51 protein-coding genes and 1 other RNA gene (1 of these 52 only partly in view) are annotated in these 57102 nt (G+C 64.1%); 18 read left to right on the top strand and 34 right to left on the bottom strand.

Translation table 11 applies throughout. From position 1 onward, the window contains the following. Nucleotides 1-298, top strand: the 3' portion of a protein-coding gene (locus J7548_RS15170) for a glycosyltransferase (protein WP_290975737.1). It extends 689 nt beyond the left edge of the window; the window shows 298 of its 987 coding nt (coding positions 690-987); the start codon falls outside the window, past its left edge; it ends in the stop codon at nt 296-298. A gap of 100 nt (nt 299-398) precedes the next feature. Here the strand turns inward: J7548_RS15170 and dnaE are convergent, their stop codons facing one another. Continuing rightward, on the bottom strand, nt 399-3857 hold the full coding sequence (gene dnaE, locus J7548_RS15165; RefSeq protein WP_290975734.1) for a DNA polymerase III subunit alpha: 3459 nt from the start codon (nt 3855-3857) through the stop codon (nt 399-401). Nucleotides 3858-4046: 189 nt separating this feature from the next. Here dnaE and J7548_RS15160 point away from each other — a divergent pair, with 189 nt between their 5' ends. Then, the gene (locus J7548_RS15160) at nt 4047-4928 is read left to right on the top strand and encodes a sulfurtransferase (RefSeq protein WP_290975731.1); all 882 of its coding nucleotides are present in this window, start codon (nt 4047-4049) and stop codon (nt 4926-4928) included. Nucleotides 4929-4996: 68 nt separating this feature from the next. Here the strand turns inward: J7548_RS15160 and J7548_RS15155 are convergent, their stop codons facing one another. Further along, nucleotides 4997-5572, bottom strand: a complete 576-nt coding sequence (locus tag J7548_RS15155) for an NAD(P)H-dependent oxidoreductase (RefSeq protein ID WP_290975729.1) — start codon at nt 5570-5572, stop codon at nt 4997-4999. Between the two features lie 80 nt (nt 5573-5652). Beyond that, entirely contained in the window at nt 5653-6354 is a 702-nt protein-coding gene (locus J7548_RS15150) for a pirin family protein (RefSeq protein WP_290975726.1), read from the bottom strand. A gap of 163 nt (nt 6355-6517) precedes the next feature. On the opposite strand from J7548_RS15150, the gene J7548_RS15145 reads away from it, so the two are divergent. Continuing rightward, nucleotides 6518-7456 (top strand): LysR family transcriptional regulator, encoded by a 939-nt coding sequence (locus J7548_RS15145; protein ID WP_290975723.1) that lies wholly within the window; start codon nt 6518-6520, stop codon nt 7454-7456. Then, a complete protein-coding gene (gene gluQRS / locus J7548_RS15140; RefSeq protein ID WP_290975719.1) occupies nt 7453-8337 on the top strand; it encodes a tRNA glutamyl-Q(34) synthetase GluQRS in 885 nt (294 codons plus the stop codon). The genes J7548_RS15145 and gluQRS overlap by 4 nt, the downstream gene beginning before the upstream one ends. 84 nt (nt 8338-8421) lie before the next feature. On the opposite strand, the gene J7548_RS15135 is transcribed toward gluQRS, so the two are convergent. Further along, nucleotides 8422-9873 carry a DEAD/DEAH box helicase gene (locus J7548_RS15135; protein ID WP_290975717.1) on the bottom strand — a complete coding sequence of 484 codons (1452 nt, stop codon included), beginning with the start codon at nt 9871-9873 and terminating at the stop codon, nt 8422-8424. A 411-nt stretch (nt 9874-10284) separates the two neighbouring features. Then, nucleotides 10285-10968, bottom strand: coding sequence for a fumarylacetoacetate hydrolase family protein (locus J7548_RS15130; protein WP_290976659.1), 684 nt, complete (start codon nt 10966-10968; stop codon nt 10285-10287). Between the two features lie 286 nt (nt 10969-11254). Between J7548_RS15130 and J7548_RS15125 the strand changes: the two genes are divergently transcribed. Then, entirely contained in the window at nt 11255-13072 is a 1818-nt protein-coding gene (locus J7548_RS15125; protein WP_290975714.1) for a tetratricopeptide repeat protein, read from the top strand. A gap of 178 nt (nt 13073-13250) precedes the next feature. Further along, nucleotides 13251-14285 carry a glucokinase gene (locus J7548_RS15120; protein WP_290975711.1) on the top strand — a complete coding sequence of 345 codons (1035 nt, stop codon included), beginning with the start codon at nt 13251-13253 and terminating at the stop codon, nt 14283-14285. 47 nt (nt 14286-14332) lie between these two features. Here the strand turns inward: J7548_RS15120 and ffs are convergent. Continuing rightward, nucleotides 14333-14431, bottom strand: an RNA gene (gene ffs / locus J7548_RS15115) — signal recognition particle sRNA small type. A gap of 130 nt (nt 14432-14561) precedes the next feature. Continuing rightward, nucleotides 14562-16046: a 4-hydroxy-3-polyprenylbenzoate decarboxylase gene (gene ubiD, locus J7548_RS15110; protein ID WP_290975709.1), complete on the bottom strand. Its 1485-nt coding sequence runs from the start codon at nt 16044-16046 to the stop codon at nt 14562-14564. A 468-nt stretch (nt 16047-16514) separates the two neighbouring features. On the opposite strand from ubiD, the gene J7548_RS15105 reads away from it, so the two are divergent. Next, on the top strand, nt 16515-17489 hold the full coding sequence (locus J7548_RS15105) for a lytic transglycosylase domain-containing protein (protein WP_290975706.1): 975 nt from the start codon (nt 16515-16517) through the stop codon (nt 17487-17489). A gap of 93 nt (nt 17490-17582) precedes the next feature. Here the strand turns inward: J7548_RS15105 and J7548_RS15100 are convergent, their stop codons facing one another. The 13 genes from J7548_RS15100 to scpB all read right to left on the bottom strand — a co-directional run bounded on the left by J7548_RS15100 (nt 17583) and on the right by scpB (nt 34516). After that, nucleotides 17583-18761, bottom strand: a complete 1179-nt coding sequence (locus tag J7548_RS15100; protein ID WP_290975704.1) for a pyridoxal phosphate-dependent aminotransferase — start codon at nt 18759-18761, stop codon at nt 17583-17585. A 115-nt stretch (nt 18762-18876) separates the two neighbouring features. After that, nucleotides 18877-19344 (bottom strand): transcription antitermination factor NusB, encoded by a 468-nt coding sequence (nusB, locus tag J7548_RS15095; protein WP_290975702.1) that lies wholly within the window; start codon nt 19342-19344, stop codon nt 18877-18879. 105 nt (nt 19345-19449) lie between these two features. Beyond that, nucleotides 19450-19938 (bottom strand): 6,7-dimethyl-8-ribityllumazine synthase, encoded by a 489-nt coding sequence (gene ribH / locus J7548_RS15090; RefSeq protein ID WP_290975699.1) that lies wholly within the window; start codon nt 19936-19938, stop codon nt 19450-19452. A gap of 59 nt (nt 19939-19997) precedes the next feature. Further along, a complete protein-coding gene (gene ribBA / locus J7548_RS15085; RefSeq protein ID WP_290975696.1) occupies nt 19998-21122 on the bottom strand; it encodes a bifunctional 3,4-dihydroxy-2-butanone-4-phosphate synthase/GTP cyclohydrolase II in 1125 nt (374 codons plus the stop codon). A gap of 84 nt (nt 21123-21206) precedes the next feature. Continuing rightward, the gene (gene dusA, locus J7548_RS15080) at nt 21207-22220 is read right to left on the bottom strand and encodes a tRNA dihydrouridine(20/20a) synthase DusA (RefSeq protein WP_290975693.1); all 1014 of its coding nucleotides are present in this window, start codon (nt 22218-22220) and stop codon (nt 21207-21209) included. 608 nt (nt 22221-22828) lie between these two features. After that, complete coding sequence (gene typA / locus J7548_RS15075) at nt 22829-24670, bottom strand: translational GTPase TypA (protein WP_290975690.1); 1842 nt, start codon at nt 24668-24670, stop codon at nt 22829-22831. A gap of 154 nt (nt 24671-24824) precedes the next feature. Beyond that, on the bottom strand, nt 24825-25829 hold the full coding sequence (gene truB, locus J7548_RS15070; protein ID WP_290975687.1) for a tRNA pseudouridine(55) synthase TruB: 1005 nt from the start codon (nt 25827-25829) through the stop codon (nt 24825-24827). A 75-nt stretch (nt 25830-25904) separates the two neighbouring features. After that, nucleotides 25905-26297 carry a 30S ribosome-binding factor RbfA gene (gene rbfA, locus J7548_RS15065; protein ID WP_290975684.1) on the bottom strand — a complete coding sequence of 131 codons (393 nt, stop codon included), beginning with the start codon at nt 26295-26297 and terminating at the stop codon, nt 25905-25907. A gap of 111 nt (nt 26298-26408) precedes the next feature. Beyond that, the gene (infB, locus tag J7548_RS15060) at nt 26409-29255 is read right to left on the bottom strand and encodes a translation initiation factor IF-2 (RefSeq protein WP_290975682.1); all 2847 of its coding nucleotides are present in this window, start codon (nt 29253-29255) and stop codon (nt 26409-26411) included. A 52-nt stretch (nt 29256-29307) separates the two neighbouring features. Next, nucleotides 29308-30867 carry a transcription termination factor NusA gene (gene nusA / locus J7548_RS15055; protein ID WP_290975680.1) on the bottom strand — a complete coding sequence of 520 codons (1560 nt, stop codon included), beginning with the start codon at nt 30865-30867 and terminating at the stop codon, nt 29308-29310. Then, the gene (rimP, locus tag J7548_RS15050; RefSeq protein WP_290975678.1) at nt 30864-31358 is read right to left on the bottom strand and encodes a ribosome maturation factor RimP; all 495 of its coding nucleotides are present in this window, start codon (nt 31356-31358) and stop codon (nt 30864-30866) included. The genes nusA and rimP overlap by 4 nt, the downstream gene beginning before the upstream one ends. A 364-nt stretch (nt 31359-31722) precedes the next feature. Further along, on the bottom strand, nt 31723-33621 hold the full coding sequence (rluB, locus tag J7548_RS15045) for a 23S rRNA pseudouridine(2605) synthase RluB (RefSeq protein WP_290975676.1): 1899 nt from the start codon (nt 33619-33621) through the stop codon (nt 31723-31725). Further along, entirely contained in the window at nt 33608-34516 is a 909-nt protein-coding gene (gene scpB, locus J7548_RS15040; protein ID WP_290975673.1) for an SMC-Scp complex subunit ScpB, read from the bottom strand. The genes rluB and scpB overlap by 14 nt, the downstream gene beginning before the upstream one ends. A gap of 671 nt (nt 34517-35187) precedes the next feature. Here scpB and J7548_RS15035 point away from each other — a divergent pair. Next, nucleotides 35188-36783 (top strand): FMN-binding glutamate synthase family protein, encoded by a 1596-nt coding sequence (locus tag J7548_RS15035; RefSeq protein ID WP_290975670.1) that lies wholly within the window; start codon nt 35188-35190, stop codon nt 36781-36783. Between the two features lie 121 nt (nt 36784-36904). On the opposite strand, the gene J7548_RS15030 is transcribed toward J7548_RS15035, so the two are convergent. The 5 genes from J7548_RS15030 to ugpQ all read right to left on the bottom strand — a co-directional run bounded on the left by J7548_RS15030 (nt 36905) and on the right by ugpQ (nt 41944). Beyond that, on the bottom strand, nt 36905-37141 hold the full coding sequence (locus J7548_RS15030; protein WP_050469046.1) for a sulfurtransferase TusA family protein: 237 nt from the start codon (nt 37139-37141) through the stop codon (nt 36905-36907). A 123-nt stretch (nt 37142-37264) separates the two neighbouring features. Then, on the bottom strand, nt 37265-37819 hold the full coding sequence (locus tag J7548_RS15025; RefSeq protein WP_290975663.1) for an NUDIX domain-containing protein: 555 nt from the start codon (nt 37817-37819) through the stop codon (nt 37265-37267). An 18-nt stretch (nt 37820-37837) separates the two neighbouring features. After that, the gene (alaS, locus tag J7548_RS15020) at nt 37838-40462 is read right to left on the bottom strand and encodes an alanine--tRNA ligase (protein ID WP_290975660.1); all 2625 of its coding nucleotides are present in this window, start codon (nt 40460-40462) and stop codon (nt 37838-37840) included. A gap of 288 nt (nt 40463-40750) precedes the next feature. Next, entirely contained in the window at nt 40751-40969 is a 219-nt protein-coding gene (locus J7548_RS15015) for a hypothetical protein (RefSeq protein ID WP_290975657.1), read from the bottom strand. Between the two features lie 231 nt (nt 40970-41200). Continuing rightward, nucleotides 41201-41944: a glycerophosphodiester phosphodiesterase gene (gene ugpQ, locus J7548_RS15010; RefSeq protein WP_290975655.1), complete on the bottom strand. Its 744-nt coding sequence runs from the start codon at nt 41942-41944 to the stop codon at nt 41201-41203. A 174-nt stretch (nt 41945-42118) separates the two neighbouring features. Between ugpQ and J7548_RS15005 the strand changes: the two genes are divergently transcribed. The 3 genes from J7548_RS15005 (at nt 42119) to J7548_RS14995 (ending at nt 44461) form a co-directional block, all read left to right on the top strand. Next, on the top strand, nt 42119-42400 hold the full coding sequence (locus J7548_RS15005; RefSeq protein ID WP_290975652.1) for a 2TM domain-containing protein: 282 nt from the start codon (nt 42119-42121) through the stop codon (nt 42398-42400). A gap of 61 nt (nt 42401-42461) precedes the next feature. Continuing rightward, the gene (locus tag J7548_RS15000; protein ID WP_290975649.1) at nt 42462-43631 is read left to right on the top strand and encodes a histidine kinase; all 1170 of its coding nucleotides are present in this window, start codon (nt 42462-42464) and stop codon (nt 43629-43631) included. 23 nt (nt 43632-43654) lie between these two features. After that, complete coding sequence (locus J7548_RS14995; RefSeq protein WP_290975647.1) at nt 43655-44461, top strand: LytTR family DNA-binding domain-containing protein; 807 nt, start codon at nt 43655-43657, stop codon at nt 44459-44461. Between the two features lie 6 nt (nt 44462-44467). Here the strand turns inward: J7548_RS14995 and J7548_RS14990 are convergent, their stop codons facing one another. Continuing rightward, nucleotides 44468-44932, bottom strand: coding sequence for a DUF2269 family protein (locus J7548_RS14990; protein ID WP_290975644.1), 465 nt, complete (start codon nt 44930-44932; stop codon nt 44468-44470). Nucleotides 44933-45123: 191 nt separating this feature from the next. Beyond that, a complete protein-coding gene (locus J7548_RS14985) occupies nt 45124-45264 on the bottom strand; it encodes a hypothetical protein (protein WP_290975641.1) in 141 nt (46 codons plus the stop codon). A 234-nt stretch (nt 45265-45498) separates the two neighbouring features. Between J7548_RS14985 and J7548_RS14980 the strand changes: the two genes are divergently transcribed. Both J7548_RS14980 and J7548_RS14975 read left to right on the top strand, forming a co-directional pair. After that, nucleotides 45499-47250 (top strand): glutamine--tRNA ligase/YqeY domain fusion protein, encoded by a 1752-nt coding sequence (locus tag J7548_RS14980; protein WP_290975638.1) that lies wholly within the window; start codon nt 45499-45501, stop codon nt 47248-47250. 109 nt (nt 47251-47359) lie between these two features. Further along, nucleotides 47360-47722, top strand: a complete 363-nt coding sequence (locus J7548_RS14975) for a hypothetical protein (protein WP_290975636.1) — start codon at nt 47360-47362, stop codon at nt 47720-47722. A gap of 28 nt (nt 47723-47750) precedes the next feature. On the opposite strand, the gene J7548_RS14970 is transcribed toward J7548_RS14975, so the two are convergent. From J7548_RS14970 to J7548_RS14960, 3 genes are all read right to left on the bottom strand, one after another. Then, nucleotides 47751-48764: a transporter gene (locus J7548_RS14970; RefSeq protein ID WP_290975634.1), complete on the bottom strand. Its 1014-nt coding sequence runs from the start codon at nt 48762-48764 to the stop codon at nt 47751-47753. A gap of 98 nt (nt 48765-48862) precedes the next feature. Beyond that, complete coding sequence (locus J7548_RS14965; protein WP_290975632.1) at nt 48863-49096, bottom strand: hypothetical protein; 234 nt, start codon at nt 49094-49096, stop codon at nt 48863-48865. A 370-nt stretch (nt 49097-49466) separates the two neighbouring features. Further along, entirely contained in the window at nt 49467-50759 is a 1293-nt protein-coding gene (locus J7548_RS14960; protein ID WP_290975630.1) for a solute carrier family 23 protein, read from the bottom strand. A gap of 311 nt (nt 50760-51070) precedes the next feature. On the opposite strand from J7548_RS14960, the gene J7548_RS14955 reads away from it, so the two are divergent. From J7548_RS14955 to sbcB, 4 genes are all read left to right on the top strand, one after another. Continuing rightward, nucleotides 51071-51373, top strand: a complete 303-nt coding sequence (locus J7548_RS14955) for an antibiotic biosynthesis monooxygenase (RefSeq protein ID WP_290975627.1) — start codon at nt 51071-51073, stop codon at nt 51371-51373. Nucleotides 51374-51550: 177 nt separating this feature from the next. Beyond that, on the top strand, nt 51551-52147 hold the full coding sequence (locus tag J7548_RS14950) for a DUF3828 domain-containing protein (protein ID WP_290975625.1): 597 nt from the start codon (nt 51551-51553) through the stop codon (nt 52145-52147). A 338-nt stretch (nt 52148-52485) separates the two neighbouring features. Continuing rightward, on the top strand, nt 52486-53010 hold the full coding sequence (locus J7548_RS14945) for a hypothetical protein (protein WP_290975622.1): 525 nt from the start codon (nt 52486-52488) through the stop codon (nt 53008-53010). Between the two features lie 112 nt (nt 53011-53122). Beyond that, on the top strand, nt 53123-54559 hold the full coding sequence (gene sbcB / locus J7548_RS14940; protein ID WP_290975619.1) for an exodeoxyribonuclease I: 1437 nt from the start codon (nt 53123-53125) through the stop codon (nt 54557-54559). A gap of 15 nt (nt 54560-54574) precedes the next feature. Here sbcB and J7548_RS14935 read toward each other — a convergent pair whose 3' ends face one another. Beyond that, nucleotides 54575-54871 (bottom strand): DUF3861 domain-containing protein, encoded by a 297-nt coding sequence (locus J7548_RS14935; RefSeq protein ID WP_290975617.1) that lies wholly within the window; start codon nt 54869-54871, stop codon nt 54575-54577. A 27-nt stretch (nt 54872-54898) separates the two neighbouring features. Next, the gene (locus tag J7548_RS14930) at nt 54899-55486 is read right to left on the bottom strand and encodes a PadR family transcriptional regulator (protein ID WP_290975615.1); all 588 of its coding nucleotides are present in this window, start codon (nt 55484-55486) and stop codon (nt 54899-54901) included. A gap of 292 nt (nt 55487-55778) precedes the next feature. On the opposite strand from J7548_RS14930, the gene J7548_RS14925 reads away from it, so the two are divergent. Next, nucleotides 55779-56360, top strand: a complete 582-nt coding sequence (locus tag J7548_RS14925; RefSeq protein ID WP_290975613.1) for a peroxidase-related enzyme — start codon at nt 55779-55781, stop codon at nt 56358-56360. A 3-nt stretch (nt 56361-56363) separates the two neighbouring features. Here the strand turns inward: J7548_RS14925 and J7548_RS14920 are convergent, their stop codons facing one another. Next, nucleotides 56364-56861 (bottom strand): nucleoside 2-deoxyribosyltransferase, encoded by a 498-nt coding sequence (locus J7548_RS14920; protein ID WP_290975611.1) that lies wholly within the window; start codon nt 56859-56861, stop codon nt 56364-56366. Then, on the bottom strand, nt 56858-57102 hold a 245-nt coding region (locus J7548_RS14915; RefSeq protein WP_290975608.1), incomplete at its 5' end, for a hypothetical protein. The genes J7548_RS14920 and J7548_RS14915, both read right to left, overlap by 4 nt.

Genomic DNA, 57102 nt, shown 5'->3' with positions numbered 1-57102 from the left:
GTATGACCTCATCCATGACCTGAACGTCAACAAGTTTGCGCTCAAGCCGGTCGGCAAAGCGGTTTTCGTTCATTTTGCCGGCGCGGTGAAACCCTGGGCCGCCTGGAGCCGCCACCAGGCCTGCGACCTGTTCCGCAACTATCTCGATATCTCGCCGTGGGCCGATATGCCGCTGGACACGGAACCGCGCAACACCAAGGAACTGCGCATGCACTCACGCTTCATGTACCGCCAGGGGCGTCCGCTGGAAAGCCTGCGCTGGTATCTGCGCTACCTGGGAAAACGCTCCAAAAAATAATCCTGGCCTCCAAAAGCGAAGCGGGAACCTCCTCACCGGAGATTCCCGCACGCAGAACCAACACATTCGGGCCCGACGCTCGCGGGACCGATGATGCCGCTCAATACTCCACCACCACCGCTTCCTTCCCAAACGAAGCCACCAGCGAACTCTGCAAGCTGTCGCTCGGATTGACCCGCCAGGCATCCCCCAGCACCACCTCGCAGCCGGCATCCGGCTGCAGGTAGCGCATCACGAACGGCAAGCCCTGCTCCTGGCGATGGGCCGACAGCGTGTCGCGCAGCAAGGCGGTATCGACCGCCTTGTTGATCTGCACCACCATGCGCACCCCGTACTGGATGCGCGCGGCGCCCAGGTCCATCACCTTCTCGGCCGACACCCGCAGCCCGCCATTGAAGCGGTCTTCGGAAACGCGGCCTTGCACCACCAGCAGCTCGTCTTCCTTGATCAGGTGCTTGAACGGCTCGAACACTTCGTTGTAGATGGATGCCTCGATCACGCCGGTGCCGTCGTCCAGCGTGCAGATCACCAGCTTGCCGCGCTGGGTCATCTGCACCCGCACGCCGGTGATGATGCCGGCCATGCTGCGCGGTTCGCGCGAGGGCTCCAGGCTGGAGATCTTGGTGCGTACGAAACGGCGCACTTCCTTTTCGTAGGCAGAGAACAGGTGGCCCGACAGGTAGAAGCCCAGCGCGCCCTTCTCTTCGGTCAGGCGCTGCTTGTCGCTCCAGGGCGGCACGTCGACGTATTCCAGCGGCGCTTCGAGGTCGCTGTCGTCGCCGCCGAACAGGCTGACCTGGTTGGCCGATTTCTCGGCCTGTTCCGCGCTTTCCCAGGCCAGGTTGACCGAGGCTTGCAGCACGGCGCGGTCGACCTTGAAGCAGTCGAAGGCGCCAGCGCGGATCAGCGAGTCGATGGTGCGGCGGTTGATCTGCTTTTTGTCGACGCGCTTGGCGAAGTCGAACAGGTCCTTGAACGGGCCGTCCTTGCGCGCTTCCAGGATCGATTCGATGGCATTCTGGCCGGCGCCCTTGACCGCGCCCAGGCCGTAGCGGATCTGCGTCGCCTTCTTGCCCGGCTCGCCTACCGGCACGAAGCGATAGTCGGACTGGTTGATGTCGGGTGGCAGGATCGACAGCTTGCAGACGTCGATCGAATCCTCGATCAGGATCTTGACCTTGTCGGTGTCTTCCATCGCCAGCGACAAGTTGGCTGCCATGAACGCGGCCGGGTGGTGCGCCTTGAGGTAGGCGGTGTAGTACGACAGCAGCGCGTAGGCGGCGGCGTGCGACTTGTTGAAGCCGTAGCCGGCGAACTTTTCCATCAAGTCGAAGATCTCGTCGGCCTTTTCGGTCGACAGGCCGTTCTTGGCGGCGCCGGCACGGAACAATTCGCGGTGCTCGGCCATTTCCTCGGCCTTCTTCTTGCCCATCGCGCGGCGCAGCAAGTCGGCGCCGCCCAGCGAGTAGCCGCCGATCACCTGCGCCATCTGCATCACCTGCTCCTGGTAGACCATGATGCCGTAGGTCTCGGAGAGGATGCCCTCGGTACGCGGGTCCGGGTAATCGAAGGCTTCGCCGTGCTTGCGCTTGCAGAAGTCGGGGATCAGGTCCATCGGGCCCGGGCGGTACAGCGCCACCAGCGCGATGATGTCCTCGAAGCGGTCGGGCCGCGCGTCCTTCAACATGCCTTGCATGCCGCGGCTTTCAAGCTGGAACACGGCGACCGTCTTGGCCTTGGTCAGCAGCTCGTAGGAAGCGCGGTCGTTGAGCGGCAGCTTGGCCAGGTCGAAGTCGGCCATGGCCGGGTCGAGCATGCGGATGTAGCGCTCGGCGCGGTCGAGGATGGTCAGCGTGGTCAGGCCCAGGAAGTCGAACTTCACCAGGCCGACGGCCTCCACATCGTCCTTGTCGTACTGCGACACCACGCCGGCGTCGCCACCCTGGGTGTAGAGCGGGCAGAAGTCGGTCAGCTTGCCGGGGGCGATCAGCACGCCGCCGGCGTGCATGCCGATGTTGCGGGCGATGCCTTCGACCTGCTGGGCCAGGCCCATCAGCTGCTTCACTTCCTCTTCGTTTTCCAGGCGCTCCTTGAGCAGCGGCTCTTCCTCGATGGCGTCTGCCAGCGTCACCAGCTTGCCGGGCTTGAACGGGATCAGCTTGGAGATGCCGTCGCAGAAGTTGTAGCCGAGGTCGAGCACGCGGCCGACGTCGCGCACCGCGCCCTTGGCCGCCATGGTGCCGAAGGTGGCGATCTGCGAGACCGCCTCCTTGCCGTAGCGGTCCTTCACGTACTGGATCACGCGGTCGCGGCCTTCCTGGCAGAAGTCGATGTCGAAGTCGGGCATCGAGACCCGCTCCGGGTTCAGGAAGCGTTCGAACAGCAGGTTGTAGCGCAGCGGGTCGAGGTCGGTGATCAGGAGGCAGTACGCCACCAGCGAGCCGGCGCCGGAGCCCCGGCCCGGGCCGACCGGCACGCCGTTGTTCTTGGCCCACTGGATGAAGTCGGCCACGATCAGGAAGTAGCCCGGGAACTTCATCTTGATGATGGTGTTGTTCTCGAACTCCAGGCGCGCCTCGTAGCGCGGGCGCTGCTTCTCGCGTTCGGCCTCGTCCGGGTACAGGTGCTTCAGGCGCTCTTCCAGGCCGGCCTTGGTCTGCGCCACCAGGAAGTCGTCGATGGTCATGCCGTCCGGCGTGGGGAAGTCCGGCAGTTGCGGCTTGCCCAGTTGCAGCACCAGGTTGCAGCGCTTGGCGATCTCGATGGTATTGGCGATGGCGCCGGGCAGGTCGGCAAACAGCTCGGCCATCTCGGCCTGCGACTTGAAGTACTGCTGGTCGTTGAAGCGGCGCACGCGGCGCGCATTGGCCAGTATCTCGCCTTCGGCGATGCAGGTGCGCGCCTCGTGGGCGATGAATTCCTCGGTGGACTGGAACTGGATCGGATGCGTGGCCACCGTCGGCAAACCCAGCCTGGCGCCCAGCGCCACGGTCTGGCGTACCTGGATATCCATGTTGGCCTGGCCCGCGCGCTGGATCTCGAGGTAATAGGCGCCCGGGAAAATCGTGGCCCAGCGCTTGGCGCATTCCTCGGCCAGCGCCAGGTTGCTGTTGTCGATCGCGATGCCGACATCGCCGCCCTGGGCGCCGGACAAGGCGATCAGGCCGTTGCCGCCGTCCTGGTGGCGCAACGCGTCCAGCCATTCGATGCGTATCTCGGCGCGGCCCTTGTAGAGGTTTTCCAGCCAGGCCTTGGACAGCAGCTCGCACAGCTGCAGGTAGCCGTGGCGGTTCTTCACCAGCAGCAGCAGGCGCGACGGTTTTTCGCGGTCGGCGTCGTTGGTGATCCAGACGTCGCAGCCGGCGATGGGCTTGATGCCCTTGCCGCGCGCGGCCTTGTAGAACTTGACCATGCCGAACAGGTTGGCCAGGTCGGTGACTGCCATCGCCGCCTGGCCATCCTTGGCGGCGGCCTTGACGACGTCATCGATGCGCACCAGGCCGTCGACGATGGAGTACTCCGAATGCAGTCGGAGGTGAACGAATTGCGGTGTAGTCATAGGGGCGCATTTTACCGGAGGTTGGGGTTTTCCCCGACCTGAATTAGCCGGTATCGGGCCGGCAATCCATGCTTGACATGGGCATCGCGCAAGCCTGCTTGATCTGCATCACGGAAGCCCCAAATTGCTGCGGGAACCTGCTCCTCGCGTATATAATGCTGACAATTCAAAGACTTAGAGCACAGAACCATGCAGTCCCCGGATACACCCTACGTCAACATCGCCGCCTACAAATTCATCACCTTCGACGACACCGCCGAAAAGCGCGCCGAATTCCTGGACATTTGCCAAAAGAACAACCTGCGCGGCACCGTACTGCTCACGCCTGAAGGCATCAACATGTTCCTGGCCGGCCTGCGCCACGAGATCGACGCCTACCTGGCCTGGCTGCGCGCCGATGCCCGTTTCGCCGACATCGTGGTCAAGGAAAGCTTTTCCGCGAAGCAACCGTTCACGCGCATGCTGGTCAAGCTCAAGGCCGAGATCATCACGATGAAGCATCCGCTGATCAAGCCTGAAGAAGGCCGCGCGCCGTCGGTGGAGCCGCAAGACCTGAAGCGCTGGCTGGACCAGGGCCATGACGACAATGGCAAACCGGTGGTAATGGTCGATACCCGCAACGGTTTCGAAGTCGATGTCGGCACCTTCGAGAATACGGTCGACTACCGCATCGCCAAGTTCACCGAATTCCCGCAGGTCATCAAAGACCACAAGGCCGACTTCGACGGCAAGACCGTGGTCACGTTCTGCACCGGCGGCATCCGCTGCGAGAAGGCCGCGATCCATATGCAAAACATCGGCTACGACAGCGTCTACCAGCTCGAAGGCGGCATCCTGCGCTACTTCGAGGAAGTCGGCGGGGCCCACTACAAGGGCGACTGCTTCGTGTTCGACTACCGTACCGCGCTCAGCCCCGACCTGAAGGAAAGCCAGACCGCGCAATGCTTCGCCTGCCGCGCCGTGGTCACGCCGCGCGAGCAGCTGTCGCCGGACTACGTGCCGGGCAAGTCCTGCCCGTACTGCGCGCCGAAGCAGCGCGCCGCAGCCGAGGCTACGGCCGCCCAAGCCTGAGCGCCCTTCTCCCCGCGCCAATGAAAAAGCCCACCTCACGGTGGGCTTTTTGCTGGACCGGCGTCCGATTACTTCTTGAACTTGGCGGTGGTTTCGACCACGCGCGCGCCGAACAGCTTGGCGGTTGCCAGGTCGCCCGGCAGCGGGCCTTCTTCCGGCGAGGAATCCGACGGGCTTTGCGCCATCAGGCCCGAGAAGGAGCCGACGAAGTTGATGTCGTTGCGCTGCGCGGCCTTGCTGTTGGAAGGCATCAGGCCGGTGCCGACCCAGACCATGCTGTGCTGCATGCCCAGCGTGAACAGGTAGTGCAGGGTCGACAGCTTGTCGCCGTTCATGGTGGCCGAGTTGGTGAAGGCGGCGCCGACCTTGTCTTTCCACTTCTGGCTGAACCAGGGCTTGGACGAGGCGTCGGCGAATTTCTTGAACTGCCACGAGACGGAGCCCATGTAGGTCGGCGAACCGAAGATGATGGCGTCGGCCGCATCCAGCGTCGCCCAGTCGGCGTCGGTGATGTTGCCTTCGGCGTTGATGGCGATCAGGTCGACGCTGGCGCCGGCAAACGCTGCGGCGCCGGCATGGACTGCCTCCGCCAGTTTCTTGGTGTGGCCGTAGCCGGAATGGTAGACGATGGCGACTTTAGTCATGATGTTTCCTTCTCGAGTGGGAGTTTGCTTGCTTCAAAAAAACCGCCGGGTGATCGGCTCCGGCGGGTACTGCAAAAAACTTAACGCGGCAGGTCGAACAGTAGCACTTCGGCCTTGTCGCCGCCGCTGATTTCCAGCTTGTCGACTTCAGCCAGCTTGAGCGCGTCGCCGGCTTCCAGCGCCTGGCCGTTGACGCTCACCTTGCCGCGCGCCACGTGCACATAACCCAGGCGCCCTGCCGGCAGCGCATAGCTGGCGTGCTGCTCGCCGTCGAACAGGCCGGCGTACAGCGACGCATCCTGGTTCATGCTGACCGAACCGTCGCGGCCGTCCTTGGAAACGACCAGACGCAGGCGGCCATCCTTGTCGGCAGCCGAGAAATGCGCCTCCTGGTAGCCCGGCTCGGCGTTGGCGCGCTCCGGCATGATCCAGATCTGCAGGAAGTGCGTGGTGCCGTCCTTCGAGTGGTTGTACTCGGAGTGGCGCACGCCGGTGCCGGCGCTCATGCGCTGGACGTCGCCGGGACGGATCACGCTGCCGTTGCCCATGCTGTCCTTGTGGGCCAGTTCGCCTTCCAGCACGTAGGAGATGATCTCCATGTCGCGGTGGCCGTGGGTACCGAAGCCCTGGCCGGCGGCCACGCGGTCTTCGTTGATCACGCGCAGCGGGCCGAAGCCCATGTGCTGCGGGTCGTAATAGTCGGCGAAGGAAAAGCTGTGATACGAATCCAGCCAACCATGGTTGGCGTGTCCACGATCGTTTGCTTTGCGCAGTTGCATCATGACAACACCCCTTTCAATGAATTTTGTATGCCTCGGAATTGATTCATACAAATTGTTTGTCGATGTAGCCACTATAGACACTATCTTTTTCCGGCATAAGGCCTAAAATTCATACAGCTCATTCAAATAATTTAAACAAGATAGAACATCACGAGGCGTCCTTTTGAACCTGACCCTGGAATCCCTGCTGATCCTCGACATGATCGACCGCAAGGGCAGCTTCGCCGCCGCCGCGCTGGCGCTGGATCGCGTGCCTTCGGCGCTGACCTACAGCGTGCGCAAGCTGGAAGACGACCTCGACGTCCTGCTGTTCGACCGTCGCGGCCACCGCGCCCAACTGACCCCGGCCGGCCAGCAATTGCTGCAGGAAGGCCGCCACCTGCTGCTGGCCGCCAACGACCTGGAGCAGCGCGTCAAACGCACCGCCACCGGGCGCGAGACTGAATTGCACATCGTGCTCAACAGCCTGATTCCGTTTTCCAAGATGCTGCCCATCATCGAGGCCTTCGACCGAGAACAGTCCGGCACCCGCTTGCGCTTCACGCCGGGCGTGCTGACCGGCGCCTGGGAAAAGCTGATCGAGGGCCGCGCCGACCTGGTCATCGGCGTGACGCTGGACGGGCCGGAAATCGTGCGCACCAGCGGGCGCTTCCAGATGCATGAGCTGGGCATGGTGGATTGGGTCTTTGCCGTCGCCCCGCAGCATCCGCTGGCCGCGGCAGAAGAACCGCTGCCGGCCGAACTGGTGCGCAGCCATCGGGCGGTGGCGGTAGGCGACAACAGCCAGTCGCTGCCGACGCTGACCATGGGCCTGCTGTCCGGCCAGGAGACGCTGACGGTGGCCACCGTGGCCGACAAGCTGGAGGCGCAACTGGCCGGGCTTGGCTGCGGCCATCTGCCGCGTATCTGGGCCGCGCCTTACCTGGCCAGCGGCGCGCTGGTCGAGAAGCAGACGCTGGCGGCCAAACCCAACGACAATTTCATGGTCGCCTGGCCCAAGGCGGAACAGGGCAAATCGCTCAAGTGGTTCATCCAGCACCTGGCGCGGCCGGAGGTGCAACGCTCGCTGCTGGGAGAGGTCGTACCCGGGAGGAACGCATGAACCGCAACGCTTACACCGGCCGCTTCGCCCCCTCGCCGTCCGGCCCGCTGCATGCGGGGTCGCTGGTGGCGGCCCTGGCCAGCTTCCTGGATGCGCGCGTGCATGAGGGCCGCTGGCTGGTGCGCATCGAAGACATCGACGAAACCCGCACCGTGCCCGGCGCCGCCGACGGCATCGTGGCAACGCTGGCGGCGCTGGACATGCACTCGGACGGCCCGGTGCTGGTGCAAAGCCGGCGCAAGGCCCGTTACCAGGTGGCACGCGAGCAATTGGGAACACATGCCTATCCCTGCGGCTGCAGCCGCAAGGAAATCGCCGATTCGCGCACCGGCATCGCCAGCGACGGCGCCGCCATCTACCCCGGCACCTGCCGCCACGGCCTGGCCCCCGGCAAGACCGCGCGCACGCTGCGCCTGCGCGTACCCGATGCCGGCATGCCGGGAGAACTGGTGCGCTTCGACGACCGCTGGCTGGGGCCGCAGCAGCAACACCTGGCCAGCGAAGTCGGCGACTTCGTGCTGCAGCGCGCCGACGGCTTCTGGGCGTACCAGCTGGCGGTGGTGGTGGACGATGCCGACCAGGGCATCACCGACATCGTGCGCGGCGCCGACCTGCTGGACTCGACGGCGCGCCAGATCTACCTGCAAGGCCTGCTGGGCTATCCGACGCCGCGTTACCTGCATGTGCCGCTGCTGATGAATGAGGTGGGGGAGAAATTTTCCAAGCAGAACGGCGCGCAGGCGATCGACCTCGGCCGCCCGTTGCAGGAGTTGCAACGGGCGGCGGCATTCCTTGGCTTGGAGACGAGCGCGGCGCATGACCGCGAGAGCTTCTGGAGCCTGGCGTCGGCAGCCTGGGATGTCCGCTTCGGCGGCCGCTGAACCAGATCTGGCGCGTACCGGATCAATCCCAACGCCGTAAAAAAAGCCCGCATATGCGGGCTTTCGTCTTGGACCGGGGCAGGATCAGCGCTTGGGCATGCCGCCCAGCAGCGCGGCCACCTTGGGCTTGGGGCGGTTCGATTTGGGCATCACTTCCGGCTTGGTCGACACCGCTTCGGCGCCGGCCGGCTCATACGGCTTCAGGAACCACGGATCGACCTTTTCCCGGCGCGGCGTCGGAGCGCCGTCGCGGCTGCGTTCGCTGCGCTCCGAGCGGCCACCGCGTTCTCCACGTTCGCTGCGCTCGCTACGTTCACCGCGTTCCGAACGCTCATGGCGCTCGCGGCTGCGCGGGGCAAAGCCGACCAGCTCCGCGCGTTCGAATTTCTTCTTGATCAGCTTTTCGATATCCACCAGCAAGCGCTCGTCCTTGTCGCAGAACAGCGAGATGGCGTCGCCCGATGCGCCGGCGCGGCCGGTGCGGCCGATGCGGTGGACGTAGTCCTCGGCGTTGTACGGCAGGTCATAGTTGATCACGCAAGGCAATTCGGCGATGTCGAGGCCGCGCGCGGCGACGTCGGTCGCCACCAGCACTTCGATCTGCCCCTGCTTGAAGGCTTCCAGCGCCGCCATGCGCTCGGCCTGGCTCTTGTCGCCGTGGATGGCCGAGGCATTGACGCCGTCCTTCTCCAACTGGCGCGCCAGGCGCGAGGCGCCGATCTTGGTGTTGGAGAACACGATCACCTGCTTCAGGCCGCGCTCGCGGATGATGTAGGTGACGGCATCGGCCTTGGCGGATTCGTCGACCTTGTAGATGGTTTGCGTGACGGTCTCGGCGGTGGCGTTGCTGCGCGCGACTTCGATGGTGACCGGGTTGTTCTGGAAGCTGGCGGCCAGCTTCTTGATCTCGGGCGAGAAGGTGGCCGAGAACATCAGGTTCTGGCGCTGCTTGGGCAGCAGGTTGATGATGCGCTGCAGGTCGGGCAGGAAGCCCATGTCGAGCATGCGGTCGGCTTCGTCCATCACCAGGATCTGGGTCTGCGACAGGTTCACCGTCTTTTGCTGCACGTGGTCGAGCAGACGGCCGGGAGTGGCGATCACGATCTCGACGCCGGCGCGCAAAGCGGCGGTCTGCGGCGCCATGTCGACGCCGCCGAACACCACGGTGGAGCGCAGCGGCGTGAAGCGCGAATAGGCCTTGACGTTGTCGGCCACCTGGTCTGCCAGCTCGCGGGTCGGCGTCAGGATCAGCGCGCGCACCGGGTGGCGCGCCGGCGATACGCTGGTGCTGGCGTAGGCCAGCAGGCGCTGGATAATGGGCAGCGAGAAGCCGGCGGTCTTGCCGGTGCCGGTCTGCGCCGCGCCCATCACATCGCGCCCTTGCAGCACGACGGGAATCGCCTGCGCCTGGATCGGGGTGGGATGGACATAGCCTTGTTCGGCCAATGCCTTCAGGATGTCGGGCGAAAGGCCGAAATCATCAAAGCGGACGGCGGGTGCAGCCGGTGCTGCGGACGCGGACGTGGTGTCGGACATGGTTTATTGCGAACGGTGCGACAGCGCCGCGGCAGCCTGTACAACGGCTCCGATGCATGGGGTGCATGCGCACGGGTTCAATTGCTTTCAGTGTTGAAGAGTATTACGAGAAACCGGGCCGGATAACGCGGCGGCTCGCTTCGGGTGATGCTTATGCTGACCGGGACCTGGGCCTGCCCGCATCGAATCTGCGTGCATGAACGCGCAAAAAGGCGCGTGGCCGTGTTGCCCGGAAGACCGCTATTATACGCCGCATCGCAACAGGCTTCATGACAGTTTGGTGTCCGTTTCCGGGAAGGGCGGGAAAAACAGCCTGAAACGTTGCGTTTTTTGCATTTTCCCTTCCCTTGAAAACCAAAGCGCCGCGCCCGACAGGGCTGCGGCGCTTTGGCCACTCGGCGGACAGACAACTCAGCCGATCGTGATGCTAAGGTCGGGCAAGCCGTCGACATGGCCTTCCAGCCTGTCGCCCTTGACCACCGCACCCACGCCTTCGGGCGTGCCGGTGTAGATCAGGTCGCCAGGGCACAGCTCGACCAGGCCCGACAGGTAGGAAATGGTTTCCGCCACGCTCCAGATCAGGTCGGACAGGTCGCCCTGCTGGCGCACTTCGCCATTGACCTTGAGCCAGACCGCGCCCTTGTCGGGGTGGCCGGCTTGGGACACCGGAAGCAGCGGCGCGCACGGGGCCGACTGGTCGAAGCCCTTGGCCATATCCCAGGGACGGCCCATCTTCTTGGCGGCGGACTGGATGTCGCGGCGCGTCATATCGAGGCCGACGGCATAGCCGAACACCAGTTCCAGCGCCTTTTCCACCGGCACATCGCGCCCGCCCTTGCCCAATGCCACCACCATCTCGATTTCATGGTGGTAGTCGCTGGTGGCTGCCGGATAGGGCACCACCGAACCGGTCGGCACGATGGCGTCGGCCGGCTTGGTAAAGAAGAATGGCGGTTCGCGGTCCGGGTCATGGCCCATTTCGCGGGCGTGGGCGGCGTAGTTGCGGCCGACGCAATAGATGCGGCGCACCGGGAAAGGATCGCCGCCGACCACGGGGATCGTGGTCTGAACAGGCGCGGGAATGGCGAAACTCATCGAGAAAGACTCCGTAGTGGATGTAAGCCGGTCGACCGGCCATTTTTGATCTTGCGGCATGGCATTCCGGGGCTGCCTTGCCTGCGCCAGTGTAAAAGAAAAGGGGCAAGGCTGCTTGGACGACCTCCCCGGCGCCGCTGGCGGAGATATAGGCGGCAATTCCGGCTGTAATCCGCTGGATAAAAGGCGGCGAATTTGGGACACTTGCGGCAACACAACGCGCGGCGCCGGGTATTTCCGGCCAGCCCGCTTTTTTATTGCCGTAGACCAAGCCCACCCTACTCCTATGCGTCAACCAGCAAATGCCGCCACCATCCTGTTGCAACAGGCCCTGGCACTGCACCAGAAGGGCCAGATGGCGCCCGCCGAAGCACTCTACAAGAAAGCGCTGGCCAAGGCGCCCGGCCATTTCGAAGCCAACTACCTGTACGGCATGCTCAAGCTGCACCAGGAAGACTGGGATGCCGCCCAGGCGCAGTTGGAAAAAGCGATCAAGCTCAATCCGAAGCACGTGGACACCTATTTCGACCACGCCGGCGCGCTGGAACAGCTCGGCCGCGACGCGGATGCGCTGCAAAGCTACGACAGCGCCATCGCGCTCAAGCCGGATTTCGCCGAGGCCTTCATCAAGCGCGCCCAGGTGCTGCGCCGGCTTGGCCGCCGCCGCGATGCGCTGGCCGATTGCGACAAGGCCGTGGCGCTGGCGCCCGACAACGCCGATGCCTGGTTCCAACGCGGCAATTGCATGCACGATGAGTTCCGCTTCCGCGAAGCGCAGGAGAGCTACAAGCGCGCGGTCGCGCTGCGGCCGGACTTCATCGAGGCGCTGTTCAACCTGGGCAATGCCCACAAGGATTTCTATCGGTTCGACGATGCGCTCGATGCCTACGATCGCGCCATCGCCGCCGCGCCCGACTTTCAGCAGGCCCATGCCAACAGGGGATACGCACTGTTCCGGCTACACCGCCCGCAAGAAGCGCTGCAAGCCTATGACCGCGCCCTTGAGCTGGACGATACCTCCCCCGACCTGTGGTTCAACCGCGCCTCGACGCTGGAAGAACTGCGCCGCTTCGACGAGGCCAAGGAAAGCTATCGCCGGGCCCAGATGCTCAACCCGGACACCAACTCCGCGCAATGGAACGAAGCCCTGATGCAATTGCGCCAGGGCGATTTCCGCAACGGCTGGCAGCAGTACGAAGCCCGCTGGGAAACCCGCCAGATGCGGGATCTCCGGCGCAATTTCCGCCAGCCCCTGTGGCTGGGCAAGGAATCGCTGCAAGGAAAAACCATCCTGCTGCACGCCGAACAGGGCTTCGGCGATACCTTGCAGTTCGCGCGCTATGTCCCGGTAGTCGCCGCCAAAGGCGCAAAGGTGATCCTGGAAGTGCAGCCGGAGCTGGCGCAACTGATGCGCAACCTGCCTGGCGTCAGCGAGGTGGTTACCGGCATGACAGCGTTGTCCCGGAATTTCGATTTCCATTGCCCGCTGATGAGCCTGCCGCTCGCCTGCGCCACCTTCTCCGAAGAGGAGATACCGCGCGCGCCCTACCTGAGCGTCGATGCCGCCCAATGGTCGGCATGGTACCAACGCCTGCCGCAAAACCGCGCCCTGCGCGTGGGCCTGGCCTGGTCCGGCAGTACGGCGTCGACCGACCCCAGCGCGGTCGCCATCGACGCCATGCGCTCGCTTCCGTTCCAAGAGCTGGCGCCCATCGTCGAGCTGGCGCGCAGCCAGGGCGGTGTCGAATTCGTCTCGCTGCAGGTCGGCTACGCCGCTGTTGCGCAGTTGCAGGCGCACCCGCTGCGCGACCACGTGCACGATTTTTCCGCCCACCTGACCGACTTTTCCGAAACCGCCGCGCTGGTCGCCAACCTCGACCTGGTCATCAGCGTCGACACCTCGGTTTGCCACCTGGCCGGCGCGCTGGGCAAGCCGGTCTGGCTGCTGAACCGCTTCAACGGCTGCTGGCGCTGGCAGGTCGACCGCACCGATACGCCCTGGTACCAGAATTTCACCATCTTCCGCCAGGATACTCAGGGAGACTGGAGCGGCGTCGTGGCGCAGATGCGTGAAGCGCTATCGCAGCACCTGGCCGGGGAATAAGCCGCCACGCCATCGCACCGGATTGCTTCCTGCTGGCAATCCGGTTTTTTTACGCCCTGCGGCAACCGGAACCTGCGTCGGCATATGGCCTCATAACACGCAGGGCCCTCTTCCGGCCCATAGCGGCGTGACATGGATGGCGAAACGCCCGCCATCCCGCAACGATGAGGACAACGGAATGCAGACTGTCCAGCAGAACAGCCCCACCACCCACCACGGCGCCGGCGACTATGCCGACGGCCCGCGCCTGCTGGCCGACATCGGCGGCACCAATGCGCGCTTCGCGCTGGAACCGGGGCCGAACCGGATTGAAGCCATCAAGACCCTGCCCGCCGCCGACTACCGCGAATTCACCGATGCCGTGCAAGCCTACCTGCGGCAAACCGGGCATCCGCCGGTGCGGCATGCGGTCGTCGCCATCGCCAACCCGGTGCAAGGCGACCAGATCAAGATGACCAACCACGACTGGGCTTTTTCGATCGAGGCCGCGCGCCAATTGCTGGGGTTCGGCACGCTGCTGCTGGTCAATGATTTCACCGCGCTGTCGATGGCGGTGCCGCAATTGCAGGCGCCCGATCTGCGGCAAATCGGCGGCGGCGCGGCGGCTGCCGGCAGCCCCATCGGCGTGGTCGGCGCCGGCACCGGCCTGGGCGTGGGCGGGCTGGTGCGCGGCGAAAACCGCTGGCTGCCGCTGGCCAGCGAAGGCGGCCATGTGTCTTTTTCCCCGGCCAATCCACGCGAAGCAAGCATTCTGGCTTACGGCTGGCGCACCTATGAACACCTGTCGGCCGAGCGGCTGGTGTCCGGTCCCGGACTGGAACTGATCCACCGGGCGCTGCTCGACGCCGACGGCCTGCCGGCAAAGGAACTGAAGGCGGGACAGATCGTGGAGCTCGGCCTGTTGCAAGGCGACCGCCTGTGCAAGGAAACCGTCGACATCTTCTGCAGCATGCTCGGCACCGTGGCGGCCAACCTGGCGGTCACGCTGGGCGCGCTGGGCGGGATCTACATCGGCGGCGGCGTCGTGCTGCACCTGGGCGATTACTTCGAACGCTCGCCGTTTCGCGCGCGCTTCGAAAACAAGGGACGCATGTCGGCGCTGACCAGGAAAATCCCGACCTACGTCATCACGGCCGAGTATCCGGCCTTCATCGGCGTGTCCGCCATGCTTGGAGAAAAACTGGGCGACCGGCGCCATGCGTCAGCGGGCTGAAGCCGCATCGCGGATGAACTGCTGGGAGAAGGGGGAATATAAAAGGAAGAGGCGAGCCTTGTCTGCGGCACTTGCGGGAAATGGCTGTGGCTGCTTCGTTCCCGACCTGACCAGGTTGACCATGCCACAATGCGCAGGGGCCCGCCGGGGCGAATTGTACTCCATTTCGGGCATCCCCGGCCAGCGAATTCGGCATCCGCTCCGCCGGCAATGAAAAAGCCGCGCAATTGTATAAACAATTTGCGCGGCTTTTTTTCAAGCGATCGCGGGCCCGGGTCAGATCCCCAACTGCTGCCAGATGTCGTCCACGCGGCGCTTGACCTCATCGGTCATGGCGATCGGCGTTCCCCATTCGCGGCTGGTTTCCCCGGGCCACTTGTTGGTGGCGTCGATGCCCATCTTGCTGCCCAGGCCGCTGATGGGCGAAGCGAAGTCGAGATAGTCGATCGGCGTGTTGTCCACCATGACCGTGTCGCGCACCGGATCGACGCGCGTGGTGATGGCCCAGATCACTTCCTTCCAGTCGCGGATATCGACATCCTCGTCGACCACCACGATGAACTTGGTGTACATGAACTGGCGCAGGAAGCTCCACACGCCGAACATCACGCGCTTGGCATGCCCGGCGTACGACTTCTTCATCTGCACCACCGCCATGCGGTAGCTGCAGCCTTCCGGCGGCAGGTAGAAGTCGGTGATTTCAGAGAACTGCTTCTGCAGCAACGGCACGAACACTTCGTTCAGGGCCACGCCCAGCACCGCCGGCTCATCGGGCGGCTTGCCGGTATAGGTCGAGTGGTAAATGGGATCGCGCCGCATGGTGATGCGATCGATGGTGAAGACCGGGAACCAGTCCTGCTCGTTGTAATAGCCGGTGTGGTCGCCATACGGCCCTTCCAGCGCGTGCTCGTATCCGGACGGATGATTGGCATCCGGATAGATGTGCCCTTCCAGCACGATCTCGGCGGAAGCCGGCACCCGCAACTCACTGCCAATGGCCTTGACCAGCTCGGTGCGGCTGCCGCGCAGGAGGCCGGCGAACTGGTATTCGGACAGGCTGTCCGGCACCGGCGTGACCGCGCCTAATATAGTGGCGGGATCGGCGCCCAGCGCGACCGCCACCGGATAAGGCTGGCCGGGGTTGGCGATGCCATGCTCGCGGAAATCGAGCGCGCCGCCGCGATGCGCCAGCCAGCGCATGATCACCTTGTTCGGTCCCAGCACCTGCTGGCGGTATATCCCCAGGTTCTGGCGCTTCTTGTGCGGCCCCTTGGTGATCACCAGGCCCCAGGTGATCAGTGGCGCCGCGTCGCCCGGCCAGCAATGCTGGATCGGCAAACGCGAGAGATCGACATCCTTGCCCTCCCACACCACATCCTGGCAAGGCGCCGAGCCGCGCTCTTTGGGCGCCATGTCCCACAGCGACTTGACCAGCGTGCCGAGCCCCAGCACATCCTTGATGCCCTTGGGCGGCTCCGGCTCCTTCAGGCGCGCCAGCAGGTGGCCGATACGGCGCAATTCGCCGATATCCTCAGCACCCATGCCCAATGCGACGCGGCGCGGGGTACCGAAAAGATTCGCCAGGACCGGGATATTTTTTTCATCCACACGCTCAAAAAGAAGCGCCGGACCTTCCGCACGAAGCGTGCGATCGCAGATCTCGGTCATCTCCAGATGGGAGGAAACAGGATGGGATACGCGCTTTAATTCGCCTTTTTGTTGCAACTTGGAAATAAAATCGCGCAGATCCGTATATTTCATACTTTTTAACAAATTTCTTTTTGCATGACAGCCGGCTCAGGTATCCCCGGCAAACGCTTGATTCTATTGATTTTTGAAGAAAGGCCGCGCCAAAAATGAGATTCAAAAGTTATAAAAATAAAATTTCATAGTATTGACTCGATATAAAGTGACTTCTACAATGCGCCCACCTGATCGAAAGGGAATGGGCTAAGAAGCTCAACAAGGCTTGTAACAATCACAACAAGCTTGCAAGGTATCCAGGGCTCCCGGGGGCCCAGTAACACAAAGAAGTGTCATCCAAGGCGTCAGCCTTACTCCCCGAAACATTGTCGTCCGACGGCATGGCCAGCAGGCCTCGCGGATGACTACTTGCCGTAACGCCTTGCGACGGTAACGTAATAGATTGCAGCAACGTCAGATTAGCTGTCCGGTCTCCACTTCTTGGCCGGTGAGCCCTGTATTTGCCGCAATAACGCAGGAGGTTCAATGTCTAACCAACCTACCGAGGCGCATTTAGCCTCGCAGATGGTTCAGCGCGCCGCAGCCTGGAATCCCTCCACGGCTGCCCGCATTGGTCAATTTTTCAGCGTTGCCCACCGTGCCATCACGGTACTCGGCATCGCCGCCCTGTTCGTACTCGGGCTGATGTTTTTCAATCCGGACCTGGCCGACAAGCTGATCAGCATGTCGCCGTTCTCGGATTCGGTCGACGAAATGCAAGCCGACGCGGCAACCGCTCCGCCGCTGGCCAAGCTGATGGCGCCGGCGACGCCGGCTTCCGCCATCCCGGCGATCGCCGGCGCCGCCACCGCGGCACCGGTGCCCGCACCGCCGATGTCGGCGGAAGATCGCCAGCTGCTGGGCACGCCGCGCCAGCAGAAGCTGGTCACCAGCTGGCTGGCCAAGCGCTACCGCGTGGCCAGCGATGCGGCTGACATGCTGGTCTCGGCCACCTACCTGACGGCACGCGACATCAAGCTCGATCCGCTGCTGATCCTGTCGGTGATCGCCATCGAATCGCGCTTCAATCCCTTCGCGGAAAGCCCGATGGGCGCGCAGGGCCTGATGCAGGTGATGTCCAAGGTGCACCATGACAAGTTCCAGGAACTGGGCGGCGTCAAGGCGGCCCTGAATCCGGTCGCCAACATCCGCGTCGGCTCGCAGATCCTGAAGGAATACGTGACCCGCGGCGGCTCGGTCGAAGCCGGCCTGAAGAGCTATGTCGGCGCGGCCGACATGGCCAACGACGGCGGCTACGGCATGAAGGTGCTGTCCGAGTACCAGAACCTGAAGCAAGTGGCGATGGGCAAGAACGTCTCGATCTATACCACCGCCACCATCAAGCTGCCGCCGGCGCCCGCTGTCTCTGCCAGCGCCGCCGCCAAGCCGGCAGCCAGCAACAACGTCGCCTCGGCCGCCCCTGCCAAGCCGAGGGCGGAAGAACAACTCGCTGCCTTATGAGCGTGTTGCGATTGAATATTACCGGTATTCAACACGCAAAAAAGGAGCCCTCGGGCTCCTTTTTCCTTTTCGGCCTCCCCGGCCTGTAACCGTTCAGGCGGCCTTGCGGTTTGCGAAAAACGCCCCCAGGCGGGCCACCGCTTCCTGCAGGTTCTCCATCGAGGTCGCATACGACAGGCGGATATAGCGGCGCGCAGTGAAGGGGCCGAAGTCCAGCCCCGGCACCAGCACCACGCCGGCCTCGTTGAGCATGTCGAGCGTCAACCGGTCGGCATCGTCGGACAGCGCGCTGCAATCGGCGTATACATAGAAAGCGCCGTCCGGCACCACCGGCACCTTGAAGCCCAGGCTTTCCAGCGCCGGCACGATGTAGTCGCGGCGGCGCTTGAACTCCGCCTTGCGCTCCTCGTAGATGGCGATCGACTCCGGCGCGAAACAGGCCACGCCGGCATGCTGGGCGATCGACGAAGCGCAGATGAACAGGTTCTGCGCCAGCTTCTCGACCTGCGGCACCAATGCCGGCGGCAACACCAGCCAGCCGAGGCGCCATCCGGTCATGTTGAAGTACTTGGAGAAGCTGTTGATCACCACCACGTCCTCGCCCAGCGACAGCGCCGAGAACGGCGCCCCCTCATACGACAAGCCCTGATAGATCTCATCGACGATGGTGAAGCCGCCGCGCGCGCGCACTTCCGCCACGATCGCGCGCAGCTCGTCCGGCAGGATGGAAGTGCCGGTCGGGTTGGAGGGAGAAGCCAGCAGCACGCCGCGCGTCGCCGCATCCCAATGTTCGCGCACCATTTGCGCCGAAAGCTGGAAACGGTGTTCCGGCCCGCTGGCGATCAGCCTGGCCTGGCCTTCGAAAGCCGCCACGAAATGGCGGTTGCAGGGATAGCTGGGATCCGGCATCAGCACCTGCGCCCCCTTTTCCACCAGTGCGGCGCAGGCCAGCAGCAGGGCCGCCGATGCGCCGGCCGTGACCACGATGCGTTCCGGCGCGATCTCCAGCCCGTAGACGCTGCGGTAATGGTCGGAGATCGCCTGGCGCAATTGCGGCAGGCCGGTGGCCGAGGTGTATTGCATCTTGCCGTCGGCCATGGCGCGCGTGGCGGCCTCAACCACTGCCGGCGGCGCGGTGAAATCGGGCTCGCCGATGCCCATGTGGATGATGTGGCGCCCTTGCTGCTCCAGCACGGCGGCCTTCTTGGCCAGCTCCATGACGTGGAACGGGGCGATGTTGTTCAGGCGGGAAGCGAGTTGGTTCAGGCTCATGGGAAATCCGGGATGCGGGTGGCATGCGCCTGCGGCGCACTCACAGGAAGAAGACAACGCGGCAGCGGCCGGACATGGCGCCGGCCGCCTGGAACGGGTTCTGAAGGCGCGGCGCTTAACGGCGGCCGGCGTCGACCTCGGTTGCGCGCACTTGCGCAGCGAAACGGTCCAGCACGCCATTGACGTACTTGTGGCCGTCGACTCCGCCGAACGACTTGGTCAGCTCCACCGCCTCGTTGATCACTACCTTATAGGGAATCTCGATGTGGTTCTGCAATTCGTAGGCGCCGATCAGCAGCGCGGCATGCTCCACCGGCGACAATTCCTTGATGGGGCGATCGATCAGCGGCGCCAGGCCGGTGCGCAGCGCTTCGGCATCGCGGATGGCGCCGTTGAGCAGGGTGTCGAAGTGTTCGGCATCGGCCTTGTCGAAACCGTGCGCTTCGCGGATGTGGGCTTCGATCGCGCCGCTGTCCTCATGGTTGAGCAGCCACTGGTACAAGCCCTGCAACGCGAACTCGCGCGCGCGATGGCGCGGTGTGCGGTTCTTGTTCGAATTGGCGTGTTGAGATTTGTTCGACATGATGAATGCGGCGCGAGGCCGTGAATGCTTTACTTGAATGGATACGTGAAACTGTGCAAGGAAAAAACCGCCGCGCCGCCGCCCGGGCAGCGGCGCGGCGACGGATCATTCCTCTTCGTCGGTGGCCTGGCCCAGCTCTTCCAGCACGATCGCCAGGTTGGCCATTTCGACCGCGACGCGGGCGGCATCGGCGCCCTTCTCGGCCATGCGCACTTCGGCCTGCTCGTCGTTCTCGGTGGTCAGCACGGCGTTGGCGATGGGCACGCCGAAGTCCAGGCCGATGCGGGTGATGCCGGCGCCGGATTCGTTGGAGACCAGTTCGAAGTGGTAGGTCTCGCCGCGGATCACCGCGCCCAGCGCGATGAGCGCGTCGAACTGGTCGGTCTCGGCCATCTTCTGCAGGGCCAGCGGGATTTCCAGGGCGCCCGGCACGGTGACGTGCAGGATGTCCTCGTCGGCCACGCCCAGATGCTTCAGTTCGGCCAGGCAGGCCGCCAGCAGGCCATGGCAGACGTCTTCATTGAAACGCGCCTGCACGATGCCGATGCGCAAGCTTTCGCCATTCAAATCCGCTTCAAAAGTTCCAATGGTCATGGCTTTTCCTTATAGGTGGTTGACTTGCGTGATTGCTGATCTTTGCGTCGGTTGCCCGCTCATGCGCCTTCGCGCGCCTGGTAGCCGGTCACTTCCAGCTTGAAGCCGGCCATCGACGGCATCTTGCGCGGGCTGGCCAGGAGCTTCATCTTGCACACGCCCAGGTCCTTCAGGATCTGCGCGCCGATGCCATAGGTACGCAGGTCCAGGCGGTCGGCGCGCACCGGCTTGGCGGCTTTGGCGGTGCCGACCTGGTTGAGCGCGCCGAACTGGTCGAACATCTGCTGCGCCGACTCCTCGCAGTTGAGCAGCACCACCACGCCGCCGCCCGGCGCGGCCTGCACCGCCTTCATGGCGGCGGCCAGATTCCACGAGTGGGTGGTGACTTCGGATTCCAGCAAGTCGAGGATCGATACCGGCTGGTGTACCCGCACCAGGGTTTCCTGGCCCGGCGCGATATCGCCATGCACCAGCGCCAGATGGGCGCCGCCGGACGGCGTGTCGCGGTAGGCGATGGCCTTGAAGTTGCCGTGCACGGTCTGCATGTCGCGCTCGGCCACGCGCTCGATGATGCTTTCGTTGCGGCTGCGGTAATGGATCAGGTCGGCAATCGTGCCGATCTTCAGCTTGTGCTTCTCGGCGAATTCCATCAGGTCCGGCAGGCGCGCCATGGTGCCGTCATCCTTGAGGATCTCGCAGATCACGGCGGCCGGCGTCAGCCCTGCCATCGCGGTCAGGTCGCAACCGGCTTCGGTGTGGCCGGCACGCATCAGCACGCCGCCCTTCTGGGCGCGCAGCGGGAAGATGTGGCCCGGGTTCACCAGGTCCGACGGCTTGGCGTTCTTGGCCGCGGCCACCTGGATGGTGCGCGCGCGGTCGGCGGCGGAAATGCCGGTGGTCACGCCTTCGGCCGCTTCGATCGAGACGGTGAAATTGGTGCCGAACTGGGTGCCGTTGCGGCTGGACATCATCGGCAGGTCGAGCTGGTCGCAATGTTCTTCGGTGAGCGTCAGGCACACCAGGCCGCGCGCGTGCGTGACCATGAAGTTGATGGCTTCGGGCGTGACGAAATCGGTGGCAAGCACCAGGTCGCCCTCGTTTTCGCGGTCTTCCTCGTCGACCAGGATCACCATGCGCCCGGCACGGAGCTCGGCGACGATTTCTTCTGTTGTTGCGAGTGGCATATGATTTTCTTTTCCCATTTGGAACCCGCTATTTTAAAGGATTGCGGGCGTCCTCACCCTGCCTGCGGCGCGCTTTGCAGCGATTTATTGATCCTGGACCGCCTGCGTGCGCGCCAGCGCTTCCTGCAACAGCGCCGGATCGCCCAGCGCCAGCTTCTTCGAGTCCGACAGCGTCTGGCGGAAGGCCCGTGCGCCAGGCACGCCGGCCAAGAGGCCCAGCATATGACGGGTCATGCTGTTGAGGCGCAGGCCGCGGCCGTTGTCGCCGTGCAATTCCAGCTGGCGTTTCATGTAAGGCAACATCGCCGCAATCACTTCCTCGCGGCTGGGATAGCAGCCGCCTTCCAGCTCGCCGTAATAACGGGCATCGAAACCGGCCATCAGATAGGGGTTATGGTAGGCCTCGCGGCCCAGCATGACGCCATCCACGTGCTTCAGGTGCTCGTCGATCTCGGCCACGGTCTTGATGCCGCCGTTGATCAGGATTTCCAGCTCGGGGAAGTCTTTCTTCAACCGGTAGGCATAGTCGTACTTCAGCGGCGGGATTTCGCGGTTTTCCTTCGGGCTCAGGCCTTTCAGGATGGCATTGCGCGCGTGCACGATGAAGGTCTTGCAACCCGCCCCGGCAACGGTTCCGACGAAATCGCGCACGAAATCGTAGGACTGCACGTCATCGATACCGATACGGTGCTTCACGGTGACGTCGATCGACACCGCGTCGCGCATGGCCTTGACGCAATCGGCCACCAGCTGCGCCTCGCCCATCAGGCAGGCGCCGAACGCTCCCTTCTGCACCCGCTCGGACGGACAGCCGCAGTTCAGGTTGATCTCGTCATAACCCCATTGTTCGCCCAGGCGGGCAGCGTGCGCCAGGTCGGCCGGCTCGCTGCCGCCCAGTTGCAGCGCGACCGGATGCTCTTCCTCGTTGAAATCGAGGTGGCGCGGCACGTCGCCGTACAGCAGCGCGCCGGTCGTCACCATTTCGGTGTACAGCCAGGTATGCCGCGTGATCTGGCGATGGAAGACGCGGCAGTGCCGGTCGGTCCAGTCCATCATCGGGGCCACGCTGATCGTGCGGGGAGGCAAGTGTTTCTTCATCTGCTGGGGAAATCGTCAATCCGTAAATCGTTTCTGCTGCCGGCGGCAATGCGCGTCTATGCATAGCCAGTGTCCGCGATGGCATCGCTGGCTGCAAGCGGGCGTTGCCGCTCCCGGCAGGGCCTGCGGGCGGCAAATAGAAAGCCCGCAAGGCTTTCGCGTTGCGGGCTGGTGTCCCCTCTATCCTCTGTGAGATAGGATTTTTATACTGCGGACACGATTCTGCACCACAAACCGGCAGCCGTCATTTCGCAACGCACAAAAATAGTGCCGAGGAAACAAAAAACAAGCCCATTGCCGATAAAAAATTTTCCAGCCGGTTTCCGGCAATCCGAACCCGGCAACCCCTCCCGCAAAAAAGGGAGGGGGCTGATGCGCTCAAGCCACTTGGGCGAACGCGGCAAAAAAAAAGCCCACAACCGGAGTTGCGGGCTTGAATCCAATTCTTTAGGAGGAAATTGGAGGAGACAGGTGTAACTATATGGCAGTGCATCATTGCTGTCTGCTTTATTGTGCTGATATCTGATATTCACCAGAAAGATATCAGCGCCAGCCGACGCCCATCCCCACGGCGGCCCGCCCACACGGGGGCGGCCGCCCTTCCCGCATTACATCGCTTCTTCGCGCGAAGCCTTCTTGCGCTCGTGTTCCTTCAGGTGACGCTTGCGCAGACGGATGCTCTTGGGCGTCACTTCGACCAGTTCGTCGTCTTCGATGAATTCGACCGCGTATTCCAGCGACAGCTCGATCGGCGGCACCAGGCGCACCGCTTCGTCGGTGCCGGAAGCGCGCACGTTGGTCAGTTGCTTGCCCTTGATCGGGTTCACGACGAGGTCGTTGTCGCGCGAGTGGATGCCGATGATCATGCCTTCGTAGACCGGATCGTTGTGGCTGACGAACATGCGGCCGCGGTCCTGCAACTTCCACAGCGCGTAGGCGACGGCGGCGCCGTCGTCCTGCGAGATCAGCACGCCGTTGCGGCGGCCGGCCAGTTCGCCCTTGGAGGTGTCGACCGGCTTGTAGTCGTCGAACACGTGGCTCATCAGGCCGGTGCCGCGGGTCAGGGTCATGAATTCGCCCTGGAAGCCGATCAGGCCACGCGCCGGAATGTGGTATTCCAGGCGCACGCGGCCCTTGCCGTCCGGTTCCATGTTCTGCAGGTCGCCGCGGCGGCGGCCCAGTTCTTCCATCACGCCGCCCTGGTGGGTTTCTTCGACGTCCACGGTCAGGTTTTCGTACGGCTCTTCACGCACGCCGTCAACCATACGGAACACCACGCGCGGACGCGACACGGCCAGTTCGAAGCCTTCGCGGCGCATGTTTTCGATCAGGATGGTCAGGTGCAGTTCGCCGCGGCCCGACACTTCGTAGGTCGAGTCGTCGTTCTCGGCCTGCACCACGCGCAGCGCCATGTTGGACTTCAATTCCTTTTCCAGGCGGTCGCGGATCTGGCGGGTGGTCACGAACTTGCCTTCACGGCCGGCCAGCGGCGAGGTGTTGACCATGAAGTTCATGGTCAGGGTCGGCTCGTCGACCTTCAGCATCGGCAGGCCCTTGGGGCTGTCCGGGGCACAGATGGTCGAACCGATGCCGATTTCCTCGATACCGTTGATCAGCACGATGTCGCCGGCCAGCGCTTCGTCGACCAGCACGCGCTCCAGGCCCTTGAAGGTCAGCACCTGGTTGATGCGGGCCTTGGTCGGCTTGTCTTCGGGGCCGTTCATCCAGACCACGTCCTGACCGCCCTTGATACGGCCGGCCAGGATGCGGCCGACGCCGATCTTGCCGACGTAGGACGAATATTCGAGCGAAGTGATCTGCAGTTGCAGCGGGGCGTTCGGGTCGTCTTCACGCGCCGGCACGTACTTGAGGATGGCGTCGAACAGCGGCTCCATCGAGCCTTCGCGCACGTCCGGGGTCAGGCCGGCGTAGCCGTTCAGGCCGGAAGCGTAGACCACCGGGAAGTCCAGCTGTTCTTCGGTGGCGCCCAGCTTGTCGAACAGTTCGAAGGTAGCGTTGATGGCCCACTCGGGACGCGCGCCCGGACGGTCGATCTTGTTCAGCACGACGATCGGCTTCAGGCCCAGCGCCAGCGCCTTGCGGGTCACGAAACGGGTCTGCGGCATCGGGCCTTCCTGGGCATCGACCAGCAGCAGCACGCTGTCGACCATCGACAGCACGCGCTCGACCTCGCCGCCGAAGTCGGCGTGGCCCGGGGTATCGACGATGTTGATGTGGGTGCCCTTGTACTCCACCGCGCAGTTCTTCGACAGGATGGTGATGCCGCGTTCCTTTTCGATGTCGTTCGAGTCCATCACGCGGTTATCCACTTGCTGGTTGTCGCGGAAGGTGCCGGACTGGCGCAGCAGTTGGTCGACCAGGGTGGTTTTGCCGTGGTCAACGTGGGCGATGATGGCGATGTTGCGAATAGCGCGGATATTGTTTGACATGGTGAATTTGGGTTGGAGTACCGATTCTCGGAAGGCGCGCATTATAGCATGTTGCGACGCATGAAATTTAAAAAAACCTGTGTTTTCAACGGTTTGCCGCCGTTTGGACGCCACCCTGAAAGGCGCGCCCGGAGCCGTTCTCCGGCGCTTCGCCTCAAGCCGTGGACACCAGCCGTTCGGGCGCCAGAATGGCGTATTCCTGCAACAGTCCGGTGCCCAGCAGCGCGGCGTCGGAAGCGCGGTAGACGCGCACTCGCCCCAACTGTTCCGGCGCGGCCACACCTTCCTTGGCCAGCGGCAAACGCTGGCCGTGCAAGAAGCGGCGTGCCAGTTCGTCCGGCAACTGCACCGCCGGGAAACTCTGCAGCAGGCCGTCCACCGGCAGCAGCGCGGCCTTGCGCTGTTCGGTTTCGCCGGCCGCCTCGAACTGTTCCAGCGTCATGGCGCCATCCAGTGTCAGCGGGCCGACGCCAATGCGACGCAGCGCGTTCAGGTGGGCGCCGCAGCCCAGATGCTCGCCGATGTCCTCGCCCAGCACACGGATGTAGGTGCCCTTGCTGCAGGTCACGCGAATGGCCAGCATCGGCGCCTGGTAATCCAGCAGTTCCAGCTTGTGGATGATCACGTCGCGCGCTTCGCGTTCCAGCGTGATGCCGGCGCGGGCGTATTCGTACAGCGGCTTGCCGTCGCGCTTCAACGCCGAATGCATGGGCGGCACCTGGCTGATGGGGCCGCGAAAGCGCGCCAATGCCGCCTCAATCTGTTCAGGACTGGCATCCACCGGGCGCTCGGCAATGACCTGCCCTTCGGTATCCCCGGTATCGGTCTTCACCCCCAGGTGCACCACGGCTTCATAGGTCTTGTCGGCCTCCAGCAGATCCTGCGAAAACTTGGTCGCCTCGCCGAAACACAGCGGCAACAAGCCGGTGGCGAACGGATCGAGGGTGCCGGTATGTCCGGCCTTGGGCGCGTTGAGCATGCGCTTGGCGCGGATCAGCGCGTCGTTGGACGACAACCCGACCGGCTTGTCCAGCAGCAGCACGCCATGCACCGGCAGGCGCGGGGGACGCGGCGCGCGCGGCGCCTGTCCGCGCTTGACGCGCTTGTCGTTGTTGGCCGGGATGGGGGACGCGGCGTCCGCCGGAATGTTGTCTGCCATAAATACGTTGCCGGCCCTGCGCGATGTGCGCGGGCCGGCGAAATGATTGTCAGTGATACAGCTGGTCGAACCGGCTCAGGCCTCGTCGTCCGAATCCTTGGCGCGGGTAGCGTTGGCCTCGTCGATCAGGCGCGACATTTCGATGCCGCGAGCGGTCGAGTTGTCGTGCACGAAGTGCAGTTCCGGCAAGGTATGGATGGTCAGCCTGCGGCCCAGTTGCGTGCGCAGGAAGCCTGCCGCCTTGCGCAGGCCGATCAGCGTGTTCTTCACCGCCTCGGGATTGTCCACCAGCGTGGTGAAGAAGATCTTGGCATGCGCGTAGTCCGGCGTGACCTGCACTTCGGTAATCGTGATCATCCCAACGCGCGGATCCTTCAGTTCGAAGGCGATCAGCTCCGCCAGGTCGCGCTGGATCTGGTCGGCGACGCGCAGGCCGCGCCCGGGGATGGATTTGCTATGTTTTGCCATTGTTCAAAAAACAAATCCGCCGATGGCCTGACGGGAGAATATTCCCGCGTTGCTGCGACGGATCTTTCAAATGAGGCCGGCGCGAGACCTCCCCGCGCCGGCAAAACTGCATTACAGGGTACGAGCCACTTCCTGGACTTCGAAGATTTCGAGCTGGTCGCCCACCTCGATATCGTTGTAGCCCTTGAGCGACAGGCCGCACTCGAAGCCCGACTTGACTTCCTTGACATCGTCCTTGAAGCGCTTGAGCGAGTCCAGTTCGCCGGTCCATACCACCACGTTGTTGCGCAGCAGGCGCACTTGCGAACCGCGCTTGACCAGGCCTTCCAGCACGTAGCAGCCGGCGATCGAACCGACCTTGCTGACCACGAACACCTGGCGGATTTCCACCAGGCCCAGCGCCTGTTCGCGCTTTTCCGGCGCCAGCATGCCCGACATCGCCGCCTTCACCTCGTCCACCGCATCGTAGATGATGTTGTAGTAGCGGATGTCGACGCCGTTGGCCTCGGCCAGCTTGCGCGCCGAAGCGTCGGCACGGGTGTTGAAGCCGATGATGACCGCCTTCGATGCCACCGCGAGGTTGACGTCGTTTTCGGTGATGCCGCCGACTGCGGCATGCACCACCTGTACGCGCACTTCGGCGTTGGACAGCTTCTGCAGCGACTGCACCAGCGCTTCCTGCGAACCCTGCACGTCGGTCTTGATGATCATCGGCAGGTTCTTGACCTCGCCTTCGCTCATCTGTTCGAACATGTTTTCCAGCTTGGCGGCCTGCTGCTTGGCCAGCTTGACGTCGCGGAACTTGCCCTGGCGGAACAGGCCGATTTCACGCGCCTTGCGTTCGTCGCTCATGACCAGCACTTCTTCGCCGGCCGACGGCACTTCCGTCAGGCCCTGGATCTCGACCGGAATCGACGGACCCGCTTCGCTGATGTTCTTGCCGTTCTCGTCCAGCATGGCGCGCACGCGGCCATAGGCGGAACCGGCCAGCACGACGTCGCCGCGCTTCAAGGTACCGGATTGCACCAGGATCGTCGCCACCGGGCCGCGGCCCTTGTCCAGCTTGGCTTCGATCACCAGGCCGCGGGCCGGCACGTCGACCGGCGCGGTCAGTTCCAGCACTTCGGCTTGCAGCAGCACGTTTTCCAGCAGCGAGTCGATGCCCTGGCCGGTCTTGGCCGACACCGGGATGAACGGAGCGTCGCCGCCGTATTCTTCCGGCACCACTTCCTCGGCGATCAGTTCCTGCTTGACGCGGTCGGGGTTGGCGCCCTGCTTGTCGATCTTGTTGATCGCCACCACCAGCGGCACGCCGCCGGCCTTGGCGTGGGCGATCGCTTCCTTGGTCTGCGGCATCACGCCGTCGTCGGCGGCCACCACCAGGATCACGATGTCGGTCGCCTTGGCGCCGCGGGCACGCATCGCGGTAAACGCTTCGTGGCCCGGGGTGTCCAGGAAGGTGATCATGCCGCGCGGAGTTTCCACGTGGTAGGCGCCGATGTGCTGGGTAATGCCACCGGCTTCGCCCGAGGCGACCTTGGTGCGGCGGATGTAGTCCAGCAGCGAGGTCTTGCCGTGGTCGACGTGGCCCATCACGGTCACGACCGGCGCACGCGGCAGCGCCTCGGCGTCGGCGTGGTCTTCACCTTCGACCAGCAGCGCTTCCGGATCGTCCAGCTTCGCGGCGTGGGCGCGGTGGCCCATTTCCTCGACCACGATCATCGCGGTTTCCTGGTCCAGCACCTGGTTGATGGTGACCATCTGGCCCAGTTTCATCAGGTGCTTGATGACCTCGGATGCCTTGACCGCCATCTTGTGCGCCACTTCGGCCACGGTGATGGTTTCCGGCACGTACACGTCATGCACCACGGCTTCGGTCGGCACCTGGAAGTTGCTTTCGCGCTGGTCGTCGCCATGCGAATGGCGGCGGCCCTTGGGGCCTGCGCGCCAGCCGTCGCGACCGCCGGCGCCGGTGGCGCCGCGGGCCTTCATGCCGCCGGTGCCGCGCTTCTTGGCGTCGTCCTGCCAGGTCGAGGAGACATTGGCCGACTTGATCGACTTCTTGTCCGCCGCGACCGCGGGCTTCTTGTCATCCTTCTTGTCGGCGACCTTCTTGTCGGCCGGCTTGTGCAGCGTGCCTTCCGAAGTCTTGGCGGCCGGCGCCGGTTCGGGCGCCTTCATGACCTTGCGCGGCGCATTCATCATGGCCTTGATCTGGGCCACTTCGTCTTCCACCGCCTTGCGCGCGCGCTCGGCGGCCGCGGCGCGTTCCGCGGCTTCCTTGGCGGCCTCGGCAGCCTTCTTCTTGGCTTCTTCGGCGGCGGCGCGCTTCTTTTCTTCCTCGGCCGGATCGGGCGCAGCCTGCTTGGCTTGCGCACCGGCGGCCTTGGCCTTGGCGGCTTCGGCCGCGGCCTCGGCTGCCACGCGAGCGGCTTCCGCCTCGGCGGCTTCGCGGGCGCGCTGCTGTTCCAGTTCGGCGGCCTTGGCCTGGGCGGCGCGTTCGGCCTCCAGTTGCGCCAGGCGCTCTTCCTGGGCCTTTAGTTCCGCCTGGCGGCGAGCTTCCTCTTCCTGGCGCGCCTGCACCTCGGCCTGGCTTTCAGCCGGCTCGTGCGCAACCGCCGCGGCGCGGGCCGCGGTCTCTTCCGCCGTCGGTTCGTCGCGCTTGATGAAGGTGCGCTTCTTGCGCACTTCCACCTGGATCGTGCGCGATTTGCCGGTCGCATCGGCCTGCTTGATCTCGGTCGTTTCCTTGCGGGTCAGCGTGATCTTCTTCTTCTCGCCTTCCGGCGCGGCGCCACGCGAACGGCGCAGGTGTTCAAGCAGGCGGTCCTTGTCTTCCTTCGACAGGGAGTCGGATGCGGAGCTCTTCTCGACGCCGGCCGAACGCAGCTGGGTCAGCAGCAGGTCGGCGGGCATTTTCAGCTCGGTGGCAAATTGGGCAACGTTGGTACTCGCCATTCAGTCCTCTTTTCTATGTGCTCGGCAGATGATGTGGAGTGCAAAGCGCGCTTCAACGCGCTTCGGTCGCGCTCCATGCCTTGGCCTGCAGCGCCTTGGCGCGCTCATCGTATTTGGAATCGATGAGCTTCATTTCATCGTCGGTCACATCTTCAAATGCATTTTCAATCAGTTGGCGCGCGCGCTCGGAAGGCAGGGCCAGGATCGCGCCGAATTCGTCATACGCCAGGCCGGCGAAGGCCGCCAGCGTCTTCACGCCTGCCAAGCCCAGCTTGCCGGCCAGCACGCGGTCCAGGCCTTCGAAGTTGATCAGTTCCTCGTCCATGCCTTCCAGGCCTTCCTCGGAAGCGATCGCTTCGGTCACCAGGGCGTCGCGGGCGCGGTTGCGCAGCTCGTTGACGGTTTCCTCGTCGAACGATTCGATCTCGAGCATCTCGTTGATCGGCACGTAGGCGATTTCTTCCAGGGTCGAGAAGCCTTCCTCAACCAGGATGTCGGCCACTTCCTGGTCGACGTCCAGCTTTTCCATGAACAGCGTGCGGATCGCCGCGGTTTCCAGCGCCGACTTGTCGGCCGACTCCTCGGCGGTCATGATGTTGATCTGCCAGCCGGTCAGTTCCGCCGCCAGGCGCACGTTCTGGCCGCCGCGGCCGATGGCGATGGCCAGGTTCTCTTCGTCGACTACCACGTCCATGGCGTGCTTCTCTTCATCCACGACGATCGAGGTGACGTTGGCCGGGGCCAGCGCGCCGATGACGAACTGCGCCGGGTCTTCCGACCACAGCACGATGTCCACGCGCTCGCCGCCCAGTTCGCCGGTCACGGCCTGCACGCGCGAGCCGCGCATGCCGACGCAGGTGCCGATCGGGTCGATGCGCTTGTCGGCGGTGTACACCGCGATCTTGGCGCGCACGCCCGGGTCGCGCGCGGCCGACTTGATTTCCAGCGAGCCTTGTTCGATTTCCGGCACTTCCAGCTCGAACAGCTTCATGATGAATTCCGGCGCGGTGCGCGACAGGATCACCTGCGGGCCGCGGGCGCTGCGGTCGATGCGCAGGATGAAGGCGCGCACGCGGTCGCCGATGCGCAGGTTTTCCTTCGGGATCATCTGGTCGCGCGGCAGGCGCGCTTCGATCTTGCCCGATTCGATGATGGCGTCGCCGCGCTCCATGCGCTTGATGGTGCCGGTCACCAGGGCATCGCCGCGGGCCAGGAAATCGGCCAGGATCTGCTCGCGCTCGGCGTCGCGGATGCGCTGCAGGACGACCTGCTTGGTGTCTTGCGCGAAGCGGCGGCCGAACTCGACGGACTCGATCGGTTCCTCGATGTATTCATCGACTTCGATGTCGGCGTACTGTTCCTTGGCTTCGAACAGCAGCACTTCCTGGTCGGGCAGCTGCAGGCCGGCCTCGTCGGGCACCACGTGCCAGCGGCGGAACGATTCGAACTCGCCGCTTTCGCGGTCGATCGAGACGCGGATGTCGACCTCGCCTTCATAGCGTTTCTTGGTGGCTTGGGCCAGCGCATGTTCCAGCGCGCCGAAGACCACTTCCTTATCGACGTTCTTTTCGCGTGCCAGTGCATCGACCAACAACAAAATTTCGCGACTCATCCTTTGCGACTCCTAAAATCGACCTGCGGCACCAGGTGTGCCTTATCCACATCAGCCAGCGTAAAACTCAATACGGCTGCCGACCCATCGTTTGCTTCAAATTCCAGCATCAGGTTCTCGCCTTCCGGTTCGCGCAGGATGCCCTGGTAGCTCTTGCGGTTGGATGTGCCGGGCATCGGCACGCGCAGCTTGACGATCGCTTCGCAATCGGCAAAGCGGACATAGTCCGCCAGCTTCTTCAGGGGCCGGTCCAGCCCGGGCGAGGAAACCTCCAGACGCTCATAGGCCACGTTCTCCACGGTGAAGACGTGCACCAGCTGATGCGTCACCTTCTCGCAATCCTCGACGGTGATCGAACGCGCCTCTTCGGCGGCCGGATCGAACGGGATATCGATAAAGACGCGCACGAGACCGCGCGCCGCCTTCTCGAACTCGACCAGTTCGTAGCCCATGCCCGACAGGGTGGATTCAATCAGCTCCAGCAATTGCAAGACTATTTCTCCGTCATGACGCCGGCGCGGCTGTTTCCGGCACCGGCATCGAATTTGTTCAGCAAAAAAAAAATGGGCATCCGCCCATCTTTTGTTATCTCTTGCGCAACTCTGAGATCACATCACGCGAACCGCCCTACCTCCATTCAACTCATGGCACAGGCGGATCTTTCAATGAATTAGCACATATGCGATTCGCGGCGGTTGCGTTTAACTTGCGCATTATATCCGATTACGGTATGTGCAGCAATTCAAGATTGGGGCGAAATGCGCCCAAGGCAACAAAAAATCACCTAAAAAGCGGCATTCAGCCTACCGGGAGCCTCGATTACCCTTCGGCAACCAAGGCATCCCAGGCAGAAGATCAGCGCGTACGGCGACGCGTCATCCCCGGCAGGCCGGCCAGCGCGAAGCTGCCGGCGCCGCCGCGCTGCGGGCGGTTGTGGCGGCGCTGGTTGCCCATGTCCGGGAAGCCCAGCGCGGTTTGCAGCGGATCGGGCTGGCGGCTCTTCTGCTGCCCGCCCTTGTTGCCGCCGCCGTTGCCATTTCCATTGCCGTTGTTGCCGCGGCCGCGCTGTTGCGGGCCCTTGTTTTGCTGCATCTGGTTGCCGCGCGGGCCGGCGTTCCTGGCGTTGCCGCCGCCCTTCTGCTCGCCGCCGCCCTGCTTTTCCATACCGCAGGCCGCCAACAGGTTGCGCACGGCGTTTTCTTCCAGCTCTTCCCAACGGCCGCGCTTCAAGGTCTGCGGCAGCGTCATCGCGCCGTAGCGGGTGCGGATCAGGCGCGACACGGTCAGGCCGACCGCCTCGAACATGCGGCGCACTTCGCGGTTGCGGCCTTCGCCGATGGTCACGCGATACCACTTGTTGACGCCTTCGCCGCCGCCGTCGGCGATGCGCGAGAACTGCGCCATGCCGTCGTCGAGCTCAACGCCGTGCAGCAGCTTCTGGCGCATGCCTTCTTCCAGCTCGCCCAGCGTACGCACCGCGTATTCGCGCTCGATGTTGTAGCGCGGGTGCATCAGGCGGTTGGCGAGGTCGCCGGAAGTCGTAAACAGCAGCAAGCCTTCGGTATTGAAGTCGAGGCGGCCCACGGCCAGCCACTTGCCCGCCTTCATGGTCGGCAGGCGGTCGAACACCGAGCTGCGGCCTTCCGGATCGGAATGGCTGACGATTTCGCCGGCCGGCTTGTGATAGATCAGCACGCGCGGCGGGCGCTTGGACACCTTGCGCTGCAGCAGCTTGCCGTTGATGCGGACCTGGTCGGTCGGCAGGATGCGCTGGCCGATGTGGGCCGGCTCGCCGTTGACCGACACGCGGCCGGCCACGATCAGTTCTTCCATGTCGCGGCGCGAACCCAGGCCGGCGTCGGCCAGCACCTTGTGCAGCTTGGGCGCATCGTCCTCGGCGGTCAGGTCGCGGCGGCCGTTCTTGCCGCGCAGCTGGTGCGGATGGCGGTTCTGGCTCTTGCCGCCGTCTTCGCGGTCATAGGCTTCCGAGGTGACGAACGAGAAGATGTCGTCGGACGGCTCGCTCGCGCGCAAACCCAACTGCGGCGCCTTGGGCTTCTTGTGCCCCTTGTCGAAGGGCTTCTTGCCCTGCTGCTGCCCGTGGTTCTGGTTCGCGCCCTTGAACTGGCCGCGCTGCTCCTGCGCGGCGCCGCCTTCCGGCGCAGCGCCCTTTTGCTGGGCGCTGGCCTCGGCGCGCTGGGCCGCGCGGTTGTTGCGCAGGGCGCGCGGACCGCGCACGCCGCGGCGGGCCGGCTTGGCCCGGTTCGGATCGGCCGGCGCGTCCAGCAGCACCGGCGGCGCCACGACTTCCTCGCCGACGGTGACGATGACCTTGGGCGGCTCCTGGGCCGGCGCTCCCATGTCCAGGCTGAGCTGCTTGGCCTGCTTGGCAGGTTTAACAGGTTTGGCCGGTTTCTCAGGCTTGGCGGCCACCGGCGCCTCGGCCTGGTCGGCCGGCTCGGCCTTCTTCGCGCGCGGCTTGGCGGCGCGCGGCTTCTTTTCCGGCGCGGCGTCGGCGGGTGCGGCAACGGCTTCCGCCGGTGCCGCGGCCTCTTCGCTCACGGCCTTCTTGGCGCGGGGAGCGCGCTTCTTGGGCGCGGGAGCTTCAGCAGCGGTATCGGCAAAGGCCGGCGCGCCGGCTTCGGCAGGCGCAGCCGCCTTGCGGGTACGTTTTTTCACCGGCTTTTCGGTCGCGGAAGCGTCAGCCGCAGCAAGCGCAACGCCTTGCTCGTCTTTGGAACTAGTTGGTTTCATTCTTCGGATCTTGATTGTGCGAACCCGGCTCGGCTTGGTCGCCCCGCTCGTCGGCCCGTTCAGTGGTATCGATATGCACGCCGGCCGCTTCATCGGCGGTCTCGAGGGCGTCTGTGCCTGTTACGGCAACGTCTTGTTCAAAAGGTTCTTGCGTTTGTTCTGCAGATGGCGCCAGGCCGTCCCCTGCTTCGTCGCCTGTCGCGGCATCTGCCGCAGGCGGCTCGCCCGGCTCACCCAGCTCCAATTGGCCGTTTTGTTCCGCCGCATCCGCCGCGCCGCCTTCCTCGCTTTCCAGCACGGCCGCGCCGCTGCCTTCGAGCGCCTGCAATTCCAGCAAGGCGCCCTGGGCCGCCGCTTCGGCGCCGACCGTCTGCAACGGCGGCAGCTCTTCCAGCGAAGTCAGCCCCAGGTCGTCCAGGAACTTGCGGGTGGTAGCGAACAGGGCCGGGCGTCCCGGCACGTCGCGGTGGCCGATCGACTCGATCCAGCCGCGGTCCTCCAGCATCTTGATGGTTTGCGAATTGACGGCCACGCCGCGGATCTCTTCGATATCGCCGCGCGTCACCGGCTGGCGGTAGGCGATGATGGCCAGCGTTTCCAGCGTGGCGCGCGTGTATTTCGGCGGCTTTTCCGGATTCAGGCGCTCCAGGTAGACCTTCATCTCCGGGCGGCTCTGGAAGCGCCAGCCGGTCGACAGGCCGGCCACTTCGACTCCCTTGTCGGCCCAGTCGGTACGCAGCTCTTCCAGCAACTGGCGGATAACGTCCGCCGTAATTTCGCTAGGTTGATCGCTTTCCGGATCGGCGTACAGCTTTTTCAGGTCATTGATCGATAAAGGCTCATGCGTGCAAAGCAATGCGGTTTCGAGGACTTTCTTCGCCTCTGCAATATTCATGTACGGCTCTTGTGCGTCTTGTTAAACAAAAGTTTGAAAAGTTCGGCTTGTACTGAGCCCGGCTGCATGGTTGCGCCAGTCCGCGGCATCCCGGGGAACCGTCACTCGCAAACCTGCTGCGCTGTGTTTGATGCTGTTGGTGCTGCTTTCCGGTGCCCGACTTATAGGAGATTGAATGAGCTGGAAATTAAGGCCCGGGCAAATCGGCATCGCGGGGGTATCACGCTTTCGCAAAGCCGTCATGTCGCGGGTTGCTGACGGCCGATCTGCGCCATTTCAATTATCGACTTTGCGCCATGGAGCCGTTATTGGCCGCACAGGTGGCGGCAGCCGGGCACAAAGTTGAAAAAGTATTTGGCGGAGTTTAGCACAAAGATTTCCGGGCATGGCGCTTGTTGCGGCGCCTACACAGTTATTTGCAAGCTCGTCAGGACGCCGTCAGCAACGATTTCCGGCGCAGGGACTGACGACGAAAAATTATCAAAAAGAAATTATTCTTAGCCATATCCACCTCACCTCCCTGCGGCATTGAACGACGCCATCACGGCAAATCGACCGGAAAGGCCTTTCAGTTCCTCCCAACCGGTAGTCCTGCGGGAGCGTTAGAATCCTGCAAACATCTCCGGCGCATCGGCACAAGGCGCAACAACGACAACGAACGGATTTTCATCATGTGGGCAAACCGTTATTTCGCATTCTGGGCAGTCCTGCTCCTGACCATCGCGCTGGCGCTGCTGGCCATCGGGCACACCATCAGCTGGGGATGGCTGCTGCCGCCCCTGGCGCTCTCGGCCATCGGCATCCGCGACCTGCTCCAGCGCAAACACGCAGTCTTGCGCAACTATCCGCTGATCGGGCATTTCCGCTTCATGTTCGAATCGATCCGTCCGGAAATCCGCCAGTATTTCTTCGAAGGCGAGATGGACGGCCGGCCGTTCTCGCGCAAGAAGCGCAGCATCGTCTACCAGCGCGCCAAGGCCGACATCGACAGCCGCCCCTTCGGCACCGAGCTCGACATGCAGCAAGGCGGCCATGAATGGATCGGCCATTCGCTCTCGCCCACCCAGATCGCCAGCCACGACTTCCGCGTGACGGTCGGGGCCGGGCTGAGCCAGCCGTATTCGATGTCGGTGTTCAACATTTCCGCCATGAGTTTCGGCTCGCTCTCGGCCAACGCCATTCGCGCGCTCAACCAGGGCGCAAAAAAAGGCAACTTCGCGCACGACACCGGCGAAGGCTCGGTCTCGGCCTACCACCGGGAATTCGGAGGCGACCTGGTGTGGCAGATCGCCTCCGGCTACTTCGGCTGCCGCAACGCCGACGGCAGTTTCGACGAAGAGAAGTTCGCGGCCCAGGCGCAGTCGCCGCAGATCAAGATGATCGAGGTGAAGCTGTCGCAAGGCGCCAAGCCCGGCCACGGCGGCGTCCTGCCGGCCGCCAAGATCACCCCGGAAATCGCGGCCACCCGTGGCATCCCGATGGGCGTCGCCTGCATCTCCCCGGCCACCCATTCATCGTTTTCCACGCCTGTCGGCCTGCTGGAATTCATTGAAAAGCTGCGCCGGCGCAGCGGCGGCAAACCGGTCGGCATCAAGATGTGCGTCGGCCATCCCTGGGAATTCTTCGGCATCGCCAAGGCCATGCTCAAGACCGGCCTGGTTCCCGACTTCATCACCGTCGACGGTTCCGAAGGCGGCACCGGCGCCGCGCCGCTGGAATTCGTCGACCATGTCGGCATGCCGCTGCAGGAGGGCTTGCTGATGGTGCACAACACCCTGGTCGGCATCGGCCTGCGCGATAAGGTGAAGATCGGCGCCTCCGGCAAGATCATCACCGCCTTCGACCTGGCGCGCACGCTGGCGCTGGGTGCGGACTGGTGCAATTCGGCGCGCGGCTTCATGTTCGCGCTGGGCTGCATCCAGTCGCAAAGCTGCCATACCGACCGCTGCCCGACCGGCGTGGCGACCCAGAACGCCACGCGCGCCCGCGCCCTGGTGGTGCCGGACAAGGCCGAGCGCGTCTACCGCTTCCACCAGAGCACGCTGCACGCACTGCAGGAGCTGGTGCAGGCTGCCGGCCTGCCGCACGCCTCGGCGCTGCGGCCGCACCATATCGTGCGGCGCATCAACGACCACGAGGTGCAACTGATGTCGAACCTGCTGAAGTACCTGGAGCCGAACGATCTGATCGAAGGCAATTACCGCTACCAGGTATATGAAAAATACTGGCCGGTCGCCCGGGCCGAGAGTTTCCATCCGCAATTTTGAACTGGGGCGCCGCCCCACAGACAGCACAAGCGGTACAAGCAGCACCAAAACAAAATGCCGTCCGGTTCTGCACCGGACGGCATTTTCAATTTCGCAAGCCTGATCGGCTCAGGCCAGGCGCTTACTTGCGCTTCATGAAGAAGATGAACTCGTGGTCTTCGTTCTGGACCTGCGACAGCAGGTCGTTGCCGGTCTGCTTGGCGAAGGCCTGGAAATCGCGCACCGAACCGGTATCGGTGGCGGTGACCCGCAATACCTGGCCGCTGCACATGTCAGCCAGCGCCTTCTTGGTCTTGAGGATCGGCAGCGGACAGTTCAGGCCGCGCGCATCCAATTCCCGGTGAAATTCAATAGTCATTACAGCGACTCAAAATGGAACACGATACAAACTAATTTAGTGCAAACATACGCCGTTTTGATGCATCGCACAAGACCTGTTGTATCGATCGCACTGATGTTGCTGGACAGCAAACAAACAGCGTCAGCGCGCGACTTCCGGAGCGGCGATCGGCGTCGTCGAACCGGCGAATTCCACGTACTGGACGGGCAGCTTGCGCGCCCGCATCCAGTCCGCCACGGCATGCCCGGTGCCGGCCGGCCAGGGCCGCAGATCGGCCGGTTCCGACAGGCGGTATTCGAGCAGTTCGGGCGACAGCCTGATGGCGCCGGTCGCCTTCACGTGGTAGGCGATGATCAGCTCGTTCTTGCGCATGAACTCATAGACGCCGATCAGGCTGATTTCCTGGGCGTCGAGATCGGTCTCTTCCTTGATCTCGCGCGCGATGCCCTGCTCCGGCGTCTCGTCGCGCTCCATGAAACCCGTGATCAGGGCGAAACGGCCTTCGGCCCAGGCGGCATTGCGCGCGGTGAGCATCTTGCCGTCGATCTCAACCAGCGCGGCCAGCACCGGCAAGGGATTGTCCCAATGGGTCCAGTGCCCCTCGGGGCAACCCAACCGGACCTTGCCGGCCTCTCCCTCATCGGCGCGCAGCACCAGGTCGGCGGCGCAGACCGGACAGAACTTGAAATCGCTCATGCGCGGGTTCCGTGCCGGTCAGAGCTTGGCGCCGACCCAGTCGGCCACGCCCTTGAGCGCGCCGGGCAGGCCGGACGGATCGGTGCCGCCGGCTTGCGCCATGTCGGGACGGCCGCCGCCCTTGCCGCCGACCTGCTGGGCGACGAAGTTGACCAACTCGCCGGCCTTGACCTTGGCGGTCGCGTCGGCGGTGACGCCGGCGATCAGGCTGACCTTGCCGTCCTTGACCGAGGCCAGCACGATGGCGGCGGTCTTGAGCTTGTCCTTCAACTTGTCCATCGCTTCGCGCAGGGTGGCGACATCGGCGCCTTCCAGCGTCGCGGCCAGCACCTTGATGCCCTTGATGTCGACGGCCTGGTTCACCAGTTCGTCGCCCTGGCTGGAAGCCAGCTTGGACTTCAGCGCGGCCAGTTCCTTCTCCAGCGCCTTGACCTGGTCCTGCACCTGGCCGATGCGCGGCAGCAGTTCTTCCGGCTGGGTCTTCAGTGCGGCGGCCGCTTCGGCCACGCGGTTCGACAGCGACTGCACCAGCGCCAGCGCGCCTTCGCCGGTAACGGCTTCGACCCGGCGGATGCCGGCGGCGACGCCGCCTTCGGACACGATCTTGAACAAGCCGATATCGCCGGTGCGGCCGACGTGGGTGCCGCCGCACAGCTCGGTCGAGGTGCCGATCGACAGCACGCGCACCTCGTCGCCGTACTTCTCGCCGAACAGCGCCATGGCGCCGGCGGCGATGGCGTCGTCATAGCCCATCAGCTTGGCGCTGGTGGCGGCGTTGGCCAGCACTTCGCGGTTGACGATGTCTTCCACGCGGCGGATTTCCTCTGCCGTCATCGGCGCGTTGTGGCTGAAGTCGAAACGGGTCTTGTCGGCGTCGACCAGCGAACCCTTCTGCGACACATGGCTGCCCAGAACTTCACGCAGGGCCTTGTGCATCAGGTGGGTGGCCGAGTGGTTGCGCATGGTGCGCGCGCGCTGCTCAGGGTCGACCTTGGCTTGCACGGCGTCGCCCACGGCCAGGCTGCCCTTGATCAGTTGGCCGTGGTGGCCGAAGACGTCGGCCTGGATCTTTTGCGTATCGGCCACGGCGAACAGGCCGCCAGCCGCTTCCAGCGCGCCGGCGTCGCCGCTCTGGCCACCGGATTCGGCGTAGAACGGGGTGGTGTCCAGCACCACGATGGCGTCCTGGCCGGCCTCGATCTTCTGCACCGGCGACCCCGCCACGTACAGCGCGACCACCTTGCCCTGCTGCGCCAGCGATTCATAGCCGACGAACCTGGTCTTGTCGCCGCTGTATTCGATGGCGGCGGCCATCTTGAACTTGCCGGCGGCGCGCGCGGTGCTCTTCTGGCGCTCCATGGCGGCGGCGAAGCCGGCCTCGTCCAGCTCGACATTGCGCTCGCGGCAGATGTCGGCGGTCAGGTCCAGCGGGAAGCCGTAGGTGTCGTACAGGGTGAAGGCGGTCTCGCCGTCCAGCTTGCCGGTGTTGGCGGCCAGCGCGGCCTCCAGGATCTTCATGCCGTGTTCCAGCGTTTCGCCGAAACGCTCTTCTTCCTGCTTCAAGACCTGCTCGACGCGGCTGGCGGCTTCCGGCAGCTCCGGATAGGCGGCGCCCATCTGCTCCACCAGGTCCTTGACCAGCTTGTAGAAGAACGGCTTGGTCTGGCCCAGCTTGTGGCCATGGCGCAGCGCGCGGCGGATGATGCGGCGCAGGACGTAGCCGCGGCCTTCGTTGCCGGGGATGACGCCGTCGACGATCAGGAAGGAGGTCGCGCGGATGTGGTCGGCGATGACCTTGAGCGAATTGTTGGCCAGGTCGGTGGCGCCGGTCTCGCGCGCGGCGGCCTTGATCAGCGCCTGGAACAGGTCGATCTCATAGTTGCTGTGCACGTGCTGCAGGATCGCGGCCAGGCGCTCCAGGCCCATGCCGGTGTCGACGCAGGGCGCCGGCAGCGGGGTCAGCGTGTATTCGCCGGTAGCCGGATCGAGCTGGCGGTCGAACTGCATGAACACGTTGTTCCAGATTTCGATGTAGCGGTCGCCGTCGGCGTCCGGGCTGCCCGGGGGGCCGCCCCAGATGTCCGGGCCGTGGTCGTAGAAGATTTCCGAGCAGGGGCCGCAAGGGCCGGTTTCAGCCATCTGCCAGAAGTTGTCGGAGGCGTAGGGCGCGCCCTTGTTGTCGCCGATGCGCACCACGCGCTCGGGCGGCACGCCGATTTCCTTGGTCCAGATGTCGTAGGCTTCGTCGTCGGTCTCGTAGACGGTGGCCCACAGCTTCTCGGCCGGCAGGCCGTAGACCTTGGTCAGCAGTTCCCAGGCCCACTTCAGCGATTCGCGCTTGAAGTAGTCGCCGAAGGACCAGTTGCCCAGCATTTCGAAGAAGGTGTGATGGCGCGCAGTGTAGCCGACGTTTTCCAGGTCGTTGTGCTTGCCGCCGGCGCGCAGGCAGCGCTGCACCGAAGCGGCGCGCACGTAGTTGCGCTTGTCGGTGCCGAGGAACACATCCTTGAACTGAACCATGCCGGAATTGGTGAACAGCAGGGTCGGGTCGTTGCCCGGGACCAGGCTGGACGAGCGGACGATGGTGTGTCCTTTGGATTCAAAGAATTTCAGAAACTTATCGCGAATTTCGGCTGAGTTCATGTTCGAAGGCTGGTAAAAGACGGTGCAAAAAATGATTGCGAATCGGCGATTATACGTGATAACTGCGCGCGATAAGCAGCCGGACAGCCGCCATGCGCCCGCCCGGGGATTGCCTGCCGGACACCGCCGCAGCGGCGGCTCCGGGCGAAAAAAAACCCGCCGGGCAATCCCGACGGGTTACAGGTTCGGCTTCTCCGGGCGGCTGCGCCACCCGAATCCCTAACAGACAGCCTTCCCCTTCCGGTAAATCCTCGCGGCCGGCGTACCGGCCGCGTTGCCTTATTTCAATCAGGCGCCCTGGTTGGTGACAGGCATCGCTGCCTTCGCCTTCTTGGCGTGCTTTTTATGCTTTTTGTGCTTCTTGGCGTGCTTCTTGTGCTTCGGGGCCGGCTTGGCGGCCGGGGCTTCAGCGGCGGGAGCGGCTGCCGGAGCCGGTGCGGGCTGTGCCATGACCGGCAGTGCGAAGGCGGCAACGAGTACGGCAGCCAGCAGTTTATTGATCTTCATCGTTTTCCTCATCTCAGTGTTATGAATTCTCCACAAGTCCACCGGCGCTCTCGTTCACCGGCCTTGTGCCTGCTTAACGCGTTGTCTTTCCGGGGCGTTGACAGTGCCTTTTGCCTCTGCCCCGATGCAAACCGCAGGACGATCATAGCCAGCCGATCCCGCATTCAGTCCTTCGGTAAGAACGTGATTTGCCGTTCATTTCACCGCAGGCTGCGCAATCGAAAACAGGTTCTAATAAGCGTCTGGACGGATCAGATCGATACGATCCGTGCAAAAGGCATCCACGCCCCATCCCATGATCTCGACCGCGCGCGCCGCGTCGTTGACGGTGTAGCAGAACAGGGCGTAGCCGGCGTCCTTGACCTCGCGCGCCAGTTGCGGCGTGAGGTTCTTATGGCTGGTGTGCAGGGCCACCGCCTGCAGTTGCTGCAGGCGCGCCTGCCAGTCACCGGGAATCGTATCCACCAGGAAGCCGCGCGGCAGGCTGGGAACGGCTTCCTTGGCCGCCATCAGCGCTTCGAAGGAGAACGAGGACAATACCGGCAGCGTCTCCGCATCCGCGCCGGGAAAGCGCCGCGCCACCGCCAGCGCCGTCAGCTCACCGGTGCGCGCCGCCTGCGCCGGCGCGCCGGGCTTGATCTCGACGTTCATCCAGATGCCGTTGCCGATGCAGAAATCCAGCCCCTGCTCCAGCGTGCAGATGCGCTCGCCGGCGAAGGCCGGGCCATGCCAGGCGCCGGCATCGAGCTCGCGCAATTGCGCCCAGTCGGCGTCGGCAATCTGCCCCTCGCCCGGCAGCGTGCGCCCGCGCTGGGGATCGTGCATCAGGATAGGCACTTCGTCACGGGTCAGCATGACGTCGAATTCGACGGCGCGATAGCCGAACTGCAGGCCGGTGCGAAAGCCCGCCAGCGTATTTTCCGGCGCCAGCGTGCCGCCGCCGCGGTGGGCGAGAACCTTGGGATAGGGCCACATGATCATTCTCCGTTATACCGATACGGCGCATAAGTTAGAGCAGATCGCGGCATGCTTCAAGCGCTTTGCGCCCCCGATCCGGCATTTCATCGCTGCCGGCTGGCGCAGGCGCGGCCAAGGACGCATCCTGATGCCTGCAATCCGGATCGGCCGGATTTTCCAGCGAGGATCGTCATGCCCCAGACCGAATACGCCATTTCCGACCAGGACCGCCGCGACGCCATGCGCCGCGTCAACCGCAAGCTGGGATTCCTGCGCCACCTGTGCATCTACCTGCTGGTCAACGCCGGCCTGATCGCGCTCAACCTGAGCACTTCGCGCCACGTTTTATGGAGCGCCGGACCGCTACTCGGCTGGGGAATCGGGGTACTATTTCACGCCCTGAGCGTTTTTGCCGATTTTCCCTCCCGCTGGAGGCAGGCGCTGATGGAACGCGAATTGCGCCGCCATCGGTAAGGCGCCGTTCAGGGACTCACCGCATCCCGCTTTACCTGCCTGACCCGAATTGCCTGAACGAATGAACCAACAAGACACTTCCGTCCCGCCCCGTCTTCTCCTGCTGTTGCGCGAATTGGCGAAATCGCTGGTGCCCACGCTCGTCATCAACCTGCTGTGCGCGCTGGCCGTGACCTACCTGATGCGCGTGGGCGGCAGCTTCTACGAGAACCTGCAGATCGCGATGTGCATCGGCATCCTGGCGATGCTGCTGATCAACGGCACCCGGCTGGCGATCTGGGGCGACGGCGAACCGAACAAGCCCGGCTTCGCCCTGCTGCTGGTCGTGCTGGCGCCGCTGTCGGTACTGCTGGGGCGCCTGCTGGCCAGCTACCTGATGGGGCAGCCGGTGGAGTCCATCCTGCCCGAGCGCAGCGACAACATCATCGGCGTGATCGTGCTGACCTTCCTGGCCTGCTTCGGCGCCGCCCTGTTCTTCTGGAACCGTGAAAAGATGGCCGCCCTGCAGGCCCATGCCAGCCAGGTCGAAAAACAGGCGGTACAGGCGCAATTACAGATGCTGCAGGCGCAGATCGAACCGCACATGCTGTTCAACACCCTGGCCACGCTGCAGACCCTGATCGGCTCCGAACCGCTGCGCGCGCAGCAGATGCTCGACCAGTTGATCCACTACCTGCGCACCACGCTGTCGGCCTCGCGCGCCGACAGCACTTCGCTGCGCCGCGAATTCGACCTGATCAAGGCCTACCTCGGACTGATGTCGCTGCGCATGGGCATGCGCCTGTCCTACACCCTGCAGCTGCCGGAAGAGCTTGGGCGCCTGCGCCTGGCGCCGATGCTGCTGCAGCCGCTGGTGGAAAACGCCATCAAGCATGGCCTGGAACCCAAGGTCGAAGGCGGCAACTGCACGGTGCGCGCCGCCCTGCACCAGGACATGCTGGTGCTGAGCGTGTTCGACACCGGCGTCGGGCTGGCCACCGGGGTCAGCTTCAACAGCCCCTCTCCCAAGGCCGGACTGGCGGCGCTGACCGGCAAGAAGGAGCCGGAAATCGGCATGCATTTCGGACTGGACAACATCCGCGAACGCCTGTCCACGCTGTACGGCCCGCTGGCCGAGCTGATCCTCACCCACAACGTGCCGGCCGGCACCATGGCGCAGATCACGATCCCGCTCAAGGCGCTCAAGGCGGTGCACCGCCCCGCCAAGGGCGCACGCCTGACCGGCCAATAACGCTCCACCTCACAGGAACCGCCATGCCGCCCATCACCGCCCTCATCGCCGAAGACGAACCGCTGCTGGCCGCGGCGCTGCAGCAGGCACTGGCGCGCACCTGGCCGGAGCTGGGGACGGCGCAGGTGGCCGCCAACGGCATCGCGGCGCTGGAACAGGCGCTGGCGCGGCTGCCGGACGTGCTGTTCCTGGACATCCGCATGCCCGGCCGCAGCGGGCTGGAAGTGGCGCGCGAACTGGCCGACGCCTGGCCGCCGGCGCGCCCGTTCCCGCTGATCGTGTTCGTCACCGCCTACGACAACCATGCGGTGGAAGCCTTCGAGCAAGCCGCGGTGGATTACCTGCTCAAACCGGTCAACGACGCGCGCCTGGCGACCACCGTGCAGCGCCTCAAGTCCTTGCTGGAGCAGCGCGCCGCCGGCAGCGCCGATGAGCACCTGGAGCGCGCGCTGGCGCAACTGCGGGCGCTGGCCGCGCACGACGCCGAACCGGCGCAGCCGGTCCCGCGCCTGGACATCATCCGCGCCGCGGTCGGCAACCAGGTGCGCCTGATCCCGGTCAATGACGTGCTGTACTTCGAGGCCACCGACAAGTACGTCAATGTCGTGACCGCCGAGGGCGAGGCGCTGATCCGCACCAGCCTGCGCGAGCTGATCCCCCAGCTCGATGCGCAGCAGTTCTGGCAAATCCATCGGGGAACGGTGGTGCAGGTGCGCCATGTGCAGGCGGCGGTGCGCGACGAAGCCGGCAAGCTCTCGCTGCTGCTGCGCAACCGCCCGGAAAAGCTGGCCGTGAGCCGACTGTTCGCCCACCTGTTCAAGCAGATGTGAACGCCTTCAGGCCGGCTTGGCGACCATCAGCCAGGCCGCCGCCAGCGGCATCAATGTCGCCGCCGATCCCGCCGCCGCCCACACCAGCGCCAGCCTGCGATAAGCGGCGGGAACCGCGGCGCCGTCCGGCAAGGCATTGAGCAGGCGCGCCTGCTTCCACTGCACGGGAATCAGTACCGCCAGCCACAGGACGCCGGTGGCGGCGAACAGCGCGTACGCGCCTTTCAGCCAGGAATTGGCCGCGACGCCGCCAAATGCCGGCGCCATCATCTGGCCCGCGGCCGCCAGCAGGACGATGCCGCCCAGCGTGAAAACCACGTCCGCCCAATTGGTCGCCTTCACCGCGAAGCGGATCACGGCCAGCTCGCCGGTGCGGTCGGCCAATGTTTTCCAGAAGGCGGTGACGATGATGTTTCCCAGGAAAAGCACGGCCCCCAGCAAATGGATGGCTTTCAGGACGGTCAGCGACATGGCGGTCTCACTTGAAATCGACAGGATCTCCAATATCCCCCGATAGCCGCTTGTGCGCCAGCGCCATGCGACGAAACGCCGCCGGCAGGCGATGAAAAGCCGATGGCGGCGACCGGAGCACACGGCCGCCGCCATCGGCAATCATGCTGGAATCGGCCGGATATTTCCCGGCAAACATCCCGCCCGGCCGGTCAACGCCCGTAGTAATAGCCCGGCCCGTAGTACGGCCGGTAGTAATGCGGTTGCGGCGGGCCGGCCGGCACCACCACGCAGGCCGACAAGGTGGCCGCCGCCACGCCTGCGGCCACCAGCAATTTGATCAGTCGTTTCATGATGCCCTCTCCTTTTCCTGGACGGGCCCGGCAACCGGCCGGGCCATGCGGGCAGATTGCCAGCCGGCGCCGATGACAGGTAATTCTCAGCCGTATCATTTGTAAGGACCTGTTCGAAGCGGCGCCCGAAGCGGGCAAATTTTCGCCGCTGCCCGTGCGCAAAGCCCAATGCAAGCTGGCGCGCTGCGGTAAAATGCTTGATCCGCATAAATAGGCATTCTCCCGATTCATCCCATGAGCAACGAACTGAAAAACGGACATTCACCGGCACCTTCCACCAATTTCCTGCGCGGCATCATCGAAGCCGACCTGGTTTCCGGCGCCTACGCCGGTCGCAGCGGCAAGGAAGGCCAGGCACTGCCGCAGGTGATCACCCGTTTTCCGCCCGAACCCAACGGCTACCTGCACATCGGCCACGCCAAATCGATCTGCCTGAACTTCGGCCTGGCCGCCGACTACGCCGGTCGCTGCCACATGCGTTTCGACGACACCAATCCGGAGAAGGAAGAGCAGGAATACGTCGACACCATCCTCGACTCGGTCAAGTGGCTGGGCTTCTCGTGGGAGCATGACGGCAAGCAGCACCTGTACTACGCCAGCAACTACTTCGACACCATGTACGCCGCCGCGCAGGCGCTGATCCGCCGCGGCCTGGCCTATGTCGACGAACAGAACGCCGAGCAGATGCGCGAGAACCGCGGCACCCTGACCGAACCCGGCAAGAACTCGCCCTGGCGCGACCGCACGCCCGAGGAATCGCTGCGCCTGTTCGAGGAAATGCGCGACGGCAAGCACCCGGACGGCTCCATGATCCTGCGCGCCAAGATCGACATGGCCAGCCCCAACATGAACCTGCGCGATCCGGCCATCTACCGCATCCGCCACGCCACCCACCACAACACCGGCGACAAGTGGCGCGTGTACCCGATGTACACCTTCGCGCACCCGATCGAGGATGCGCTGGAAAACATCTCGCATTCGATCTGCACGCTGGAATTCGAAGACCAGCGCCCGTTCTACGACTGGCTGCTGGACCGCCTGGCCGAGGAAGGCTTCTTCAAGCGCCCGCTGCCGCACCAGTACGAATTCGCGCGCCTGAACCTGACCTACATCATCACCAGCAAGCGCAAGCTGCGCCAGCTGGTGGACGAGAAGATCGTCTCCGGCTGGGACGACCCGCGCATGCCCACCATCGTCGGCCTGCGCCGCCGCGGCTATACGCCCGAGGCGATCCGCCTGATGTCCGAACGCACCGGCGCCTCCAAGAACAACAGCTGGATCGACTTCAGCATCCTCGAAGGCGCGCTGCGCGAAGACCTCGACCCCAAGGCGCCGCGCGCCGTGGCCGTGCTGCGCCCGCTGAAGCTGATCATCGACAACTTCCCGGAAGGCCAGAGCATCGACTGCAACGCGCCGGTCTACCCGCCGGCCCATCCGCAGCACGACACCGAACAGCGCCACTTCCCCATCACCAAGGAACTGTGGATCGAGCGCGAGGACTTCATGGAAGAGCCGACCAAGGGCTACTTCCGCCTGTTCCCCGGCAACAAGGTCCGCTTGCGCTACGGCTACGTGGTCGAATGCACCGGCTGCGACAAGGACGAGGACGGCAACGTCATCGCCGTGCACTGCAACTACTTCGAAGACAGCAAGAGCGGCACCGAAGGCAGCTCGAACTACAAGGTCAAGGGCAACCTGCACTGGGTCAGCGCCGAGCACGCGCTGGCCACCGAAGTACGCCTGTACGACCGCCTGTTCAGCGACCCGCATCCGGATGCCGGCGGCAAGGATTTCCTGGCCGCGCTGAACCCGAACTCCAAGGAAGTGATCACCGCCTACCTGGAACCGACGCTCAAGGCCGCCAAGCCGGGCGACATCTACCAGTTCGAACGCCATGGCTATTTCGTGGCCGACCGCGTCGATTCGACCGCGGGCCAGCCGGTGTTCAACCGCGCCGTCACGCTCAAGGACAGCTGGGGCAAGTAAGCAGCAGGCAGGCACGCGGGCCGCGCAATGATTCCAGGGGCGCGCGGCCCCGCATCACAGGCATACCGGCGACCATAAGGGCCGGGCAAGCAAGAGGGGGAACCAGCTCATGTTCGAGCAAATCAAGATACAGCGCATGTCGATGGGCACCATCTACAAGCTCATCGCCATCGGCACCGCATTCTCACTGGTGCCGTTTTCGGTGCTGATGGGGGTACTCTCGCTGTTCGGCGCGCAGACCATCACCTGGGACGGCAAGCACCTGATCGGCTATGACGGCCTGTTCGCCTCGCCCTTCATTGGGCTGTTCCTGTCGGCCTTCATCACCCTGTTCCTGGGCACGCTGTGCACCATCGGGCTGTGGCTGTATTCGCTGTGGCGCCCGCTGGCGCTGCGCGTGGAACCGGTCGACAACCTCGACATCGACCGCCTGATCCGCGAGAGCGAAGAGGCCATGGAAGAACGCGACTGACGCAGGACTTCTAGAACCGGCTCCCGGGTCACCAGATCTTCAGCCATTTGAGGAAGGCCACGGTCGCCACGCCGAGGCCGACCATCACCGCCATCACCATCCAGAACGAGGCCTCGTCATGCAGGCCCGGCAAACCCGCCACGTTCATCCCGAAAATCCCCGACACCAGCGTGGCCGGCATCAGCAGCGCGGTCAGGATCGACAGCGCCATCAGGTTGCGGTTCATCTGTTCCGACATCTGCGACGCGATTTCTTCCTGCAGCAGCTTGGCGCGCTCGTAGACCGCTTCCACGGTCGAATGCAGTTCATTGAGCTCATCCAGCGCATGGGTCAGGTCTTCCAGCGCCGTGGTCGGCACCCAGGCCGGCCGCAGGCGGTTGAACTGGCTCAGGATGCGGCGCTCCGGCACGATGAAGCGGCGCAGTTCGGCCAGCTGGCGGCGGATGCCGGAGAGTTCCGCGCGGTCTTCCGGACGGCGGTCGGACAGCACCGAGAATTCGATGTCGTCCACCTTGTCGTTGAGGCTGTCGAGACGCGCATTGAAGCCGTCGGCCAGGCAGCGCAGCAGCTCGGCGAACAAGTCCATGGTGTTGTCGAAGCCGGCGCCGTCGAGCACTTTCTGGCGCAGCAGGTTGGTCGAGCACAGCGGCTGGGTGCGCAGCGTCAGCAGGCGGGTATGGTCGAGATAAAAATGCAGCGCGCCCTTTTCGGTGCCGGTGTCGCCGATCTCCATCTTCATGTCGGTGAGCGTGCCATGCACGCTGTCGGCCGACATGTGCAGGCCGGGATGGGTATCGCTGCTGAGGAGGAATTCGGTGATGTGCCCGGGCACGCCGCTGTGATGCTCCATCCATTGCCGGATCTTCACGTCGGCCGTCTTGACATGCAGCCAGGTGAACTCCGCCGGCGCGGGGTGGTGGTCGATCACCTCGTTCCACTGCATCTGGTGCGCACGGCCGTCCGTGAAGCGGAAAGCGCAAATGAAACCGGCGGGCTCGTAGAGCAGGTGCAAGGCTTGCGGCGTTTCCGGCGGATTGTGCATGGCTGGGCAGGGCGGCGTGAAAGTCGGGGCATTCTACAAGCCGACTTTGACAGATTTGTGACAGGCCGGAGCCTGCCGCCGCTCCCGGCAGCCTGCGATCAGTAATTGAGGTTGCGGTTGTTGTAGGCTTCGCGCGCCACGTCACAGATCTTGATCTGCGCCAGGCTCATGCCCGAGGTGCCGTTCATGACGCACTGGTCGGCCACCGATTTGGCTTCGTCGATGTGCTGGCGGAAATAGGCGTAATCCTTCTTGCCGGCGAACGCGTCGCATGCGGACAGCAAAGGCAAGACGGCGCACAGCAGTGCGGACAGGCGGATGATGGTGCTCACTGGAATTCCCCTTGAAAAACGCAGTATCCGGCAGGACGCTTGCGCCCCTGCGCGCGTCTCGTCCGGATGGTTCGGGTGGTGCAATGTCGCCCGCGTCCGGCACACTCCCCTGTTCCGGTTTGATGGTGATCCCGCAGCGCGACGCCGCAAAGTATAGTCAGCAAAAACGGATTGCTCAACGGAAATCTTTTATCTGTCGGCAGTGTCGGTGAGCGGCCTCCGGGAAGGCGGCAAAATACTTGCCAAACTCGCCATCAAACTTGAAAAAGGCACAAGACAGATGCGACAAGGGCCGGTCGTCCTGACCGGCCCTTGCCCCTTTTCATTTCCGGCAAGCGCGGGCATCCGCCACCCCGCCTTGCCCTGCCCATCAGCGCTTCTTGAGCAGCGCGTACAGGATGATGGCGCCGAAAGTGGCGGTACCGATGCCGCCCAGCGCGAAGCCGCCCAGCTTCAGGGTGAAATCGCCCGCGCCCAACACCAGCGTCACTGCCGCCACGATCAGGTTGGTGTTGTTGGAAAAATCGACCTTGTTCTCCACCCAGATGCGCGCGCCGGAAACGGTGATCAGGCCGAACACCACGATCGACACGCCGCCCAGCACCGCCCCCGGGATGGTCAGGATCACCGCGCCGAACTTGGGCGAGAAGCCCAGCAGGATGGCGATCGCCGCCGCGACCACGAACACCAGCGTCGAGTAGATCTTGGTCACCGCCATCACGCCGATGTTTTCCGCATAAGTGGTCACGCCGGTGCCGCCGACGCTGCCCGAGAGCATCGTCGCCAGGCCGTCGCCAACGAAGGCGCGGCCGATGTAGCGGTCCAGGTTCTGGCCGGTCATGGCCGACACCGCCTTGATGTGGCCCAGGTTCTCGGCCACCAGGATGATGGCCACCGGCGCCAGCAGCGCCATCGCGCTGCCCTGGAACACCGGCGTAGCGAAATGCGGCACGCCGAACCAGGCGGCATTGGCGACGCTGGTGAAATCGATCGGCTTGCCCAGGCCGGCGCCGTTGGCCAGGATCACGTAGATCACATAAGCCAGCAGCAGGCCCGCCAGGATCAGCAGGCGTTGCAGCATCCCGCGCGCAAACACCGCGACGAAGCCCACGCACAGTACGGTGGCCAGCGCCATCCAGGAATCGAAGTTGCTGCCGCTGACGCCCTTGACCGCGATCGGCGCCAGGTTCAGGCCGATCACCGCCACCACCGAACCGGTCACGACCGGCGGCATCAGGTTCTCGATCCAGCGCGTACCGACCATGCCCACCAGCAGGCCGATCACGGTGTACGCCGCGCCGCAGGCGATGATGCCGCCCAGCGCCACGCCCAGGTTGGCATTCGGTCCGGAGCCGGCGTAGCCGGTCACGGCGATCACCAGGCCGATAAAGGCGAAGCTGGAGCCCAGGTAGCTCGGCACGCGGCCGCCCACCAGCAGGAAGAACAGCAGAGTACCCACGCCCGACATCAGGATCGCCAGGTTGGGATCGAACCCCATCAGCAGCGGCGCCAGCACCGTGGAGCCGAACATCGCCACCACGTGCTGCACGCCCATGGCCACGGTCTGCGGCATGGGCAGCCGCTCATCGGCGGCGATCACGGCCCCCTGGCCGTCATGGGTACCGCTGCGCAGCCGCCATTGGGGAAAATAAGAGCCCGACATGGATATCCTTTCGTTATTGGTTATTGGATCGTCGGCTAGTGTATTGAGGGGCGCTTCAAATAACAATTGGCTACAAGGCCGGGCGCGATAAAAAATGCAAAAAGATTTGCACGGCGCAAGCCGCTGCCGCATCCCGGTGCACAAAACCGGTAGCGGTGCGTGCGCTTGCCCCAAAACATTGCGTGAAGCGAATTCACCGGCCGCGTCAATTTTGTTGAGCGCGCCGCCCTGCGGAAAATGCAATAATCTTCCGGCGCTGCCCCGGCTGCCACGGCCGGCGCTGGCGCACCCCAACCGACTATGGAGACCACATGATCCTGGAACTGGCGGACATCCGCATCCAACCCGGCAAGCAGGCCGAATTCGACGAAGCCATCACGCGCGGCGTGGCGCAGACCATCGCCAAGGCCAAGGGATATCTCGGCCACAAGGTGCAAAAAGGCGTGGAATCGCCCGAGCGCTACCTCCTGATGGTGCATTGGGCCACGCTGGAAAACCACACCGTGGACTTCCGCGAATCGCCGGCCTTCACCGAATGGCGCGGCATCGTCGGCCCGTTCTTCGCCGGCCCGCCGCAAGTCGAGCACTTCTCGCTGCTGACCGCATCCGCATAAGAGGATAAGAAGCCGTTCCCGCCGCCGGCCACCAGCCGGCAGACGGTGGAACGATTGCGCGTCAATCCTGACTAAAAACCGCCGACAGGATTACGCGCTTGCCAGAACGGCAATCCGGCGCCGATACTGTCTGCCTCAACATTGCCACTACCAGACCAGCGCGCCAGGAACAGCCGGATGACCAGATTGCTCCGTTCGAACCTCACCTCCAGCCACACCCGCCATCGCTTGCTCACCGGCGCCTGCATGCTGGCCGTGGCGCTGGGCTTGGGTGGCTGCAACAACTTCAGCGGTGAAGAACAGCAGCAGGCCGAAGCCGTCGGCGCTTTCTACCGCATCCACCTCAAGACCAACACGCCCGGCCTGCCCCCGGCCGACGAGCTCCGGCAATACCAGCCGCTGCTAAGCCGGGCGCTGTACGCCTTGCTGGCCCAGGCCGAAACGGCCGATGCCCGCTACCATGCCACGGCCGGCAGCCAGGCGCCGCCCATCATCGAAGGCGACCTGTTCACCTCGCTGTATGAAGGCGCCACATCGTTCTCGGTGCAGTCCTGCGACACCGGCGATCAGGAGCGCAGCCAGCGCGCCTCCTGCCAGGTCGCCTTCCAGTACAAGAAAGACGGCGCCGAGGAAGCCTGGAACGACAAGATCCTGCTGGTGCGCGAAGACAACCGCTGGCGCATCGACGACATCGAATTCATCGGCAACGACCAATCCTCGCAGCGCGAATACCTGACCGATACCCTGGCCGACGCCATCAAGGAAGCCGAATAACTGCCGATATGGGGCTAGGGCACTCTTCACGCCCCAGGCGCGATTTTCCCGCCGGGTCGCCGGGAGGTCGGGAATTGGCAGCTTTTTGGCGGTGTGTTCTCCGCCTCTGTCCGCCGCGAACCAGCGTAAGCTTGCCGGCTGGAATGTTTGTCGTTTTGACACGAGCCGCGGCAACCGCGCCCAGACAGGGCCGCTCGCCGGCGCAGGAACAACAGAAGACCAAAGAAGACAAAAAGGCTATGCGTGCCAGCTCCCGCCCCCTACGGCGGGCGGCGGCACAAGGGGAGAACGGGAACGTGAAGCGGATCGGGAAAACAGTTATCGTCGCAGCCAGCCTCTTGCTTGCCGCATGCACGGGCAATAGCGAGAACAAGGCCAAGGAACTGGTCGGCAATTTCTACCAGATGCACCAGACAGCCCATCCCTCCGGCGCGCTCACACTGAACCAGCTGATCACCTTCCGCCATTTCCTGTCGGTGCCGCTGTTCGACCTGCTCAAGGATGTCTCCGTCGCCGAAGAGGCCCGCTCCGCAGAGTCCGCCGCTGCCGCCGCTCCGCTGCCGCCGCTGGTCGAGGGCGACATCTTCACCGCCAATCCCGGCGGCGCCTCCACCTTCCGCGTCGTCCGGTGCGACATGCAAGAACGCGAAAGCGAATGCACGGTCGAGCTGACCTACAGCGACGCCAGGCTCCAGGCCCCGGCTAAATGGACCGACAAAGTGGTGCTCACGCACGACGCGCGCGGCTGGGTGATCGACAACGTCAAATACGCCGGCGGCCAGGCGCCGATGCGCGCAGGCAACCTGCAGGACACGCTGCGCAAGCTGCTCAAGCGAGATACTTCGCCGCTGCCGCTGCAATAAATCCCCTTTCTGTTCGAAAAAACCGGCAATCCGGACACTGCCGCGCCGTCGCTGCGCGGCCGGCGCGCAACACGCTCTATAATCGCGCGATCAACTTTTGACAGATGCCGCGATGTCCAACCACACCTTCCTCTGGCACGACTACGAAACCTTCGGCGCGGTCCCGCGCCGCGACCGTCCGGCGCAGTTCGCCGCCGTGCGCACCGATGCCGAGCTCAACGAGGTCGGCGAGCCGATCATGATCTACTGCAAGCCGGCGCCGGACTTCCTGCCCGACCCGGTCTCCTGCCTGATCACCGGCATCACGCCGCAGGTTTGCCTGGAGCGCGGCCTGCCCGAGCACGAATTCGCCGCGCAAATCGAACGCGCACTGGCCGAACCCGGCACCATCGGCGTGGGCTACAACACCATCCGCTTCGACGACGAAGTCACGCGCTTCATGTTCTGGCGCAACCTGATCGATCCCTATGCCCGCGAGTGGCAGAACGGCTGCGGCCGCTGGGACCTGCTGGACGTGGTGCGCCTGTGCTACGCGCTGCGCCCGGACGGCATCGTCTGGCCGACCAAGGAAGACGGCAACGTCAGCTTCAAGCTGGAACATCTTTCCAAGGCCAACGGCCTGCTGCATGAAGCGGCGCACGACGCGCTCTCCGACGTGCGCGCCACCATCGCGCTGGCGCGCCTGATCCGCGAAAAGAACCCGCGCCTGTTCGACTTCGCGCTGGCGCTGCACAAGAAGGAAAAGGCCGCGGCCGAGATCGGCCTGCCGCAGAACAAGCCGTTCCTGCACGTCTCCGGCATGTTCCCGGCGGCGCGCGGCTGCCTGGCGCTGATGTGGCCGCTGGGCATGCATCCGACCAACAAGAACGAAGTGATCGCCTGGGACTTGTCGCACGACCCGGCCGAACTGGCGACGCTGGACGCGGCCGTCGTGCGCGAGCGCATGTTCAGCAAGGCCGATGCCTTGCCCGAAGGCGTTACCCGCCTGCCGATCAAGAGCATCCATCTGAACAAGTCGCCGATGGTGGTCGGCAGCCTCAAGACACTGTCAGCCGCGCGCGCTGCCGAACTGGGCATCGATACCGAAGCCGCGCTGCGCAATGCCGACATCGCCGCCGCCCTGCCCGACCTGTCGGCGCTGTGGCGCGGCGTCTTCCAGCGCGACAGCGAGGGTACGCCTGATGTCGACGAAGACCTCTACGGCGGCTTCATCGGCAACGGCGACCGCCGCCAACTGACGCAATTGCGCGCCCTGCCGCCGCAGGAACTGGCGCGCGCCAGCGTTTCCTTCGACGATGCGCGCCTCAACGAAATCCTGTTCCGCTACCGCGCGCGCAACTTCCCCGACACGCTCAGCGCCGAAGAAGCGCAACATTGGGAAGAGCACCGCGCGGCGCGCCTGTTCGAAGGCAAGGGCGGCGCCCGCACCGTGGCCCAGTTGTTCGAGCAGATCGACGCGCTGCAAGAACAGGCCGACGACGAGCGCACCCAGGACATCCTCGGCGCGCTGTACGACTATGCGGAGATGATCGCCCCGGCCAACGGCTGAGGCACAGGAAGAAACTCAGGCCGGACGGCCCTGCGACTTCAGCTTGCCGATGAAGTCGCGGATGGCCGGCTGGACCTCTTCGAACAATGGATGCTTGCGGTTCTTCAGCATGACTTCCGAAAACAGCTTCAAGCCCACTGCCAGTTGCGCGCTGGTCTCGGCATCGAACTGGCCGTTGCCGCGGATCTTGCCGACGATGGCGAAGATGTCGTCGTGGTTGCCGGCCTCAAAACTCAGCGGCGCGTGCCGCTCCTGGCCTTCCGACGCGGTGGCCAGGTGTTCCAGCGTGATGCGGTAGCGATGTTCTTTCATCGTATTTCCTTTCCCTGATATCGGTCTTCAAACCCGTTCAACCGCCACCGCGGCCTTGTCGATGATATCGATCACCGCATGCAGTTCTTCCTTGCTCAAGGCGCCCTTGGCCAGGCGCGTGTGCAGCGCCATGCGGAAGTTCTGCACCGCGCGGCGCAGCTCGGGCGAATCGGCATCCGGGCGCTCCTGGCGGCGGATCTCGAACTTGCGCAGCACCTGCTGCAGCAAGGCGGCGTTTTCCCGCAGGTCGGCCTCGCCTTCGGCGGTGACGCGGTACAGCTTCTTGCCGCCCTCCTCCGCCTCCACCGTGGCAAAGCCCATTTCCTCCAGCAGCGTCAGCGTGGGATAGACCACGCCCGGGCTCGGGCTGTAGTCGCCGCCGACCAGCTGTTCGATGGCCTTGATGATTTCATAGCCGTGGCGCGGCTTTTCCTGCAGCAGGTGCAGCATCACGATACGCAACGCCCCCTGCTCGAACATGCGCGCCCCGCGGCCGCCGCCTTCACGGCCGCGCGGGCCGCGTTCGTCGAACATGCCGCCCCCGCCGTGGTGCGGGCGGTCGAAACGGTGATGCTTGGGGCCGTGGCCGGCACGTGCAAACAAATGTCTGAACATGGTGTTTCCTTTTCGCTTGTAGGTTCCCCGGGCGCCTGGCCCGGAGCAACGTAGTGTCACGCCTGTACATGTGGGCCGGCGCAAAGCCCTTATCGATCGATGCAACTAAGATATATCTTAGAAATAGCAAAATCAAGATATATCTTAGAATATTTTTATTTCCAAAAAGAAATGGCAAAAGGAGAATGCCCCACCGTCAATCCGGCGACACTTGCCGCGCGCCAAAAGTGGTAAGTTGGCAGGCATCGGACGCATTGCACGCCCGGCCCAAAGACATCGAAAGGAGACCACCATGCCCCAGCCAGCGATTGGCCGCTTCCCCATTCCCGAACTGAAAGACCTGCCCGAAGACATCCGCGCGCGCATCCTGGCCGTGCAGGAAAAATCCGGCTTCATCCCCAACGTCTTCCTGGTGCTGGCCCACCGCCCCGACGAATTCCGCGCCTTCTTCGCCTACCACGACGCGCTGATGGACAAGCCCGGCAAGCTGACCAAGGCCGAACGGGAAATGATCGTGGTCGCCACCAGCAACGCCAACCAATGCCAGTATTGCGTGGTCGCCCACGGCGCGATCCTGCGCATCCGCGCCAAGGACCCGCTGCTCGCCGACCAGGTCGCGATCAACTACCGCAAGGCCGACATCACGGACCGGCAAAAGGCCATGCTGGACTTCGCCATGAAGGTTTCCGCCAGCGCCTGGGCGGTCAACGACGAGGACTTCGCCGTGCTGAAACAGCACGGCTTCGGAGAGGAAGAGGCTTGGGACATCGCCGCCATCGCGGCCTTCTTCGGCATGTCGAATCGCCTGGCCAACGTCACCAGCATGCGGCCCAACGACGAGTTCTATTTGCTGGGACGGGTACCGCTGCAATAAGACTCAGCGCACCCCGCCATGCCAGCGCGCCACCAGCGCCAGGCAAGCGCGCAAGTCGCCATGCACCAGTTCGCAGGCATGCGCCAACATCAGGTTGCGCGGCAAGCCGAAGTCCTCGATCAGCATGCCGTCGCGGCAATAGCCGGGTTCGGCATGCGGTATCTGGCTCAGCAGATCGTCCTGCGGCGTGTTGTAACACCACACCTTCTTGCCGCGGCCGACGGCATAACCGATCTCGAACACCGTCCCCGAATCCGGCTCATGGCCACGGAAATTGGCCACGTTCGCCACCACGTAATCGGCTGAATCGATCAGCGCCATGTTGATGTCGAAAATACCGCGCGAGACTTCCGCCTTGCTCGCTCCTGTTACCTCATCATCGCCCGGGCACAGCGCCGTCAGGCCAAGCTCGGCGCACCATTGCTTGATGCGCGCCTTGTGCTGCGCGTAGTCGCGCTGGAAGACGTCGGGGCCGGCCATGTAGATGCGGGGAGAGGTCATGTGAAGTCCAATTGCGGGAGAGCGGTGAGGATACGCGAAATCTGATTGAGAGGGGCGCGGAACGACGCTGGGTCCTGACTTTCGTCAGGACGACGGTAGATGCGATAGCGATCAAAAACACCGATGCCGCAGGCGAGAAGCAAGCACCGCGATGCCGAAGGCGAGCTGTCTCCACAGTCCGCTTCTGACCAGCCGCTGGAGCGAGAGGAAAAATGGATCAGAAAGGACGCCGGAGCGAAGC

Source organism: Herbaspirillum sp., from assembly GCF_017744395.1.
GTDB lineage: Bacteria > Pseudomonadota > Gammaproteobacteria > Burkholderiales > Burkholderiaceae_D > Herbaspirillum.
This window is presented reverse-complemented; position numbering and strand designations above follow the sequence as displayed.

Excerpts from the sequence above, each read along its gene's own strand:
- dnaE (WP_290975734.1), bottom strand. The coding sequence starts at position 3,857 with ATGACTACACCGCAATTCGTTCACCTCCGACTGCATTCGGAGTACTCC.
- J7548_RS15160 (WP_290975731.1), top strand. The coding sequence starts at position 4,047 with ATGCAGTCCCCGGATACACCCTACGTCAACATCGCCGCCTACAAATTC.
- J7548_RS15155 (WP_290975729.1), bottom strand. The coding sequence starts at position 5,572 with ATGACTAAAGTCGCCATCGTCTACCATTCCGGCTACGGCCACACCAAG.
- J7548_RS15150 (WP_290975726.1), bottom strand. The coding sequence starts at position 6,354 with ATGATGCAACTGCGCAAAGCAAACGATCGTGGACACGCCAACCATGGT.
- gluQRS (WP_290975719.1), top strand. The coding sequence starts at position 7,453 with ATGAACCGCAACGCTTACACCGGCCGCTTCGCCCCCTCGCCGTCCGGC.
- J7548_RS15135 (WP_290975717.1), bottom strand. The coding sequence starts at position 9,873 with ATGTCCGACACCACGTCCGCGTCCGCAGCACCGGCTGCACCCGCCGTC.
- J7548_RS15130 (WP_290976659.1), bottom strand. The coding sequence starts at position 10,968 with ATGAGTTTCGCCATTCCCGCGCCTGTTCAGACCACGATCCCCGTGGTC.
- J7548_RS15125 (WP_290975714.1), top strand. The coding sequence starts at position 11,255 with ATGCGTCAACCAGCAAATGCCGCCACCATCCTGTTGCAACAGGCCCTG.
- J7548_RS15120 (WP_290975711.1), top strand. The coding sequence starts at position 13,251 with ATGCAGACTGTCCAGCAGAACAGCCCCACCACCCACCACGGCGCCGGC.
- ubiD (WP_290975709.1), bottom strand. The coding sequence starts at position 16,046 with ATGAAATATACGGATCTGCGCGATTTTATTTCCAAGTTGCAACAAAAA.
- J7548_RS15105 (WP_290975706.1), top strand. The coding sequence starts at position 16,515 with ATGTCTAACCAACCTACCGAGGCGCATTTAGCCTCGCAGATGGTTCAG.
- J7548_RS15100 (WP_290975704.1), bottom strand. The coding sequence starts at position 18,761 with ATGAGCCTGAACCAACTCGCTTCCCGCCTGAACAACATCGCCCCGTTC.
- nusB (WP_290975702.1), bottom strand. The coding sequence starts at position 19,344 with ATGTCGAACAAATCTCAACACGCCAATTCGAACAAGAACCGCACACCG.
- ribH (WP_290975699.1), bottom strand. The coding sequence starts at position 19,938 with ATGACCATTGGAACTTTTGAAGCGGATTTGAATGGCGAAAGCTTGCGC.
- ribBA (WP_290975696.1), bottom strand. The coding sequence starts at position 21,122 with ATGCCACTCGCAACAACAGAAGAAATCGTCGCCGAGCTCCGTGCCGGG.
- dusA (WP_290975693.1), bottom strand. The coding sequence starts at position 22,220 with ATGAAGAAACACTTGCCTCCCCGCACGATCAGCGTGGCCCCGATGATG.
- typA (WP_290975690.1), bottom strand. The coding sequence starts at position 24,670 with ATGTCAAACAATATCCGCGCTATTCGCAACATCGCCATCATCGCCCAC.
- truB (WP_290975687.1), bottom strand. The coding sequence starts at position 25,829 with ATGGCAGACAACATTCCGGCGGACGCCGCGTCCCCCATCCCGGCCAAC.
- rbfA (WP_290975684.1), bottom strand. The coding sequence starts at position 26,297 with ATGGCAAAACATAGCAAATCCATCCCCGGGCGCGGCCTGCGCGTCGCC.
- infB (WP_290975682.1), bottom strand. The coding sequence starts at position 29,255 with ATGGCGAGTACCAACGTTGCCCAATTTGCCACCGAGCTGAAAATGCCC.
- nusA (WP_290975680.1), bottom strand. The coding sequence starts at position 30,867 with ATGAGTCGCGAAATTTTGTTGTTGGTCGATGCACTGGCACGCGAAAAG.
- rluB (WP_290975676.1), bottom strand. The coding sequence starts at position 33,621 with ATGAAACCAACTAGTTCCAAAGACGAGCAAGGCGTTGCGCTTGCTGCG.
- scpB (WP_290975673.1), bottom strand. The coding sequence starts at position 34,516 with ATGAATATTGCAGAGGCGAAGAAAGTCCTCGAAACCGCATTGCTTTGC.
- J7548_RS15035 (WP_290975670.1), top strand. The coding sequence starts at position 35,188 with ATGTGGGCAAACCGTTATTTCGCATTCTGGGCAGTCCTGCTCCTGACC.
- J7548_RS15030 (WP_050469046.1), bottom strand. The coding sequence starts at position 37,141 with ATGACTATTGAATTTCACCGGGAATTGGATGCGCGCGGCCTGAACTGT.
- J7548_RS15025 (WP_290975663.1), bottom strand. The coding sequence starts at position 37,819 with ATGAGCGATTTCAAGTTCTGTCCGGTCTGCGCCGCCGACCTGGTGCTG.
- alaS (WP_290975660.1), bottom strand. The coding sequence starts at position 40,462 with ATGAACTCAGCCGAAATTCGCGATAAGTTTCTGAAATTCTTTGAATCC.
- J7548_RS15015 (WP_290975657.1), bottom strand. The coding sequence starts at position 40,969 with ATGAAGATCAATAAACTGCTGGCTGCCGTACTCGTTGCCGCCTTCGCA.
- ugpQ (WP_290975655.1), bottom strand. The coding sequence starts at position 41,944 with ATGTGGCCCTATCCCAAGGTTCTCGCCCACCGCGGCGGCGGCACGCTG.
- J7548_RS15005 (WP_290975652.1), top strand. The coding sequence starts at position 42,119 with ATGCCCCAGACCGAATACGCCATTTCCGACCAGGACCGCCGCGACGCC.
- J7548_RS15000 (WP_290975649.1), top strand. The coding sequence starts at position 42,462 with ATGAACCAACAAGACACTTCCGTCCCGCCCCGTCTTCTCCTGCTGTTG.
- J7548_RS14995 (WP_290975647.1), top strand. The coding sequence starts at position 43,655 with ATGCCGCCCATCACCGCCCTCATCGCCGAAGACGAACCGCTGCTGGCC.
- J7548_RS14990 (WP_290975644.1), bottom strand. The coding sequence starts at position 44,932 with ATGTCGCTGACCGTCCTGAAAGCCATCCATTTGCTGGGGGCCGTGCTT.
- J7548_RS14985 (WP_290975641.1), bottom strand. The coding sequence starts at position 45,264 with ATGAAACGACTGATCAAATTGCTGGTGGCCGCAGGCGTGGCGGCGGCC.
- J7548_RS14980 (WP_290975638.1), top strand. The coding sequence starts at position 45,499 with ATGAGCAACGAACTGAAAAACGGACATTCACCGGCACCTTCCACCAAT.
- J7548_RS14975 (WP_290975636.1), top strand. The coding sequence starts at position 47,360 with ATGTTCGAGCAAATCAAGATACAGCGCATGTCGATGGGCACCATCTAC.
- J7548_RS14970 (WP_290975634.1), bottom strand. The coding sequence starts at position 48,764 with ATGCACAATCCGCCGGAAACGCCGCAAGCCTTGCACCTGCTCTACGAG.
- J7548_RS14960 (WP_290975630.1), bottom strand. The coding sequence starts at position 50,759 with ATGTCGGGCTCTTATTTTCCCCAATGGCGGCTGCGCAGCGGTACCCAT.
- J7548_RS14955 (WP_290975627.1), top strand. The coding sequence starts at position 51,071 with ATGATCCTGGAACTGGCGGACATCCGCATCCAACCCGGCAAGCAGGCC.
- J7548_RS14950 (WP_290975625.1), top strand. The coding sequence starts at position 51,551 with ATGACCAGATTGCTCCGTTCGAACCTCACCTCCAGCCACACCCGCCAT.
- sbcB (WP_290975619.1), top strand. The coding sequence starts at position 53,123 with ATGTCCAACCACACCTTCCTCTGGCACGACTACGAAACCTTCGGCGCG.
- J7548_RS14935 (WP_290975617.1), bottom strand. The coding sequence starts at position 54,871 with ATGAAAGAACATCGCTACCGCATCACGCTGGAACACCTGGCCACCGCG.
- J7548_RS14930 (WP_290975615.1), bottom strand. The coding sequence starts at position 55,486 with ATGTTCAGACATTTGTTTGCACGTGCCGGCCACGGCCCCAAGCATCAC.
- J7548_RS14925 (WP_290975613.1), top strand. The coding sequence starts at position 55,779 with ATGCCCCAGCCAGCGATTGGCCGCTTCCCCATTCCCGAACTGAAAGAC.
- J7548_RS14920 (WP_290975611.1), bottom strand. The coding sequence starts at position 56,861 with ATGACCTCTCCCCGCATCTACATGGCCGGCCCCGACGTCTTCCAGCGC.